The organism is Streptomyces sp. NPDC098789, assembly GCF_044759975.1.
Lineage (GTDB): Bacteria > Actinomycetota > Actinomycetes > Streptomycetales > Streptomycetaceae > Streptomyces.
Genome location: NZ_JBIWAJ010000003.1, coordinates 462,866 through 520,536, shown reverse-complemented (window position 1 = coordinate 520,536; position 57,671 = coordinate 462,866). Strand labels below are relative to the sequence as shown.

Sequence of the window (57,671 nt, the reverse complement as noted above, 5' to 3'; positions counted from 1 at the left end):
GGCAAGGGATCTGTGGATCACGGGGTCCGATCTCGGCCGCCTGGCTGGATGGCGAGTGCTACGGGAGAGGGGTGAAAGGTCGGGTCTCGGGAGGGATTCGGTCGAGTTGGCCGGTCCAACAAGCTTGATGCGCAAGGGAAATCACCGGACGAGAGATCGGCCCCACGCGCATGAAACGCTTAGCACCGCTGCTCGCCACCGCCGGACTTCTGGCCACCGCTCTGCCCGGGCTGGTGGCATCCCCGGCATCCGCTGCCCGGACACCCGAGTACCTGCGCCAGAAGCCGGCGTGGCACCGCTGTAGCGCCGATCGCCCGGCGGCGTACGAGTGCGCGACCCTCAAGGTCCCGCTCGACTACCAGCGTCCCGAAGGGCGCACCCTCGACCTCGCGATATCGCGGATGAAGAGCGAGGACCCGGCCAAGCGGCGCGGTGTGCTGCTGCTGAATCCCGGGGGTCCCGGGGCTTCCGGGCTCCTGCGCCCGCTCAGGATGAACGACAAGATGGCCAAGGACGTCCGCGACCGGTACGACCTCGTCGGCTTCGACCCGCGCGGCGTCGGCGAGAGCAGCCCGATCGGCTGTGGCGGGCTGAACGAAGTCGAGCGCGGCGTCGGCAAGGCGTACCGGCCCGAGACCTTCGCGTCGGACGTGGCGTGGGCGCGCGGGATCGCCGACAAGTGCCGTGAGAAGTCGGGCGATGTGATCCCGTACATCACCACCCGCAACACGGCGCGCGACATGGACGTCATCCGCGCCGCACTGGGGGAGCGCACGGTCTCGTACCTGGGCTACTCGTACGGGACGTACCTCGGCACGGTGTACGCGCAGATGTTCCCGGAGCGCACCGACCGGTTCGTCCTGGACAGCGGCATAGACCCGCAACGCGTCTGGCGCGGCATGATCCAGGTGTGGGGCACGGGGGCCGAGCCCGCCTTCGAGCGGTGGACCCGGTGGGCGGCCGAGCGCTCGGACACCTACGGCCTCGGCACGACGCCCGAGGCGGTCTCCGCCACCTTCTGGGCCCTGGTGGCCCGGGCCGACCGGGAACCGATCGACCACTACGGGCAGAAGGTCACGGGTGACGACATCAGGTCGGACCCGGCGCTCTTCTTCTCCCTCAAGGAGGCCTCGTTCGTCGTCAAGGTCCTGAAGGCCTCCTCCGAGCGCCCGACTCCGCCGCCGACCCCGGCCGAACCGCCGACCGCGGCCGAACCGGGCGCGAAGGAATCGGCGGAGAAGGGAGCGGTTCCGCGGGCGCCCCTCGCGGGCATCCGGTCCGGCGCGCCGCGGGCCGATGCGGAGCCGTCCGGACCCGGCCCGGACAGTGCCCCCGGTGACAACGCCTCAGCCGTGTACTGGTCCGTGGTGTGCGGGGACACGGACGCCTGGCCGCGCGATCCGCAGCAGTACGCGCGGGAAGCGGCGCGGGACAAGGTGGAGCACCCGCTGTACGGGGACTTCGCGTCGAACATCAAGCCGTGCGCCTTCTGGCAGCGGCCGCTCGAAGCCGTGACGCCGATCAAGACCCGGGCCGCCGTGCTGACCGTGCAGAACGAGTGGGATCCGCTGACCCCGCTCGCCAGCGGTCAGGGACTGCACCAGGTGCTGAGGGGCTCGCGGATGGTGTTGGGGCTCGGTGCCGAGGGGCACGGCGCGTACCTCGCCAGCCCCACGGCCTGCGCCAACATACCCGTCGACGCGTACCTGTCGACGGGCCGGCTGCCCGCCAAGGACGTGACCTGTCACAACCCGCCGCCCGCCCCGGACCCGGAGGGCGCCGGAGCCCGCTGACCCCGCCGCCCGTGCCCGCGTGGCGTGCGGTTGACCGGTCATCGGGACCTGGCGTGGCGTGTCGTTTCTTCGGTGAACGTGGGCCCCCGTGAGGGTGAGTCCGCGGGGCGGGGCTCGCTGCGGATCGGAGGGTTCCGCTAGAACCCTTGGCATGATCAATAGCCTGACGCGCGCCTGCGCCGCGCTCGCCCTCGCAGCCCTGCCCCTGATCTCCCCGACCTCCGCGGTCGCCGCGGTCGCGGCGGTGGCCCCCTGTCCCGGCGGGTCGGTCTGCTTCTACACCGATGCGGACTTCGGCGGGCAGAGCTGGCAGTGGTCGCCGCGCAGCGGGTACCGGGACATGCCGCCGCAGCTGCACGACCACGTGGGCTCCTTCGTGGCCAACGTGGACGCGTGCTTCGTCGACTGGAAGCCGAAGGAGACCCGCCAGGTCCGCGAGGGTGACTGGCGGCGCAGCTACCGGGGCGACTTCGGTGGCCGCATCGACGCCGTGCAGTCGACCTGCTGACCGCGGACTGGTGAGCGCCGACCGGTGAGCACCGACCGCTGATCGCGAGCCCGCCACACACGAGGGGCGAGGGACGGTCGCGCACGGTGACGGCACCTGGGGGTGTCGTGGCTTCCCGCCGCGCGGCGGGCCGATGGGTGAGACCCTGGCTGCATGGCCGAAAGGGGCACATCCCCCACGGTCGATTGGCCCGCCCGCCCGGACCTGAGCCTCGCGCTCAACCGGATGGGCACCTTCGACTGGGACCTCGACAGCGGGCAGATGCACCTGGACCCGACCGCGCTCGAGGTCTTCGAACTGCGCCCGGAGGAGTTCACGGGCACACCCGGCGGGCTCCGGGTGCGGATCCCGCCGGGTGAGGAGGCCCGGCTGGACGCGCGGGTCGCCCAGGCGCTCAAGGACGGGCGCAGCCACTACGGTGCCTACTTCCGGATCCGCCGTCGCGACGGCGCCATGAGCTGGACCCACATCCAGGGCCACATCCTGCGCGGCCCGAGCGGGCGCCCGTACCGGATCATCGGGATCGTCCGGGACGCGGACCTCGACCCCGGAGAGCCGGGGGCGCGCAGCGAGCGGGACGAGGGGCGGCGCCGGATGACGGGCGTGGTCGAGCGGACCACGGCCATCCTGGCCCACGCCCGGACCGTCAACGACGTCACCGACATCCTCAAGGACCCCGCCGCGCTCGGTCACCTCGGTGCGGTCAGCATCATGCTCGGGGTGGTCGACGGCGGCCGCGTCCACCTGGTGGCGGAGGGGCAGTTGGGCACGTACGTCCCCGAGATCGAGTACACGCGCGTCGACGCGGACCTGCCGATGAGCGAGGCCGTACGCACGCTGCAGCCCGTCTACGTCACCTCCCGCGACGAGTTCGAGCGCCGCTACCCGCTGCTCTGGCGCTACATCGAGCCGCTCTCCGTGCGCAGCGGGGTCTACCTCCCGCTCATCGCCCAGGGCCGTCCGATCGGCGCGATCGGGTTGCTCTACGCGCGGGAGGGCGACTTCACCGCCGAGGAGAGCAACCTGCTGGTCGCGCTGGGCAGCGGCATCGCGCAGAGCCTCCAGCGGGCCATCCTCTTCGAGCAGGAGCACGACCTCGCCGAAGGGCTCCAGCGGGCCATGCTGCCCCGCAGCATCCCCGCGGTCCCGGGCGCGCGGATCGCCGTCCGCTACCGCTCGGCCCGGATGGGGCGGGACATCGGCGGGGACTGGTACGACGTGATCCCCCTGGGCGAGGGCCGGGTCGGCGTGATGATCGGCGACGTCGAAGGCCACGACACGGACGCGGCGGCCGTCATGGGGCAGCTGCGGATCGTCCTGCGCGCGTACATCGTGGAAGGGCATACCCCGGGGACCGCGATGGCCCGGGCCTCCACCTTCCTGCGCGAGCTGGAGACGGAGCGCTTCGCCACCTGTACGTACGCGGAGATCGATCTGACCAGCGGGATGGTGCAGATCGTGCGGGCCGGGCACCTGGACCCGGTCGTGCGGCGCGGCGACGGCAGCTGCCACCGGGTGTCCGCGGCCGGCGGCCTGCCGCTGGGCCTGCCGCCGCGCGACCGGTCCGGGACGGGCTCCGGCTACCCGGTCACCACCATGGAGCTGCATCCGGGAGACGCCCTGCTGCTGTGCACGGACGGGCTGATCGAGCGGCCCGGGGCCGACGCGGACACCGGGATGCGGGAGTTCATGGAGGCGGTCCGCGACGGGCCGACCGACGTGGAGGAGCTGGCCGACGCGCTGTGCGACCTGGTCGGCGACTCCGGTACGGGCGACGACATGGCCCTCCTCGTGCTGCGCCGCCGCGGTACCCCCGCCCCGCGCGGCGGCGGCCCGCTGCGCCAACGGCTCGCCCCCGGGGACACCGACGGCCCGACGCTGGCCCGGCACCTGATCCGGGCGGCGGTGGCGGCCTGGGGCGCCCGGGACCTGGCGGACGAGATCGAGCTGGCCGCCGACGAGCTGATGACCAACGCCCTCGTGCACACCGAAGGGGGCGGCCAGGTGAACCTGCGCCTCACGGTCGAGGGCCGGATCAGGATCGAGGTCGAGGACTCCTCCAGCGCCCTCCCGCGCAAGCGCGAGGCCGGTGACTGGGCGGTGTCGGGGCGCGGGCTGATGCTCGTGGACCGGCTGGCCGACGAGTGGGGGGTCGAGCCGAAGGGGGCGGGGAAGTGCGTCTGGTGCGAGTTCTCGCTTCCCGTCGCCTCGGTCGTCGCCACCGCCGACCCGCCACCGGCCCTGCCCGTCCCGCCCGGGTGAACGGGTGTCAGACGAGGGCGTTCGGGCCCTGGGTGGCCTTCGCGTGCTGCATCGCCGTCAGCTTGCGCACGAAGCGGACGGCCAGCACGCCCGAGGCGAGGAACAGCAGGTCCCCGGCGATCGAGACCGTCATCGAGGTGCGCAGGACCGTCGCGGAGTCGGACGTGCCCAGCCGGTTCGATACGAACAGCAGGAGGTGGGAGCCGGCCCAGGTGGCCCACCAGGCCACCACGGGACCGTAGGAGACGCGCCGCCACGAGCCGTCGGGCGCCGCCTGCGCGCTCGCTCCCCAGATCTCCGTGGCCGTCTTGAACGGCAGCCACAGCTGACCGATCGGGATGAACCAGCAGCCCACCGCCCACCGCGTTCCCCGACCGAAGCCCTCGGGGGCGAAGACCCCGGCGTTGACCCGCACCCGGTGGAACCAGACGAGGAAGAGGACGACGGTCGGCAGCTGCGCCAACATCTGCAGGCTGTAGGACATGCTGGCGAACCGGTCGGCAGCGGCGTAACCGCTCATCGTCTCCGGAGTCGGACCGTCGTCGATGAAGGTGGTCAGGGCCGCGTACAGCCGGTACTCGGCGAAGAGTTGCGGCAGGGCGAAGACCGTGGCCAGGACGAGGAGCGCGTTCAACGCGGTCGCCACGCCGATGGGCGAGCGCAGCGCGGTGGGCGCGGTGGGCTCGGCCGGCCCCGACGCCTCGGTCGCCTCGGTCGACTCGGGCGCCTCGGGCGAGCGGGGCGCACCGGATGGTGCGGACGGAATGACGGACATGCTGAAGGACCCCCCACGGGTACGGATGATGCGGACGAGCACGGCCTCAGAACGCGGCGTTCGGGCCCTGGACCGCCTTGGTGTGCTGCATCGCCGTCAGCTTGCGGACGAAGAGGACGGCGAACACGGCCGATACGGCGGACAGCAGGCTGCCGACCGAGTCGCTGGCGCGGCTGATGAGGTTCGATGCGATGAAGGTCACCCACCAGACGGTGACGGGCGTGACGGAGACCGCGCGGGCGGAGCCGTCGGGTGCGGCCTGGACGCTGGCCCGCCAGATGTCCTGGGCGATGCGGTAGGGGAAGAAGAGGTTCACGATCGGGATGAACCAGGATCCGATGGCCCAGCCGGGCCCCTGGTCGAAGAGGTCGGGCCGGAACACTCCGCCGTTCACCCGGGCCCGGTGGAACCAGACGATGAAGACGGCTCCGGTGCCCAGCAGGAGGGCGATCTGGGCGATCCCGACGCAGGCGTACATGAGCGCGGCCGCGGTCAGCGGTCCGTCGCCCTCGATGTCGGCGGCGGCGTCCGTGCCGAATCCGATCGCGGCCGCCGCGAGGTCGACCGCGCCCGCGACGGCGAGCAGGATCGTGAGGGCGGTGGCCAGACCCTTCGGTGAACGGAGCGCCGAGGAGGCGGGTACAGGCGGACTGATGGCGTCATAGGACATGACGAAGGACCCCCCACGGGTACATGTGATGCGCATAAAGAAACCCGCCGAGGGCGGGGCCTGCGCGAACATACGTCAGATGATCGTCAACTGTCCAAGGATTTCGTGGGGCGCCGGGCGAATGGCTGAATCGACGAAATGATGGTCGTTTCGGCGGATTATCCCGTGATCGACCACCTCATCCTGCCAAAGTGCCCACACTCCGCCCGCTGCTGACGTTCCTGCTCGCCACGGCCGTTCTGGCGGGCCCCGCCCCGGGTGGCCGGCCCGCCGCCGCCTCGACCAGGGGCGTCGACACCGGCAGCCCGGATGCCGGTGTCGAGACCGCCCGCTCCAGCCGTCCCCTCGCACCCGGCGTCCGCCTCGACTCCTACGACCGACTGGAGCGCGACCGCTGGCTGCGCGTCGACGAACTCGCCGTCGACCTGGGCACTCCGGGCGTGCGGGCCGAGTATCTGGGCGGGAACGGCCCGGCCACCGTCGCCGAGCTGGCGGCCCACCATCCCGCCGGACCGGGCCGCCGGGTGGTCGCGGCCGTCAACGGCGACTTCTTCGACATCGGGGACACGGGTGCGCCGCTGGGCCCCGGCATCCGCGACGGTCGCCTCCTGCACGCCCCCGCACCGGAGGCGGGGGCCGCCGTCGGATTCGGCGCCGACGGTACGGGGCGGATCCTGGACCTCGCTCTGACCGGCAGCGTGACCCTGCCGGCCGACCCCGCCCGGGCGCGGCCCGGGGATCCGGCGGGCGAGTCCCGGCCGCTCGTCGGGTACAACACGGCCCGGCCGCCCGCCGACGGGTTCCTCGCCTACACCGCCGACTGGACCTGGGGCCCGCTCCCGGCCGCCGGCCGGGGCCCGGGCGCGGTGGCGGTCGCCGAGGCCGAGGTGCGGGACGGCCGGGTCACGGCGGTACGTTCGCCCGCGCACGGCACGCCGCCCGCGCCCGGCGTCACCGTGTTGGTCGGCCGCGGCCGGGCGGCTGCGCGGATCGCGGCCCTGCGCCCGGGGGATCCGGTGGCCGTCTCCGCGGGGATCCGGCGCGGAGACGGCGGCGCGGACCCACTGGCGGCCGCCCTGGGCGGGCGCGCGGCGCTGGTGGTGGACGGAGTGCCGCAGGGCCACGACGGCGAGCCGAACGACACCGCCGCCCCGCGCACCGCCGTGGGGCTGGCCCGGGACGGCCGCACGCTCCGCGTCCTCACCGTCGACGGCCGCCAGCGCGACAGCGGGGGCCTCACCCTCACCGGCCTCGGGCGGCTGATGCACGGGCTCGGGGCGCACGACGCCCTCAACCTCGACGGCGGCGGATCCACCACCCTGGTCGCCGGCCGCAGCGGGACCCTCGACCTCGCCCTGGAGAACTCCCCGTCCGACGGCGCCCCCCGCAAGGTCGCCAACGGGCTGGTGCTCACCGTCCCCACCGGTTCCGGCCGGGCCACCGGCTGCCGCGTCGAAGCCCTGGGCGGCGCCACCCGGGTCTTCCCCGGCCTGACCCGGACCCTCACCGCCACCGGCTACGACGCCACGCTCGGCCCGGTGGCTCCCGACCCCGCCGCGGACCGCCCCCGCTGGTCGGTGGACCCGGGCGGATCCGGCCGGGTCGCGGCCGGCGGGGTCTTCCACGCCCTGCGTCCCGGGGGCGCAGCGGTACGGGCGCGCCGTGCGGGGGTCGGGGGAGCGGTCCACCTGGACGTGCTCGGCCCGCTCACCGGCATCCGACCGAGCACGCGCCGCCTCGGTCTCGCGGATCCCACCGAGACGGGGTCCTTCGGGCTCACCGGCCTCGACGCGCAGGGCCGAACCGCCCCGGTCGAGGGGCGTGACGTGCGGTGGGAGTACGACCGTACGCGCTGGCGGGTCGGCGAGGACGGGCGCGGCGGCTTCACGCTGACCGCCCTCGTGCCGCGGGCCACCGGACGGCTCCGGGCGACCGTCGCGCCCCCGGGCACCCCGGCGCTGACCACCGAACTCGCCGTCGGGGTGGGCCTGGTGGAGGAGGGCCTGGCGGATCTGGACGACGCGGACCAGTGGCGGGGACCCGGCGCCGGCGCGGCCCCGGGGCACACCGGGGGCGGGTTGCGCCTGGACCTCACCGCGGGGGCACAGGGCGAGGCCGTTGCCGCGCCGGCCGCCGCGGCGGACGCGCCGCACCCCTTGCCGCTGCCGGAGTCGGCACGGTCCCTCGGCCTCTGGGTCGAGGGCGACGGCTCCGGCGGCCGGATCGCGGCCCGGCTGCGGCAGGGGGACGGAGCGGAGGTCGTGCTGCGCGGGCCCGTCGTCGACTGGACCGGCTGGCAACGGATCACACTGCCCGTGCCGGCGTCGGCCGAGCGCCCGCTGGCTCTGGACCGGCTCTCGGCGAGCGCCGGACCGCGTCCCGGCGGGCTGGTCCTGGACACGCTGACCGCCGAGGGTCCGCAGGTCGGGGCGGCGCCCTCGGGCCCGGTGGTCCGGGACCCGGCCCTCGCGGCCGCGCCCGCCGAAGTCCGGTCCCGGCCCTGGCGGTTCGCGGTGCTCCCCGGTGGCCAAGCGGCGGCGGAGCTGCGGCGGGCCCGGGCCGAGATCCGGGCCGAACGCCCCGAGCTGGTCCTGGCCTCCGGCGACGCGCCCTCGTCCGCCGTGCACCGGGGCGTGCGGTTCCTGCGCCTCGACGGAGCTCACCGGACCCTCGACGGGGGCGGGCTGGAGCGGCTGCGGGCGCTGCGCGAGGGGATCGCCGCCGCGGGCCGGGAGGCCGGCACCGGAGCGCTGATCGTCGTACAGGACGACGGGGCGGGAGCGTCACCGGTGGACCGGAAGGAGGCGGAGCTGCGGGACCGGCTGCTCGCGGAATTCCGGTGGGCGACGGGCAAGGGCGCCGCGGTGGTGACCCTCGGGGGTCCCGCGGTCGCGGTGGGCCGGGCCGAGGGCGTGCTGTCGGTGACGGCGGGGCGCTCCGGGTGGGTGCTGGTGGGAGCAGCCGAGGGCGGGGGAGCGGGCGTTGGTGTGGGGGTTGGGGTGGGCGTCGGGCGGGGGCGTGAGTGGCTCTCCGTGGAGCCGCGTCCGGCGGGGGCGGGGCTCAGAGGGCGACGAGGGTGACCTCGGTCGCCTTGACGCTGGTCCACACCGCGGCGCCGTCCGCCAGCCCCAGTTCGGCCGCCGCGTCCGGGGTGATCTCGGCCACCAGGTCCGGGGCCTCGGTCGAAGCGACCAGGATCCGGAGCCTGCCGCCGACCGCGGTGATCTCGCGGACGGTGCCCGGCCACACGTTGCGGGGGCTGCCGCCCGGCCGGTCCCGGTGGATCGATACGGCTTCGGGGGCGATGATCGCGAGTGCGGGGGCGCCGGCCGGCAGGGCCTCCGCGGCCACCAGCCGGCCGCCGCCGGGCAGTTCGAGACCCTCCGCGGTGGCGCTGCCCGGCCAGGCGTTGCGGCCGAGCATGCGGGCCACCCAGGGTGAGCGGGGGTGGCGGGTGACTTCGGTGGGCGGGGCGTCCTGGAGGGTGCGGCCGTCGGCGAGTACGAGGACCCGATCGGCCAGCGACACGGCTTCGACCGGGTCGTGGGTGACGATGAGGCAGACTCCGCCGAAGCCGGCGAGGTGGCGGCGCAGGGTGTGCCGGACGTGGGCGCGGGTGGTCTGGTCGAGGGCGGCGAGCGGTTCGTCCAGGAGGAGCAGGCGGGGGCGGGCCGCGAGGGCGCGGGCGAGGGCGACGCGCTGGGCCTGACCGCCGGAGAGCTCGGCGGGCTTGCGGTGGGCGAGGTGGCCGACACCGAGGCGGTCGAGCCAGGCCCGTGCCTCGGCGCGTGCCGTGGCCCGCGGGACCCCGCGGGCGCGCAGGCCGTACGCGGTGTTGGCGAGGGCGTTCAGGTGGGGGAAGAGGGCGCCGTCCTGCGGGACCCAGGCGACCTGTCGCTCGTGCGGGGGCAGGTCGGTCACGTCGAGCCCGCCGAGCGTGAGTTCGGCGTGGGCGCGCGGGGTCAGGCCGAGCAGGGCCCGTAGCAGGGTGGTCTTGCCGGCGCCGTTCTCGCCGACCACGGCGATGGTGGTGCCGGGTTCGGCGTCCAGGGTCAGTTCGTTGAAGCCGCTCACCTCGGCGTGCAGCGGCCAGCGCTCGGTGGCCGGTGCCCCGGTGGTGCCGGCGGCGGAACCGGAAGCGGAAGCAGAAGCAGGGAAGGAAGCGGAATCGGGAAGGGGAGCGGAGGAAGGAGCCGCGGGAGCCGGTGAGCGGGAGCCGGCGAGCGGGGTTCCGGTCCACCGCCCGCGCAGCCCGATCAGGACGGCCATGGCGATCGCGAGCAGCAGCAGCGACAGCGAGGTGGCCGCTTCGGGTTGGTCCTGGAGGAGCAGGTACACCTGGAGCGGCAGGGTCTGGGTGGTGCCGGGAAGGTTGCCGGCGAAGGTGATGGTGGCGCCGAATTCGCCGAGGGCCCGGGCCCAGGTCAGGGCGGCTCCGGCGATCAGACCCGGGGCCACCATGGGCAGGGTGACCGTGAAGAACACCCGGACCGGCGAGGCGCCGAGGGAGGACGCGGTCTCCTCGTAGCTCTGCTTGAGACCGCTGAGCGCCCCTTCCAGGCTGATGACCAGGAACGGCATCGCGACGAAGGTTGCGGCGACCACCGCACCCGAGGTGTGGAAGGGGAGGGTGATGCCGAAGGTGTCCTCCAGCCAGGGACCGAGCAGTCCGCGGCGCCCGAAGCCGAGCAGGAGGGCGACACCGCCCACGGTCGGCGGGAGCACCATCGGCAGCAGCACCAGCGAGCGGACGAGCGGCTTCCCGGGGAACGGCACCCGGGCCAGCAGCCAGGCCAGCGGCACTCCGAGGAGGAGCGAGAGCCCGAGCGCCCAGAGCGAGACGAGGAGGGAGAGCTTGAGGGCCTCCACGACGCCGGGGGCGGTGAGGTGCGTGCCCAGCCGGCTCCACTGGGTGCGCGCGAGGATGCCGAGGAGCGGGAGGAGCAGGAAGGCGACGGCGAGCAGCGCGGGCACCGCGAGGGCGAGCGGCGGCCTGGTGCGGCTACGGGTGCGGGCGCGGGTGCGACCGGTGGGGTCGTCGTGGCGGCTGCGGAATCGGGCCATCTGCTGTGCCTGCTCTGCCTGGTGTGCCCGCCGGCGACGGGGAGTGGACGGGGATGCGCATGCCGATGTGGAAGGCGAAGGGGGAGGTACTGCCTGTCCCCCCGGACCAGGTAGTACCTCCCCCCGCTCGCCCCCGGCGGACGACCCGCCGGAGCGGGTCGCCGGCGGCTACGCCTGCTGGAAACCGGCGTCCTGGAGGATCTTCTGCGCCTCCGGGGTGCCGAGCCACGCCACGAAGGCGGCCGCGGCCTCGGCGTTCTTGGAACCCTTGAGGGCGGCGGCCGGGTAGGACGCGACGGCGTTCTGCGCGTCCGGGATGTCGACGGTCGTGATCTTGTCCCCGGACTTGATGGAGTCCGTCTTGTAGACGAGACCGGCGTCGGCCTCGCCCAGCTCGACCTTGCTCAGCACGGCGCGGACGTTCGGCTCCTGCGAGACCGGCTTCACCTCGATCTTCTGCGCGTCGAGGATCTGCTTGCTGTAGCGGCCGACCGGGACCTCGGGGGCCGCGAGGACCACCTTGATCTTGGTGTCGGCGAGGTCCTTGAGGGCCGCGATCTTGAAGGGGTTGCCCTTGCCGGCGGCGATGACCAGGCGGTTCTTCGCGATCACCTTCGGGTCGTCGACCTCGGCCTTGAGGCCGTCCATGGTCTTGGTGTCGGCGGTCACCAGTGCGTCGGCCGGAGCGCCCTGCTTCACCTGGGCGGCCAGTTCCTGCGAACCGGCGAAGGAGAAGGTGATCTTCGTGCCGGGGTGGGCCTTCTCGTACGCGGCGCCGGCCGTCTTGAAGACGTCGGTCAGCGAGGAGGCGGCCAGGACCGTCAGGTTGGCACCCTTCGGCGCGGCGGCCGAGGGGGAGCCGGAGGCGCTCGCGCCGTCGGCGGCGGGCTTCTTCGCTTCGTCCTTGCCGCAAGCGGTCAGGGGGACGAGCAGGGCGGCGCCCAGTACGGCGGCGGCGGCGCGGCGGCGGTTGATGCGGGTGGAGAACATGGATACGGCTCCTCGGGTCTGGCAAGGACCCGCGCCGGTGACGGGCGGAGCGGGTGGAACGGGTGGAGGTGGGGACGACGGAACGGTCAGGTGCGGTCAGGTGCGGTCGATGTGGACGCTGGTGGACTTCACGCGGGCGGTGGCCTGCATGCCGACCTCCAGCCCCAGCTCCTCGACGGCCTCCCGGGTGAGCAGGGAGACCAGGCGGTGGGGACCGGCCTGGATCTCGACCTGGGCCGCGACGTCGCCGAGCTTGACGGCGGTCACGATCCCGGGGAAGGCGTTGCGGGCGGAGGTGTAGGGCTCGGCGTCGTCCAGGTGGGCGCCTTGGCCCACCTCCACGGAGAAGGCCGCGAGGTCGCGGCCGTCGATGAGTCGCCGGCCGCCCTCGTCGCGATGGGTCGCGACCCTGCCGGCATCGGCCCAGCGACGAGCGGTGTCGGGGCTGACGCCGAGCAAGCGTGCCGCCTGCCCGATGGTGTAGGACTGCATGTGCGACAAGGTAGGGGCGCATCCGCCGCGTTTGCAAGTTCATTGGGATGACCTACATGGCAGATGCTATGCAGGTTGTTGGATCCGACGAACTCCGGCCGGGGCAGCCGGGTCGATAGAGTCGACGCATGGCTGATGAGGGAACGGCAACGGCAACGGGAACGGCACGGGTGGACAGCTGGATCTGGTCGGTACGGCTGACCAAGACCCGCTCGCTCGCGGCCGCCGCCTGCCGTGCGGGGCACGTGAGGGTCAACGGCGAACGGGCCAAGCCGGCCCAGGCGGTCGGTCCGGGCGACGAGGTCCGGCTCTTCCACGCCGGGCGCGAGCGGATCGTCGTGGTCCGGCGCGCCGTCACGAAGCGGGTCGGCGCGCCGGTCGCCGCCGAGTGCCTGACGGACAACAGCCCGCCGCCGCCCACCCCCGTCGAGGCGGCCGTCGTGGGCATCCGCGACCGGGGCGCGGGCCGTCCCACCAAGCGCGAGCGCCGCGAGATCGAAGGCCTGCGGGGCCGCTGAGCCGCGGGCGGCGCGGCGCGGCGGACGGTCAGGGGTGGGCGGCGGGGCCGGGGGTCACGCCTTCCGGTAGTCGTACGCCTCGCCCGCCGCCGCGGCCACGGCCTCCAGCGGGGCCCCGGTCGACGCGGTCACCACCGCCGCCACCGCGCCCTCCAGGAACGGCGCGTCCAGCAGCCGCGAGCCCGGTGGCAGCTCGTCGTCCAGCAGCAGCGCCTTGACGGTCAGCACCGAGCTGCCGAGGTCCGCGATCAGCGCCACCCCGGCGCCCCGGTCCACCGACCGGGCCGCCGCCACGATCAGCTCGGCGCTCGTGCCCAGCGCGCCGTCGGACGTGCCGTCGGGCAGGCCGCCCGCGGCGGCCACCGGGGCGGCTGAGCCTCCCGCGGCCAGACCGCGGGCCAGCTCCGCCACCGACCGGGCGACCGCCGCGCTGTGCGACACCAGCACGATCCCGACGAGCGCCGCGTCCCCTTCCCCGTCCCCGCTCACAGCTCGCCCTCCGTCGGACCGTCCGCCGTCTCCGCGAGCGCGCGGAGCAGCAGGGCGGCCGAGGTGGCACCCGGATCCTGGTGTCCGATGCTCCGCTCGCCCAGGTAGCTCGCCCGGCCCTTGCGGGCCTGGAGCGGTACGGTCGCCAGCGCGCCGCCCTCCGCGGCCGCCGCCGCCGCGCGGTACGACGTACTCAGCTCCGCGATCCCCGGCACCAGCGCGTCCAGCATCGTCTTGTCGCCCGGGGCGGCCCCGCCCAGCTGGGCCACCGCACCCACCCCCGCGTACAGGGCCTTGCGCAGCTCCTCGTCCGAGACCTCGGCGGCGTCGCCGAGTTCCTTGCCGGTGCGCCGCAGCAGGGTGCCGTAGAGCGGGCCGGAGGCGCCGCCCACCACGCCGATCAGGGTCCGCCCGGCCAGCTGGAGGACGGCTCCGGGCGAGGGTGGCCGCTGGGCGTCGATCTCGGCGCGCACCGCCAGGAAACCGCGCAGCAGATTGCTGCCGTGGTCGGCGTCGCCGATGGGGGAGTCCAGCTCCGTCAACCGGTCCGCCTCGCGCTCCACCGAGGCGGCCGTCGCGGCCATCCAGCGCCCGAAGAACTCCGCGTCCCGCACCACGTCCCGCACCGGATCTCCTCGCAGTCGATCACCCGTCAGCCCGCCTTCCCCGCAGCCTACTTCGCGGGGTCAACGACCCCAGCGCAGTGCGGTGGTCTGCACGGGCGCGTCCCACAGCCGCAGCAACTCCTCGTCGGCGCGGCACAGGGTGACCGAGCACCCCGCCATGTCCAGGGCCGTGACGTAGTTGCCGACCAGCGCGCGGGCCACGGGCACGCCGCGCTCCGCCAGCACCCGCGCCACCTCGGCGTGGAAGCCGTACAGCTCCAACAGCGGGGTCGCGCCCATCCCGTTGACCAGCGCGAGCACCGGCCCGCCGATCGGGCTCACCTCGTCCAGCTCCCGCAGCACGGCCTCCACCGCCACCTCCGCGATCTCCCGCGCGCTCATCATCGGGCGCCGCTCCCGCCCGGGCTCGCCGTGGATGCCGATGCCCAGTTCCAGCTCGCCCTCCGGCAGGGTGAAGGTCGGGCCGCCCTTGGCGGGGGTGCTGCAGGGGGCCAGCGCGACCCCGAAGCTGCGCGAGGACGCGTTCACGCGCCGGGCGAGCGCCGCGACCCGGTCCAGCGGCGCACCCTCCTCGGCCGCCGCCCCGGCGATCTTCTCGACGAAGAGGGTGGCGCCGGTGCCGCGCCGACCGGCCGTGTGCAGGCTGTCGGTGACCGCGACGTCGTCGTCGACCAGGACCTGCTCGATCCGGAGCCCGTCCTCCTCGGCGAGCTCGGCGGCCATCTCGAAGTTGAGGACGTCCCCCGTGTAGTTCTTGACGACGAACAGCACCCCCTGCCCGCTGTCCACGGCGGTCGCGGCCCGCAGCATCTGGTCGGGCACGGGCGAGGTGAACACCTCCCCGGGGCAGGCCGCCGACAGCATGCCGTACCCCACGAACCCGGCGTGCAGCGGCTCGTGCCCGGACCCGCCGCCCGAGACCACCCCGACCCGCCCGCCCCCGCGCACGTCGCGGCGCACGACGAGCCGCCGCTCCACGTCCACGTCCAGCTCGGGATGGGCGGCGGCCATCCCCCGCAGCGCGTCGGCGACCACGGTCTCCGGACTGTTGATCAGCATCTTCATGCGCATCTCCCGGTGGGACGGACGGGTGACCATCTGATCATTTTTTGGCGGGTCCGTGGGGATGTTCGCGGTCATCGATCACCGTACGGGCGATCGGTCCCGGGCCGCGGACGGCGGCCGTGGCCGACGGGAGGTGCTCCCGCCGGCCACGGCCGGGACGGGTCAGCGGCGCAGGGTCAGGCGGTGGACCCCGCCGTCGACCGTGCCGACGTAGAGAGTGCGGCCGTCGGGGGCGGCGGCCAGCTTGGTGGTGTCGGTGTTCTGCAGGCCATTCGAGACGTTCTCCCAGGTGAGGCCGTTGTCGGTGCTCCGCAGTACGCCACGGCCGCCCTGGACGAGTCCGGTCGCGGTCGAGCCGGTGGTGGCCGCGTAGAGCGCGCCGCCGACCCGCAGCAGGTCCGAGACGTGGACCGCGAGCGGGCCGGTGTCGGCGGTGCGGAAGGTCCTGCCGTCATCGGTGCTGATCCGGACGGACGAACCGCCGACGAGCAGGCGGCGGCCGTCCATCACGATCGCGGAGACGGGGCCCTCGGCGACCTTGGTCTTGGTGACGCCGCCGTCGTCCGAGCGGTAGAGGCCCGAAGTGTTGCCGAGCCAGAGGCGCCGCGGGTCGCGCGGGTCACCGGCGACGGCGTCGAAGGACCTCTCGTGGAAGAGGTTCTTCCAGGTCCTGCCGCCGTCGGACGTCGTGAACAGCCCGTCGCCGAGGATGCTCTTGAAGCTGATCGCCACCCGGTCCGGGTCGGCCGGGTGGATCAGGATCGAGGTCGGTATCTCCGCCGAGGTGCCCTTCACCTGCCAGGTCCGGCCGGCGTCAGCACTGCGGGAGACCTCGAAGAGGCCGGTCGCGGTGCGCCGGACCTGCCACACCACCTTGGAGTCCTTGGGCGAGACGGCGATGTGCGAGGTGAGGCGACCGGTCCTGCCCTCCGCCCCGGACTGGCCCCACTCGGGGCCGGCGACGGGGATCGTGGTGCGGTAGGTGCCGCTCACCGTTCCGGCGAGCAGTTGGTCGCCGCTGGCCGCGAGGGCGAAGGTGGTCAGGCCCTGCACACCGATCCTCCGGTAGCCGGTGCCGTCGGACGAGCCGCGGTACAGGCCGTCCTGTTCGCTGGACACGGTCACCGAGCCGTCGGCCCAGCGGTCGTAGTCCATCGGGATGGCGGCCTTCGAGGGGGCGGGCGCGGGCTTCCAGGTCCTGCCGTGGTCGCGGCTCACCTGCCCGGCGCCGAACAGCGCGCGCAGGTACAGGTCACCGCCGGAGGCGGACAGTCCGTTGCCGCCCTCCGGCAGCGGGAGCAGGGTGGACCAGGTGCGGCCCTTGTCGTAGGAGCCGCGGACGCCCGTACCGGGGACGTAGGCGGCCACCACGGTGGAGTCGGCCGCCAGGCCGCGGATGGTGTTCACCGGCTCGTCGAGGACGAGGTGGGCCGCACCGGGGTCGCCCTTGCCGACGCCGTCGATCCGCCAGACGCCCTCGAAGGTCGCCAGGTAGAGGGTGTCGCCGACGAGGGTGGCGTCGCGGACGGAGCCGGTCACCCCGGTGGGGTACGTCGCCCAGTGGTCGCCCGCGTCCGTGCTGACCAGCAGCGCGCCGCCGACCATCGCGGCGAGGGTGCGGGTCTGCTCGTCCGCGACGAACTCGTCGATGCGCGCGTCGGGCACGGCGAGCTTGCGCCAGGTGCGGCCGTTGTCGTCGGTGCGCAGGATCGTGCCCCGGCGGGTGGGGTCGGCGGCCGTGTTCACGGCGTACCACCAGCGATCGGGGCGGTGGGCGTCGACCACGACCGCTCCGGTGCCGTTGCCGTCGGCGATCGGCAGCCTGCCCACCTGGCGCCAGTTGGCGCCGCCGTCGGTGGTCAGCCAGGGGGCGGCCTTGCGGAACTGGGTCACGACGGCCTGCTTCGGCCGGGCGGGCGAGAGCGCGAGGTGGCCGGCCTCGCTGTTCGGCCCGATGGGCTCCCAGCGGTTGCCGCGGCTGTCGGTGGGGGTGACCTCGAAGGCTCCGGTTCCGGTGATCCGCCGGCCGTCGGTCGTCTTGGCCTGCACGGCCAGTTGGTAGGCGCCGGCCGCCTTCCCGGTCACGTCGGCCTGGTAGTAGCCCGCACCGTTCATGGTGGTGGGCAGGGTGAAGGGCTTGCCGCGCGGCGGGGTCACCCTGATCTCCGGCGGTGCGTTCAGGGCGGTCGGGGCGGCGACGTGCACGGTGGAGCGGCCGTCGCTCGGGTCGGGCGACGCCTGGACGACCAGGTGCCGGACGACGAGCAGGTACGGCACCCGCAGGGCCGGGCCGCGGTCGGGGGTGGCCGTGATCCGGCCGCTGATCTCGGTGTCGGTGGCCGGGCGGTCGGCGCGCAGGGTGACGGTGACGGTCGCGGACCCACCGGCGGGGACGGTGACCCGCCCCGGGGACACGGTGGTGGGCCCGGTGCCGCTGAGCGTGACCGCCAGCGGTTCCTTGCCGGGGTTGGCCAGGCGTACCTTCGCGGCGCCGCCGACGGTCTTCTCCGCCAGGTCCGCGAGGCCGAACGACACGGCCGTCGGGGAGGCGCTCAGGGTGGCCGAGGCCGCGGCGGCCACGTCGAGCCGCCCGTTGCCCTGGACGGTGGGGCCGGTGCCGGCCAGTTGCTTGGCGGTGCCGACCAGCGCGGACCTGATCGCGTCCGGGGCCTGGTCCGGGCGCAGTTGGCGCAGCAGGGCGGCGGCTCCGGCGACGTGCGGGCTCGCCATCGACGTGCCCGACATGCGGTAGACGCCGGGTTCGTACATCGACGTGGGGATCGTGGAGCGGATCTCCACGCCGGGTGCGACCAGATCGGGCTTGAGACCGAAGCCGGTGCCGGGTCCGCGCGAGGAGAACGAGGCGATCTCGTCGGTGGAGTCGCTGCCGCGCAGGGTGACGGACACCTTGCCGGCGGCCAGTCGACGGCTCAACTGGGCGTACTGGGTCGTGTCGATGCCCATGACGACGAGGCGGTCCATGCGCAACGAGTCACCGGAGGCGGCGGTCCCGGTGAGATCGGGGCGGGCGGGGGTCGCCGTGGCGTCGACCGTTCCCGGGGTGGCGGCGAGCACGGGTCCGCTGTTCTGCGGAAGACCGCCCAGCACGGCGAGCGCGCCGCGCTTCTCGGCCTCGCGCGCCCAGTCGATGTCGTTCCCGCTCAGGACCTCCGTACTGGGCGGGACGAGGATGTCGGCCCGCAGGATCTTGCCCCGTACGTCACCGACCCGTTTCCAGTCCTCGGCGGTGCCCGCGCCGACGTCGACGAGCGGCGCGGTGACCGGCTCCCGCGGCGGGTTCGCGGACAGGATGCCCCGGTACGTCTGGATCAGTTCGGGTTCCTTGCCCGCCAGGTACGCGCTGGGCATCCGCACCCCGCTGGTGGAGGCGCCGACCGCGATGACGCCGTCGGCCGACGCCGGGGTGTTGACGGTGCCGCTGCCGGGCCCGTCGTTGCCCGCCGCCGCGACGACGACCACTCCGGCCCGCACGGCGGCCGTGGCCGCGCGGCCCAGCGGGTCGGTGCCGTCACCGGGGCCGCCGAGGCTCATGTTGATGACGTCGGCCGGATGGGGGCCAGCCGGGTCGGCCGCCGCCTCGATGCCGGCGATGATGTCGGAGGTGTAGCCGCTGCCGTCGGCGCCGGTGACCTTGTAGGCCAGCAGGCCGGCGTCCGGCGCCATGCCGGTGACGCCTCCCTTCGCGGCCGCCTTGCCCGCGATGATGCCCGCGACGTGGGTGCCGTGACCGTTGTCGTCCATCGGGTCGTCGTCGCCGTTGGCGAAGTCGTAGCCGCCGATGACCTTGTGGCCCTTGCCGAAGCCGCCGCCCAGGTCGGGGTGGCCGTAGTCCACGCCGCTGTCCAGGACCGCGACGACGGTGCCCTTGCCGGTGGCCTTCACCCCGGTCGGGTCCGCGCGCTTCCAGACCTCGGGCGCGCCGGTCAGAGGCACGCTGACGTCCGTGCGCAGCTGTATCCGGGTGTCGGGCCGGACGGCGGTGACGCCTGGCAGCGCGGCCAGCCGCGCCGTCTCGGAGGCGGGCACCGTCATCGCCACGGCGTTGACGAGCAGGCCGAGTTTGCGGTGCGCGGCGGGGTGCAGCCCTGCCCCCCGCACCGTCCAGAGGAAGGCGTCCTGCCGTGCCTCCAGGGCCCGTCGGGCGGCAGCGACGGTGGAGGTGGCGCCGGCGGTCAGGGAGGTGAGCGAGCCACCGGGGGCGGCCGTGACGGCGGCGTCCCCGGACAGTTCGACGATGACCCGCTGGTTCAGGTCGGGTGACGTCGCGGTCGCGGTCGCGGTGGCGGGCATCGCGGTGAGCGTCCCGGCGAGCGCGACGGTGGTGACCGTGACGGCCACCAGGCGTCGGCTTTTTCGTGGGTTTTTGGCCATGGGGAGAAGTCCTAGCCCCGAAGTCACTCTCCGTACAACGGATCCCGGCGGCCCATTGCTGCCGGTGGCACAAGTGGGCCAGTATCCGCATATGACGAACGATCTCACCGCCGCAGGCATCGATCCGTTCGACGAGAGCGTCTACCGGGCCGTGCTGACCCGTCGTACGGCGGCGCCGATCGAACTCGCCGCCGACCTCGGCTGCTCACCGCTGCGTGCCGCCAGGGCACTGGACCGGCTGCACGACCAGGGTCTGGTCGGGCGGCTCGCGGGTGTCCGCCGCCGGTACGCGGCGATCGAGCCGGGGGCCGCGGTCGAGTCCCTGGTGCGCACCAGGGCGGCGGAGTTGGACCGGGTCCGCTCGGTGGCGGGCGAGCTGTCCCGCCTCTTCGAGGCGGCCCAGGCCGGCACCACCGGGGAGGACGAGGTGGAGATCGCCACCGGCCGCGAGGCGCTCGGCCGTTGGTTCGTCCGCCTCCAACAGGAGGCGCGCGAGGACGTCATGACACTGGACCGGCCGCCGTACGCGCTGACCACCTCCAACCCGGTGGAGAGCACCGCGCTGGGGCGCGGCGTGCGCTACCGCGCGGTCTACGCACCGGAGGCGTTGGAGTGGCCGGGGGTGCTCGAAGACATCCGCGGACTGGTGCGCCGCGGCGAACAGGCCCGGGTGATGCCGGGCCTGCGGATCAAACTGGCCATCGCGGACCGCCGGTTGGCGCTGATGCCGCTCTCCCTGGACCTCGACGGCGTGCGCGCCGCGGTCATCCGCCCCTCCAGCCTGCTGGATGCCCTCACGGACTACTGGGAGCTGTGCTGGAAACAGGCCCTGCCGCTCGACGCCCCCGCCGAGGACCCGCTGGGCGAGGAGGACCGGCTGGTGCTCACCCTGCTGGTCAGCGGCCTCAAGGACGAGGCCATAGCCCGCCAGCTCGGCTGGTCCGTGCGCACCATGCGCCGGCGGATGAGCCACCTCCACGAACTCCTGGGCGCGGTGAACCGCTTCCAGGCCGGGGTCGTCGCGGCCCGCCGCGGCTGGATCTGATCGCCCTACTCGGGTTCGGGCGTGCTGCCGGGCTCGCGCAGGCGGGGGCGTTGCGGCGGCGGTCCCGCGGGGGCGTCCGGCGGGGGGTCCGTGAGCGTGCGGTCCAGGTAGGCCGCGTAGGCGTCCTCCACGGCCCGGGGCACCGCGGCGCCGAATTCCTCCAGGGTGTTCAGGCCGCGGATGCTTTCGGAGAGGTGGCCGTGAGGCCCGTACCACTGTGCGGGCAGCACGCTGTACAGGGCGTCGAGGAGACTGGTGCGCGCGGCGTGGCTCTGCTCGTCGCGGCGGTTCGAGGCGACCAGGACGACGGTTCCCGGCTCCCGGGCCTCCCGCAGGGCGATCAGTGCGCTGCGCAGCCGTGGCACGCTGAGCGCCCAGGGGTCCACGAGCAGGACCAGCGGTCCGGTGGAGGGGTCGGAGCGCTCCACCCGGGCCACCTCGGCGTCCAGGGTGGAGGCGTCCACCTGGTCGTTGAGGTGGAAGGCGAGGTCGGTGGCCACGTCCACGAGGGGCCGGCGGGACTCGGGCTGGTAGGGGTTCCAGCGGTCGGGCGAGGCGCCGTAGTAGCGGGGGTCGCGCCCCTGGGACAGGTCGTGCAGGGTCGGGGCCACCACGGCGATCCGCAGGCTTTCCTCGGCCTGTGCGTGCGACCTGAACGCGGACGGTGCCCGGCGGTAGTCGACGGCCCCGTCGGACTCGATGCGGGTGGACTCGGCCACGCCGACGATCCGCACGGCCAACTGGTTCACCACGCCCCGGTATTCATCCGGGTACCCGCGCAGCTGGATCAGCCCGTACAGCCCGTCGGTCGCGTAGCGCTCCCCGAAGGAGCTCGAATCGAAGTGGAGTTGCTGCGCCGGGCGGGGCATCTGACCAGGTGGTACGGGTACCCAGACCGCGGGCACGACCGCCTGGACCGGTTCGTCGTCGCGCGCGCGTTGGAAGACGGACCGCTGTGCGAAGGCGTACCACTCCTTGCCGCAGCTTTCGCTGGTGAAGTAGCGGGGTGAGTAGAGCGGTACCAGCACCCGGCAGGTGGAGAGCACGTCACTCAGCCGCTCGGCCCATCCCTCCCCGGCCTCCATCTGGTCGTCCATGAACCCGACGGCAGCGCCGGCGGGCAGGTTCACGAGTGCGGACACCTCGTCGCAGAGGTCGCGGTAGAAGCGCTTCACCCACCGGTTCGAGTCGGTGGCATGCGAGCCGAGGCGCGGCGTGTGGGCGTAACTCAGGAAGAAGTAGGGGCGGCTGGGGGACCGCTCGACCCAACCCGTCGCGCTCAGCACCACGCGGCTGGCGAGGGAGGCGGAGCCGCTTGCGGCCCCCGCCCCGAGGTCACGCAGCGTACGGTCGGACGCCCGGGCGAAGGGTTCCAGCTCGGGCGCGATCCCGGCGCCCCCCGCCGCGTCCGGCACGAGTGCCGGGAAGCGGCCCGGGGCCGCGGCGTGCGCGGCGACGAACCGGGTCAGCACCTCCCGGGTGCGCAGCGCGTCCCGGGCGCCGAGCCGTGGCGCCAGGTGTGCGCGCACGCCCTCCCGGAAGCGGAGCACCGGTCCGCCGAGCGCGGCCCCCGCTCCCGTCCCGGCCTCCTGCGCCTCGACGAGGAACAGCCCGCCGACGACCATCTCGGCCAGATCGGCCGCCGAGGCCTCCGGGACCAGTTCCTGCCGGATCACGTGGAGCAGGCCGGTGTACAGCTGCGGGTACGCCGAGCAGAGCACCGCGAGCCGGACGGCCGGCGTCGAGGCCCGACGCAGGAACGCCTCGGCCAACTGCGTTGCATCGGCGGGCCGTTCATCCGGAGCGGCGGGCACCGGACCGGTCAGCCCCGGCCCGGGGAGCAGCACCGCCTCGCAGCCGTCCGGGTCGCCCCGCATCAGCGTGCGGGCCCAGCGGGAGACGGCGCGCGGGGTCAGGCCGACGACGGGCAGCGGCAGCCAGGCGTCCCGGTGGCCGCCGGAGGGCGCGTCCTCCGAGGGCCCGTACGCCTGCTCCGCCAGCGGGGGGACCGCGAACCGCAGCGCGGGGTTGCGCGCGCCCGGGGCGCCGGGCGGGGTGACCCGCACCGCCGGGAGGTCGAGGCCGCTGTGCCGCCAGATCCGCGACGGCAGCGGGTTCACCAGTACGGTGGGGGCGGCCGCGGCCCAACCGCGCAACCGGTCCCAGAAGGCGCGCTCGCCCCCGGCGCCGGACACGCAGTCGGAGAAGACGAGGACCAGTCGCCGGGGCCGCGGCGAGGGGGCGCCGGCGTAGCCGAGGCCGGCCGCACCCGTACCCGCACCCGTACCCGGGCCGGTGGCGGCGACCGGCGGCCAGGAGGCGGCCTCCCGGACCCGGAGCGTGCGGAACGCCCCCGTCGAGGCCAGCACCTTCAGCAACTCGGCGCCCGTGTCCTGCCAGACGGCCATGGTCGCGGACCGGTCGAGCACCACGGTCAGGTCGAACCAGCGCTCCGGGGCGGGGCGGAAGGCGGGCAGCAGCTCCCCGCTGCGGGCGTATCCCGCGACCGTCTCCCCGACGTCCAGCCGAGCGCTGCGGCCCGCGGGCCAGACCCGGCGCAGCGGCCGCAGCGCCCGGGCGAGCTCCCGTGCGCGGGGCAGCGCCGTGCCACGGGGCACCGACATCTCCCGGGCGGGCAGCGAAGCGCCGCCCGGCGCCGACGGTCCGTACACGCCGAGGCCGGGCCGGCGCCCGATCCGTTCGCGCGCGTCGACGGCGCCCGGTCCCGGGTCCGCGGCGGCGTCGGGAGCCGGGGCGCCGGGGGCGGTCGGAGCGCTCGCCGCCGGGTCGTGTTGCCCGGCCGTCGCCGCCAGCCAGATCAGTTCGGCGATCGAGAGCCCGTCCAGCCCCCGGCCGAGCCCGTGCAGGGCCCCCGTGACGGCCGCCAGCGGGTCGCCATCACGGTCCGGGACCGGGACCGGCGGTGGGACCGGCGGCGGCGCGGGAACGTCAGGCACCCGAGAGGTCCCGCATCAGGAGCGCGATCAGCTTCTCCCGCTCGGCGTCCGCCATCCGGGCCGGCCCGTCCAAGAGGTGCAGGGTTCCGAGGAGTTGGTCGACGGCCACGCTCTCGCCCGCCGCGACCCGCCGCACGAAGCCGTCCACCAGCTCGGCCGCCGGACCCGCGTCGCCGACCTCCAGGCCGAGGTGGCCCCGCACGACGCCGCGGATCAGCTCGGCGGTCGGCTTGGGCATGGTGTAGCGCACGCAGCGGCGCAAGAAGGGGGCCGGCAGCTCCTGTTCGCCATTGCTCGTCATCACGATGAAGGGGAACTCGGTGCACTGCACGTGCCCGTCCTCCACGAGATGGCGCGCCGCGCTCTCCCAGACCCGTACCAGCGCCCGGTCCTGCTCCTCGCGCATCAGCTCGTTGACGCGGAACTCACCGCGTTCCAGCACGTCGAGGAGGTCTCCGGGCAGGTCCAGGTCGGCCTTGTCGATCTCGTCGATGAGCAGCGCGCGCGGCCGGGGCGAGGGCAGCAGCGCGGTGCCCAGCGGCCCGAGGGTCAAGAAGGCGGCGATGTCGTCCGCGCCCGCCTCGCCCCCGGCCCGGGCCTTCTCCTGCTGGAGCCGGTGGGCGTGGATGCGGCCGAGCGCGTCGTAGCGGTACAGGGCGTCCGCGAGCGTACTGCGCGAGGTGACGTGCCAGCGCAGTACGGGCCCCAGGTCCAGCTCGGCGGCCACCTGCTCGATCACCGTGGACTTTCCGGTGCCAGGGCCGCCGGTGATCAACAGCGGCCGGCGCAGCGCCAGGGCCGCGTTCACGGCGTCGGTCAGCCCCGCAGGCGGCCGGAACACCCCGGCCGACGACGGGATCGGGAAGGTCCGCCACGGTGGCGGTGCGGGGAGGGCGGCGGCGGGCCTCGGCACGCCGTCACCCCGGTAGTACGCGTCCCAGGTCATGGGGTCCCCTCGGCTCGGTCGCGGACGGGCAGGGGCGCCGTCCGCAGGAGGCGGCAGAAGCGCAGCCAGTGCTCGTCGTCCCAGACGGCGCGCAGATCGGCGAGGCCCGCGCCGTCGACGCCGCGCCAGCGTTCGCGGTAGGCGTGCGCCAGGGCGCCCGGCATGGCCCACCAGTCACGGTCGAGGACGGCGCGCCGCTCCTCGGGGAAGCCCGCGGCGCTGTCCGGCCACAGCAGCACCGGGGTGTAGGCGAGCAGCGTCTCCATCAGCCGTGCGTCGGCGCCGGGATGGCGGCTGAGGCCGATCCCGCGGGCGTAGCGCCCGACCCGCAGGTGCCCGCGCAGCCGGGCCGTGTCGAGCAGGTCCTCGTGCGCGAGCCAGTCCACGGGCGTGCTTCCCTGGCACTCGGCGATCGACTCCCACCGCGCGGCGACCACCGGCTCGATGCTGCGCAGCGCCGCGTCGGGGGTGAGTCGACTGCTCCAGTGCAGGTGCACGTCGTACCGGATGCCCAGGAGCATGGCGGCGCCCGTCTCTTCGGGCCGCCAGGTCAGCAACGGCCCGCTCGGCACGGCCAGGTCCAGTCGCTTGAGGGGGAGTTCGAGGGTACGGGCGTGTTCCTCGGCCCACAGGACGGCCTCCTCGACGGCGTTCTCGGCGCCCGTGCGGTCCGCGGTGTCGCTGGGGAACTGCTCGTGGTGGATGACCGAACCGTCCAGGAGCAGCCAGCCGTCGAGGACTTCGGGCCAGTCCCCGATCAGGGAGGAGTGCAGGCTGACGACGAGGCCGAGCCGCTGGCCGGCCGCGCGCCGGGCGGTGTGCTCGATGGCGTCGTTGACCTGGACGGGGGCCTCGATCCGCGCGGCCCAGGCACGCAGCTCGGGGTCCCCCGGGTCCCGGCCGCAGACCTGGCCGAGGAGCGTGACGAAGCGGGCGACGGCCCGCCTGCCGTCCCGTTCGATGTCCGGGTGGTTGAAGACCAGTTCGTCGATGATGCCGACGTCGGTGAGGTGCGGGGCGCCGGCCGCGGGAAGCCGTCCCTCGGCCGCCAGCATGCTGTAGAGGGTGTGCCGCAGCCGGGCGGTGGTCAGGTCGGCGCCGAGCCAGCTCCGGATGAAATCGACCGTGCGGACCGCCACGAGGAGTCCGTCGAGGCCGCGCAGCGCCCGCTCGCGCCGCGGGCCGGGCGGGTGGCGCAGCAGCTCGGCGCGGCAGTGCAGGGCCGCCCGCACGTCCGGGGCGCCGTCCGGCACGGGCATCGCGGGATCCAGGGCGGCGAGCGCCTCGGTGAGCTCCTCACCGGCGAGCACTCCGCCGAAGCCGCCCAACAACCCCTGCCGGACGCGGGCGTTGCGGGCGATCCACAGGGGTTCGTCGGCCGCGCCGTCCGCGTCGTAGTCGAACCCGGAGACGTTCTGCCCGACCAGGAGGCCGCGCAGCGCCTCACGGGTGGCGGCCACGCCGAGCGTGGCCCCGATGCCGGGAAGGCCTTCCCGCAGGACGGCGGTCAGGCTCCGGGAGAAGGCGAGGTCGACGGCGGACTGTCCGAGGGAGGAGGCCATCAGCAGCCCCAGTCGGGTCCGGCCGCTCCGGGCGCCCCCGGCCAGGTCCGCCACCGCGGGCGGCGCTCCGGCGGCGTGGCACGTGTCGACGATGCCGAGCACACCGTCGACCCCGGGGTGGTCCGCGGCCCGCACGAGCAGCTCGCCGACGTTCACCGAGCCGTGCCGCAGGTCGTCGGTGGAGTCGGCGCACATGAGGTGCAGGGTGCTGGTGCGTCCGGCGGCGAAGCCGTGCCCGAGGAAGGCGAGGACGAGGGTCGCGCGGTGCTCGGCCGCGTGGTCGATGGCGGCGCCCACGCTCTCCACGAGGGCCGCGCTGGTCAGGTCGTCACCGCTGATCAGGGAGCGGCGTCCGGTCGGCAGCCCGGGTTCGCAGGCGCCGAGCGAGGCGTCGGCCAGTGCCCCGTACAGCCCGGCAGCCGCGTCCTCCAACGAGGTCAGCCGGACCATCGAGGGGCACTGCGGTGCGACCACCAGGACGTGGCGCCGCCCGGCCCGGCGGGGTCTCACCAGGGCTGCCCGCCGTCCGGGCCCGCGTCCGAACCCGGGCGCGCGAGCCGGGCCAGCGCCTGGGCGACGGGTCCGGCGACGGCCGGTTGCGCCAGGTACTTCTCGGCGGAGTGCACCCAGACGCCGTCCGAGTCGACGCGGTGTGATCGGGGTACGACGCCGGCGGAGTTGCCCCGTACATCCCGCTCCAGCCGCGGCCGGACGGCGAGGACGTCGTCGCGGTCCCAGAAGTTCAGCCACTCGCCGACCCCCTCGGGCGCGACCGGGGGCTGCGGGACGAGCCGGGGCCACACGGCCGTCCGCATGGTGAGGGGGGACCCGATCGTGACGAACAGCGGGACCGGCGCCGGGTGTTCGTGGAGCGCCTCCAGCGCGACGACCGACCCCAGGGAGTGCGCCACGACCACCGCCGGGCCGTCCCCCACGGCCTCGGCGACCCGGGTGCGGATGCGCCGGTCGAGGCCGGCGCCGTCCGCGCCGGATTCTCCACGGGCCAAGTACCGCGCGACCTGCGCGAGATGACTGACCATCACCTTCGGGGTGATCCAGCGTCCGGCGCCGCTCCACGGCCGCAGCGCCAGCACCGTGGTGGCCACGTTGAGCGCGCGGCGTACGACCTGCCCGCCGCCCTGCTCCTGCGCCCTGGGCGCGGCCTCCGCCCGGGCGTGGTCGAGGATCCGGAGCTCGTCGGCGTCCGCCGCCTCCGTCAGGTGCTCCACCCAGGCGACCAGCAGCTCCGCCAGGACCGCGTCCGTGGCCCCGTCCGCACCGGCCCCCGGATTCCCGGCGCCCAGCTCCCCGGCGCCCTGGGCCTGCTCCTGGTCGAAGAGGTCGCCGTAGTACGCGAACGCACACTCGACCGCCTTGCCGCAGACCAGCGCGGCCGCCGCTCCGGCGTGCCCGGACGCCCGCATGCCCTCGCCCAACGCCCTTGCCCACGCGGCGCGTTCACCTTCCGGATCGCGCGGTCCGCCGATTCCGTGGACGAACACCAGCCGTGGCCGCATCGGACCCTCCCCTAGTGCAGCGCGGTGTGTTGGCAGGTTAGCAACGCACCTGCCGCCGCGCGCCCGGATCTTCCGATGTCCGGTCTCAGGTCCCCGGTCTCCAGCCCCCGGGGCGACCTCACTCGTTCACAGGAGCGCCCTGACCGCGTCGGCGAGCACCCGGGCCGAGGTGTCGGCCGGGCCCGCGACCAGGCGGGTGCGGGTGAGGGCGAACGACAGCCCGCGGGCCCGGTCCGCGAAGGCGATGCTGCCGCCGCTGCCGTGATGGCCGAAGGAGGTGGTCTCGCCGGCCATCGCGGGCAGGCCCAGGAAGTAGCCGAGCCCCTTGGCGTGCCGAGCGAGCAGCATCCGGTCCTTCCCCTCGACGGCCACCCGGGCCGCGAGCTCCACCCGCTCGGGCGACAGCAGCCTCACGCCGTCCACCTCGCCCAGCAGCGCCGCGTACATCCGGGCCGCCGCCCGGGCGGTGGTGGTCCCGCAGGCGGGCAGGTCCGCGAGCAAGTAGGCGTGCTGGTTGGCCAGCTCGGCGGTGGTCCACACGCCCGGGTCGGGCGCGACGAAGTGGACGAACGGGGCGGTGGGCGGCAGCGAGGCCAGCCACTGCGCCCAGTTCCCCTCCACGAGCGGCACGGTACGCCCGAGCGCGTCCCGGGGGATTCCGAAGTACAGCTCGTCGGCCACCCCGAGCGGCTCGGCGACGTACGTGCGCAGGGCCTCGCCCGGGGTCAGGCCGGTGATCCGGCGGACGGTCTCGCCGAGGATCCAACCGAAGGTCCAGCCGTGGTACCCACTGGCCGAGCCCGGTTCCCACAACGGCTCCAGGGAGGCGACGAGCGCGCACATCGTGTCCCAGTCGCACAACTCGGCCGCGGTGATGCCGGCCGGCAGCTGCGGTACGCCGATCGCGTGCGTGAGTGCCTGGCGCACGGTGGCCCGTCCCTTGCCCCGCGCCCCGAACTCGGGCCAGTAGTGGGAGACCGGGGTGTCGTAGTCGATCAGTCCCCGCTCGGCGAGCACGTGGACCAGGGTGGCCGTGAAGCCCTTCCCGACCGAGAAGCTGTGGATCAGCGCGTCCGGGCCGGGGACGCCCGCGCAGGCGTCCACGATCAGCTCCCCGCCCGCGTACGCCGCGACCTGGAGCCCGGCCCCGGCCTCGGCGCCCGACTCCACCAGGCGGTCCAGGAGCGCGCTGACGTGTTCCTGCGGGGACCCGATGTGTTCCTGCGTCGACCCGACACGTTCGTGCGGTGACCCGACGTGCTCGGGCGGGGGCGTCGGGCCGTGGGCCGGGGACCGGTTCATGGGCGCCATCGTTCCAGCCGCGGGGGCGCGGGCGGGGGACGACCGCCCGTCGGGCCCGTCGGTCTCCCGCGCCCCGGGCCGATCAGCCCGCGTGGACGTGCGGGCGGCGGGCGCGGTCGGGTTCGGCTTCCCGGATGACCTCGCGCGTGACCGGGGCGACTTCGCCCTGGCCGAAGAGGAAGAAGCGCAGGAAATGGGTGAAGGGGTTGCCCTCGGTCCATTCGAAGTAGATGTGCGGCCGCTGCCCGGTCGTGTCGCGCACGTGCAGGAGCAGCGCGGCGAGCGCGTTCGGTACGGTCGAACTCTCCAGGGTCAGCACGCGGTAGCGGTCGTGGAGCACCTCGCCCCGCACCCGCAGACCGGATTCGAACTCGGACGGGTCCAGGACGGTGACCTCGACGAACAGCACGTCGTCCGTGGCCGGTACGTCGTTGTCGGCGCGGATCTGCTCCACCTTGTCCCGGTACTCGGCGAGGTCGCGCCCGCCGGGTTCGTTGGCGATGAACCGGATGGTGCGGTGGGCGGTGTCGCGCACGAACCGCTGCGCCATCTCGTCGAGTTCCACGTCCGTGACGCGCAGCTCGAAGACGCGGGCGAGGCGGGAGAGCAGGGAGAGCGCCATGATGCCCGCGATGAAGCAGGCGCCGATCTTCACGCCGTCGGGCCGCTCCATCACGTTGACCGCCGTCGTGTAGACGAAGACCGCGGAGATCAGGCCGAAGGCGAGGGTCCAGCCGCGCTGACGGGCCCGCCGGGCGGCGATGGTGACGGCGACGGCGGCCGAGGTGATCAGGACCAGGACCCCCGTGGCGTACGCGCCGCCCTGCGCGTCGACGTCGGCGTCGAAGAGCCAGGTGACGAGGAAGGCGACGAGGGTGAAGACGATGACCATCGGGCGCAGCGCGCGGGCCCAGTGCGGGGCCATGCCGTAGCGGGGGAGGTAGCGCGGCATCAGGTTGAGGAGACCGGCCATCGCCGAGGAACCGGCGAACCAGAGGATGAGGATGGTCGCGACGTCGTAGACCGTGCCGAAGGTGGAGCCGAGGTGTTCGTGCGCGAGGTAGGCGAGCGCGCGGCCGTTCGCCGCTCCGCCCGGCTCGAACTCGTCGGCGGGGATCAGCAGGGTGGTGATGAAGCTGGAGCAGATCAGGAAGACGCTCATGATCAGGGCGGCCGTGGTGAGCAGCTTCTTGGTCTCGCGGATCCGCCCGGCGGGCCGGTCGTGCGTGTCGTCCGGGTCGCCCTGGACGTGCGGCATGACCGCGACGCCCGTCTCGAAGCCGGAGAGCCCGAGGGCGAGCTTGGGGAAGACGACCAGGGCGATGGCGATCATCATGAACGGATTGCCGTGCTGGGTGGTGAGCGCGTGCGACCAATCGGTGACCACGTGCGGCTCGGTGACCACCTGCCACAGGCCCACCGCCATCACCACCACGTTCAGCGTGAGGTAGACCCCGACCAGGACGACGGCCACCCCGATCGCCTCGCTGAAGCCCTTCAGGAAGACGGCCCCCAGCAGCGCGATCATGATCAGGGTGATGACCAGCTGGTGCCCGCTCAGCACGCCGGTGAGGTGCGGGTTCTCCACCAGGTGCGCGGTCGCGTCCGCGGCGGAGAGGGTGATCGTGATCAGGAAGTCGGTGGCCGCGAACCCGAGCAGGGTCAGGACGAACAGCTTGCCCTTCCAGAACGACAGCAGTCGCTCCAACATCGCGATCGAGCCCTCGCCGTGCGGGCTCTCCTCGGCCACCCGGCGGTAGACGGGCAGTGCGCCCAGCAGGGTGAGGACGACGAGCACGATCGTGGCGAGCGGCGAGAGCAGGCCGGCGGCGAGCGCCGCGATGCCGGGCTGGTAGCCGAGGGTGGAGAAGTAGTCCAGGCCCGTCAGGCACATCACGCGCCACCAGCGGCGGCCGTGCTCACCGCGTGGCGCGTCCTCCCGGCTCCGGCCCCGCTCCTGCTTCATCTGGTCGCTGAGGCCTTCCAGCATCCAGGCGCGCAGGCGCGTGGTGCGGGTGGGGATGGCCATCGTGGTGCTCCTGTCGTACAGCCCGGATCCGGCCATGGAGAGGGCCGCGACGACCGAGCGTACGGACATCGCTCGGATGTGCGCGTTCGAGCGACGATCCTGACGCGCCCTTAACGCGGAAGGCCGCTGACCTCGGGCGACGCGCTCTGCGCGATGCCCGACACGCGGTGCACGCGCAGCGCGAGCTGGATCTCCAGGGCCCGCGAGGGGGTGTTCCAACTCTCGCCCAGGAGCTGCCGGATCCGGTCCAGCCGCTGCACCACGGTGTTGACGTGGACGTGCAGCGCGTCCTTGGCCTTGGCCAGGCTGGCCCCGTGCGCGTAGTACGCCTCCAGGGTCCCGATCAACTCGGTGCCGCGCCTGCGGTCGTAGTCCAGTACGGGGCCCAGTACCCGCTCCACGTAGCCGGCCACATCGCTGCGCTCGCCCAGCAGGATCCCGAGGAAGCCCAGGTCCGGCAGGGCCGCGCCCTGCCCGGTGTGCCCCAGGGCGTGCAGCGCCTCCAGGCAGCGCAACGCCTCGGCGTGCGCGGCGGGCAGCCCGGGAGGACCCGCGGCCGGCCCGGCGCAGCCCACGGTGACCGGGACGGCCAGCACCCGGCCCAGGTCCTCGGCGAGCGAGCGGGCCAGCGGACCGGGGTGCCCGGTCGGCGCGACGAGCACCACCCGGCCCTCGTACAGTCCGGCGAGCCCCTCCAGGGCCCGGGCCCGGCGGGTCCCCTCGGCCAGCAGCCTGGTCCGCTGCGCCGCGTCGCAGTGCAGCACCAGCACGGCGTGCGGGCGGGTCAGGTCGACGCCCACCTTGCGCGCCCGCAGCGACTGACCGGCGGGGTCCCGGACCCGCCCCGCGGGCCCGGTGGCCAGGAGGTCGCCGAGCAGCTCGCCGCGGACCCGGTCCTCGGCCTGCGCCGTGGACCGGCGCAGCAACAGGAGCAGCGCCGTGACCAGCGCGGTGCGTTCGAAGAGCCGTCGGTCGGAGTCGGGGAGCTCCGGGCGGCCGGTCAGGGTGATGCTGCCGAGGAGTTCGGGCCCCGCCAGGACCGCGCAGACCCAGTTCCCGGCCGCGCGGACGGCCCGGCCACCGGAGCGGGACGCCGCTGTCCACGCCTCGCGCTCGTCCCGTGCCTCCGGCCGCTCCTGCGCCTCCGGCCGCTCCTGCGCCCGCGGCCGCCCTTGTACCTCCTCCGGCGGCTCTTGCCCTTGAGGTCCCGCGGCCACCCGGGCGAGCTCGCTGCCGTCGGAGTCGTGGACCACCAGACCGCCGCCCAGCAGGGCCGCGACCTCGCGGGCCAGGTCGCCCGTGTCGGCGCCGCGCAGCACCAGTTCGGTGAGCCGGTCATGGGTCTCGGCGGCCAGTCGCATCGCCTCGCTGTGCGCGCGGACGGTCTCGTTCGCCACGCCCAGCTCGACGAGGGCCGCGCGCGTCTCCTCCAGCAGCCGGGCGCCGTCGATGGCCACGGCCGCGTGGTCGGCGAGCGAGGCGAGCAGGGCGACCGCCTCGGGAGCGAACTCGCGGACCGCGCGGTCGGCGGCGTACAGCACCCCGATGACCCGGTTGCCCACCCGCAGCGGGACGCCGAGGATCCCGCGCAACCCCTCCTCGCTCACCCCGTGGTCGATGGCCGCGGTGTGCTTGAAGCGGTCGTCCGTGCGGTAGTCGGCGGAGGCGTAGGGACGGGCGCTCTGGGCGACCAGGCCGCCGAGCCCCTCGCCCATGCCCAGGCGCAGTTGCTGGAAGGCGGCCGAGACGGAGCCGTCGGTGACCCGCATGTAGGTGTCCCCGACGACCGGATCGTTGAGGGTGAGGTAGGTGACGTCCGTCCCCAGCAGCAGCCGGGCGCGGTGCACGATGGCCCGCAGCACGGCGTCCGGGTCCCGCAGGGCGGCCAGGTCCCCGGCGGTGTCGAACAGCGCGGTGAGTTCCGCCTCGCGGCGCCGGTGCTGGTCGAGGGTGCGGCGGATGTCCAGGGCGACCCGGGTGGCCTCCTCCACCCACGCCTGCTCCCCGGCCCCGGCCCCGGCCGCGCGGGCGTCGGCCGCGGGCCGGGCGAAGCGTTCGGCCGGCGCTCCGTCGGCCAGCAGACCGAGCAACTCCCGCAGGGCGCCGGCCGCGGCACCGGCCGGGCCACCCGGCGCCCCGTGGTCCGTCCCGCCGTCCGCGGTCCCGTCGTTCGAGGCGCCGTGGTCCGAGGTGCCACCGTCCGAGGTCCCGTGGTCCGCCGTCCACACCGAGGTCATACGGGGAGTTCCTTCCAGGTCGGGTCAGGCGGCCCGCTGGGTCTGCGGAGCCTTCCGGCCGGGCCGTCCGGACGCCCCGGGCGCCGAGGTGTCGTTCACGGTACGCGCCAGGTCGCGACCGCGGGTCTCCTTGGCGAAGGCGACGGTGAGGGTGGTGACCACGGCGGCCGCGCAGAGGTAGATCGACACCGGGACCGAGGAGCCGTAGTCCGCCAGCAGCTCGACGGCGATGATCGGGGCCAGCGCCCCGGCGACGATCGAGGCGAGCTGGGAGCCCATCGACGCTCCGGAATAACGGACCTCGGTGTCGAACATCTCGGAGATGAAGGCCGCTTGCGGCCCGTACATCGCACCGTGCAACAGCAGTCCGACGGTCACGGCCGCGGCGATCACGGGGAACGACTTCGAGTCGAGCAGGGCGAAGAAGGCGAAGGCCCACAGGACCATGCCGCCGGAACCGATCAGCGTCACCGGGCGGCGCCCGATCCGGTCGGAGAGCGCGCCCCAGGCCGGGATGGTGACGAAGTGGACGGCGGAGCCGATCAGGACCGCGTTCAGGGCAGTGGTCTTGGGCAGGCCCAGGTGCGCGGTGACGTACACGAGGAGGAAGGAGGTGAGGACGTAGTACGAGATGTTCTCGCCGAACCGGGTGCCGATGGCGATCAGCACCTGGCGCCAGTCCCTGCGGAACACCTGGACGACGGGGGCGCGTTCCACTGCCCCGCGGGCCGCCGCCGCGTCCGCCTTGGCCCGCGCGGCGAGGAAGACGGGGGACTCCGACACCGAGAGCCGGATCCACAGCCCGACGACCACCAGCACCCCGGAGAGCAGGAACGGGATCCGCCAACCCCAGGCCAGGAACGCGGCGTCCGACTGCACGGAGGCGAGCAGCGCGAGGACGCCGGTGGCCAGCAGGTTCCCGCCGGGTGCGCCGGACTGCGGCCAGGAGGCCCAGAACCCGCGGTGCTCGTCCCCGCCGTGCTCGGAGACGATCAGCACGGCCCCGCCCCACTCCCCGCCGAGCGCGAAGCCCTGGATCAGCCGCAGCAGCGTGAGCAGGATCGGCGCACCGATCCCGATGGTCGCGTGGGTGGGCAGCAACCCCATCGCGAACGTCGCCCCGCCCATCATCAGCAGACTGAGCACCAGCAGCTTCTTGCGCCCGACCTTGTCACCGAAGTGCCCGAAGACCACCCCGCCCAACGGCCGTGCCAGGAAGCCGATCGCGTAGGTGAGGAAGGCGATCAGCGTCCCGGTCAGCGGATCGGCCGTCGGGAAGAACAGCTTGTTGAAGACGAGCGCGGCGGCGGTGCCGTAGAGGAAGAAGTCGTACCACTCGATGGTCGTGCCGATGAGGCTGGCGGCGACGATCCGCCGGATTCCGGATGGAGCCTGCGGGACGGTTCCGGGGGAGACCATGTGCACCACTTCCAGGGTGTCTGCGGGGACGTCGGGCGTTGCCACAACGTAGAAGCGGCCCTTCCTGGGCGGGGCCGCTACCGCGGTGAGTCGTGTCCGGTCAGGGATTCGCCCGGCGTGCTGATGCGCTTGCGGAACACCCAGTACGTCCAGCCCTGGTAGGCGAGCACCACCGGGGCCGTGAAAGCCGCGACCCAGGTCAGGATCCGCAAGGTGTACGGACTCGCCGCCGCGCCCGCGACCGTCAGGCTTCCGGCGGTTCCAGTGGAGGACGGGAGGACATCGGGGAACAGCGAGAGGAAGATCGCGGCGACCGCCGCGGCGACCGCCAGCCCCGACAGGGCGAACGCCCAGCCGTCCCGGCCCTGTTCGGACTGTTCCACGACGAGTATCAGCGCCAGCACGGCGATGCCGGTCACGATGAAGGGCGCCAGGCCGCCCCGGTGGAGGTGGGTCCAGAAGAGGAAGACGAGCGTGACGACGGCCGCGGCGTTGGCGACGCCACGTACCGCCCTGCGGGCCCGGTCGCGTATCGCCCCGTTCGTCTTCAACGCGGCAAAGAGAAGGCCGTGGAGAGTGAACAGGCACAGGGTGAACAGCCCGCCGAGCAGGGAGTAACAGCTCACCAGGGGAAGGACGCCACCCGTGACGTTCTTGTCCGGTCCGATCGGTACTCCGTGCAGCATGCCGGCGAAGATGAACCCCCAGAGGAAGGCGCAGACCAGCGAGGACCACACCACGCAGCGGTCGCAGGTGCGCCGCCACGGCGCGTCGTCGCGCTTGGCCCGGTATTCGAGGGCGACGCCTCGCACGATCAGGCAGACGAGTACCGCCAGGATCGGCAGGTAGAAGCCGCTGCAGAACGTGGCGTACCAGTCGGGGAAGGCGGCGAAGGTGGCACCGACGGCGGTCAGCATCCAGACCTCGTTGCCGTCCCAGACCGGGCCGATGGTCGCCAGCAGTGTGCCGCGCTCCTCGGCGCCGCGGGCCAGGAAGCCGGTGAGGATGCCGATGCCGAAGTCGAAGCCTTCCAGGAAGAAGTAGCCCGTCCACAGGAAGGCGATGAGCACGAACCAGACGTCGTGGAGTTGCATGGAGTGTTCGTTTCCCGGGTGGGTCAGTAGGCGAAGGTCTGCGGGCGGTCGGCGTCTTGAGGCGGTACGGAGTCCGGCGGAGCCTCGTCCATGTGGGGGCCCGCCTTGGCGTACCGCACGAGGAGTCGCACCTCGACCACCGCGAGCGCCGCGTAGAGCAGGGTGAAAACGGTGAGCGAGATGACGACGGAGGTCGTGGAGACGCCGGGTGAGACCGCGTCGGCGGTCTTGAACAGGCCGTTGACGGCCCAGGGCTGGCGGCCCATCTCGGTGAAGATCCAGCCGAAGGAGTTGGCCACGAGGGGGAAGCCCAGGGTCAACACTCCCGCCCGCCAGGCCCACTTGGTGAGAAACGGGCCGAGTTCGCGGCGGCGGGTGAGCATCAGCCGGGGCACGTCGGATTCCGTCGTGCGGAATCCGACGTCGATCCATCGTCTCGTACGGGTCAGCCACAGTCCCGCCGCTCCCGCGGCGAACGAGACCATGCCGAAGCCGATCATCAGCCGGAAACCCCAGAAGGTCATGAAGATGCTCGGGATGTAGTCCTGAGGGCTGCCGCCGTAGCGGGCGGCCTCCTGGCGGGCGATGTCGTTGATGCCGGGCACCGCGCCGGTGACGTTGTGATGGGCCAGGAACGACAGCACACCGGGAACCTCGACGGCGACGTCGTTGCGCCCCTCGCCCACGTCCCCGACCGCGAAGACCGAGAAGGGGGCGGGTGCCCGGGTGTCCCAGAGCGCTTCGGCGGCGGCCATCTTCATCGGCTGCTGCTCGAACATCACCTGGCCCAGGCTGTCCCCGCTGATCGCGGTGGCCAGTCCCGCGGCTGCGGCGAGAGTGAGACCGAGGCGAAGCGACGTGCGCATCACGGCGGTTCGGGCATCCGGACCGCGCCGGGCGCGCGAGGCCCTCCACAGGTGGAAGGAGGCGATCCCGACGACGAACGCGCCGCCGGTGAGGAAGGAGGCGGACAGCGTGTGTCCCACGTTCACCAGGACGGTCTGCTGTGTCAGTACCGACCAGAGGTCGGTGAGCCGGGCCTTGCCGGTGGCGCTGTCGACGGCGTACCCGACCGGGTGCTGCATCCAGGAGTTGGCCGCGAGAATGAAGTACGAGGAGAGGATCGTGCCGAGCGAGACCAGCCAGATGCAGGCGCAGTGGACCTTCTTCGGCAGCTTGTCCCAGCCGAAGATCCACAGGCCGATGAAGGTGGACTCCAGGAAGAACGCGATGAGCGCTTCGAAGGCGAGCGGGGCTCCGAAGACATCGCCCACGAACCGCGAGTAGTCGGACCAGTTCATGCCGAACTGGAACTCCTGGACGATGCCGGTGACGACTCCCAGCGCGATGTTGATCAGAAAGAGCTTGCCCCAGAACTTGGTGGCGTGGAAGTACTTCTCCTTTCCCGTACGCACCCAGGCGGTCTCAAGTCCCGCTGTGACGGCGGCCAGTGAGATCGTCAGAGGGACGAAGAGGAAGTGGTAGACGGTGGTGATGCCGAACTGCCAGCGCGCCATGGTCTCCGGCGCGAGTGCCAGGTCCACTACGCGGCCCCCACGAAGGAGGCAGGGACGGTAGCGGTAGCGGTAGCGGACGGGAAGAGCCGCGGGTCGGCTCCGGCATGGGAGGCCACGTCCGCGCTGACGGCGTCCTTGATCAGCAGCAGCGTGCCCGCGCCGACGGTCAGCACCCGGCGCCGGTAGGCCCTGGGCGCGGAGAGGGAGGTGGTCGAGGTGCTCATGCCGCCACTCTCACCCCCGTCGGACGCGCCCGGTAGTGGCGACGAATCGATGCCTCCATAGAATGGGTCTATGCCCCTGCCTCCGCGCGTACCCGACCTTGCCGCCCTCGACCTGCTGCTCAGCGTCATCGAGCTCGGCAGCCTGGGCAGGGCCGCCGAGGCACACGGGATCAGCCAGCCTTCGGCCAGCTCCCGGATCCGCTATCTGGAGAAGCTCGTCGGCCTGGCCGTCCTGGAACGCTCCGCGCTGGGCTCCAAACCCACCCCGGCCGGCGCGCTGGTCGCCGAGTGGGCCCATACGGTGATCGAAGCGGCGCGGCAGCTCGGCGTCGGCATCGACACGCTGCGCGAACAGCGCGACTCGCGTCTGCAGATCGCGGCCAGTCAGACCGTGGCCGAGTACCTGATCCCCCGCTGGCTCGTGTCCCTGCGTGCCCGGACCCCCGAGACGTCCATCGCCCTGCACGCGGGCAACTCCGCCGACGTCTCGCGGGCCGTTCTGGAGGGTGCGGCCGAAATCGGCTTCGTCGAGAGCCCCCGTGTACCGAAGGGCCTGGAAAGCCATGTCGTGGCCCGCGACGAACTCGTCGTGGTGGTGGCGCCGACCCACCCGTGGGCCCGGCGCACGGCGATCCCGCTGGAGGAGCTGGCCGTGACCTCACTGATCCAGCGGGAGCCCGGCTCCGGAACCCGCACTTCCTTCGCGGCCGCCGTGACCGCCCGCATCCCCGACTGGCGCTCGCCCGCCCTCATGCTGGAGTTGTCCTCGACCACCGCCATCAAGACCGCCGCCGCCGCGGGGGTGGGCCCCGCGGTCCTCAGCTCCCTCGCCGTCGAGGCCGAGCTGGCCGCGGGAACTCTCAAGTCCCCTCCCGTCACGGGACTCGAACTGGGCCGCTCCCTGCGTGCCGTCTGGCCCGCCGGGCAGCGCCCGAGCGGCCCCTCCCGGGATCTCTACGCCATCGCACGCCTCCACAGGGCCACGTGACCCGGCAGGGCGCAGGCCGACCCGGGCCATAGAACCGGTCTATGGATGCATCGAAGCGTTGCCGCTACTCGAACGGGGCGCCCGAGCGGAGAGTGGAGCCGTCAGACTCCCTCCGATGAAGCCGGGACAGCATGTACACGCTCCTTTTCCTCCTCATCTTCTTGTGTGTGATGGCGGTGCTCCGCGGCTGGCCGGCCCGGACCCGCAACCCGCTGTGGGCGGGAACCCTGCTCCTCACGGTGCTCGCGTTCCTCCCCCACGTGCTCGACCACACCTTCCACATCGCCCTCTGAGGAGGAGGATTTCCATGGCTGCCACCCTGATCACCAACCCCACCGAGTCGGCCCGGCTCTCCAACCGCCTCGGCCTGTGGTTCACGCACGCCTATGTCATCGGCTTGTGCGGCACCCTCGCCGGCGCGTACTTCTTCCAATTCGGCCTCGACGAATACCCCTGCCCGATGTGCCTGCTGCAACGCATGTTCTTCCTGCTCAGCGCGCTCGGCCCGGCCTGGATCGCCGCCCGGTCCCGCAAGGGCCCGGTGAGCGCCCGGGACTGGGCCACGGGCTGGGGCTGGGCCATCGTGGCCGCCCTGGTGGGCAGCACCGTTTCCGCGAGCCAGGTCCTGATGCACATCGTTCCCCCGGACCCCGGTTACGCCGGCGCCCTGTTCGGACTGCACCTGTACACCTGGGCCCTGATCGCCTTCCTCGCCGCGGCGATCGCCGCCGGTGTCGCCCTGTTCCTCACTCCTCAGGCCGAACCCCTCGACGCGGCAGCCCAGTGCTCCGCTCTGCGCGCGATGGGCGGCGTCACCCTGGCCGTGCTGCTCGTGTTCGCCGCCAGCAACCTCGTCGCCTGCTTCTTCCTCCAGGGGTTCACCTGGCAGATGCCGGGCGACCCCACCAGCTACCAGTTCCTCACCGACCTCGGCCTCTGAGGCCACCCGCCGTCCGTCAGCAGCCGGGCCAACCAGCCGTCGGTGCAGGCCGTCACGTCCTCGGTGATCTCCACCGGGACCTTCTGGATGTCGCCGGGGTCGCGGCTCTCGGCACCGGGTCGGTAGACGTGGAAGCGGTAGCGCCGTCCGCCGGCGGCGCGCTGGGCTCGAGGCGTACCCCGACCGGTACGGGATGCGCCGCGTCGGCGAGATCGACATCACGAGGCCGCGTCGGCGCGAGCGCCCCGCCACGCTCGTGCCCGCGATCCTCGACAACGTCAGCGATGTCAGCCGGGTCAGCCGGGTCAGAGGTGGCTGTGGACACCCGCCGCGCCCGCTGCCTCCGCGGTGGCGAGCGGGACCGTCGAGACCGTCCGTGCACCGTCGGGGACGGCGGCAACGGTCAGGACGGTACCGGCGAGGGCCTCGAAGACCTGGGCCCAGTCGGTCGGCATGGTCGATATCCCGAAGACGGCGAACGCCGTTCCCGACGGGTCGTGCGCCGTACCGGTGAAGAGCGGCTGCTCCATGACGGTTCCTCACTGTCGGTACGGCACTCGCCCCCCGGCAGGCCGACCACACGACCGGAGAATAGGTTGGGCCGACCTATTCAGCGCCCGTGCCGCAACGCCGCGTGGATCGCTGATCCGCGCGGCGTTGATCTCCGGCCCTCCGGTCAGGGACGGCTCGTCAGATAGCCGCCCATGGCGGTGAAGTACTCGGTCGCGGGCAACTCCCGTCCGTCCTCGGTCCGTACGCCGGTGATGGCCAGGCCGTGGTTGCGGCCCGTGCGGGCGTCTGCCCCGGCGACGATCACCACGCCGCCGCCCTCGCGGTAGAAGATGCGGCCCGGGGTGCCGCCGTAGCGGCCCTCCGACACGACCGCGGCCGTGATCTCCAGGCGCTTGCCCTTGTGGAAGGTGAAGGCGCTCGGGTACGGGGCGCACTGGGCGCGGACCAGGCGCTCCAGGACATCGGCCGGCCAGTCCCAGTTGATGCGGACGTCCTCCTCGGACCGCTTGTGGAAGAAGCTGGCCTCGGAGCGGTCCTGCTTGGTGAACTCGGTCTCGCCGGCGGCGATCCGCGCCAGGGCGCCGACCGTGACCGGGGCGATCAGGTCGACCGTCTTGTGGAACAGGTCGGTGGTCGTGTCGGTGGGTCCGACCGCCACCGTGCGCTGGTCCACGATGTCGCCGGCGTCGAGCACCTCGTCCATCATGTGGGCCGTGACGCCGACTTCCGGCTCGCCGTTGATGAGGGCCCAGATCAGCGGGGAGAAGCCGGCGTACTTGGGCAGCAGCGAGTCGTGGATGTTGAGGGTGCCGTGGCGGGGGAGGGTGTAGATGCGCGGCGGAATCCAGGTGCGCCAGTTGTTGGCCACGATGATGTCCGGGTCGGCCTCCTTGAGCCGCGCGAACAGCTCCTCGTCGTCGGGCCGGTTGCGGATGACCACGGGGACGCCGTGCTCCTCGGCGAGGTCGGCGACGGAGTCGCTCCAGATCTTCTCGTAGGCGTGCTCGCTCTTGGGGTGGGTCACGACCAACACCACGTCGTGCTCGGAGTCCAGGAGCGCTTGCAGGGTGCGATGGCCCCAGGTCTGATAACCGAACATGACGACCCGCATGGGGGTTCCTCCTCAGAAGAGCGATTGACCGAGGCAAGTAAAGCAAGCCTTACCTAAGGGTGCAACGTGCCCGTAGTTCTGGGTCGGGTTGACCCGATCACGGGTCATTTGTGTGGTTTGCCTTGTCGACAGGCTGGCTCAATTAGGTTAGCTTTACCTAAGTTCCGCTCGGCTGCCGGTCACCGGTGCGCCTGGACTCCCCCTTTCCCCCACCCCGACAGGGCGCCTGACGGGCGGCTGTCCCGCACGAATGGGAGTGACATGTCACAGGCTCTTCCTGGCGACGCACCACTGATCCACGACCTGATAGGTATCGGCTTCGGGCCGTCCAACGTGGCCATGGCGATCGCGCTCAGCGAGCACAACGCGAGCGTGGGAAGGCAGGAGGCGGTCACCGCCCACTTCTTCGAGCAGCAGCCCCGCTTCGGTTGGCACCGCGGCATGCTCATCGACGACGCGACGATGCAAGTGTCCTTCATGAAGGACCTGGTGACGCTGCGGAACCCGAGCAGCGAGTACAGCTTCCTCTGCTACCTGCAGAGCAAGGGTCGGCTGATCGACTTCGTCAACCACAAGAATTTGTTCCCGCTCCGGGTGGAGTTCCACGACTACCTCGAGTGGGCCGCGGCCAAGGTCGACGACATGGTCTCGTACGGCCACCAGGTCGTCTCCGTCGAGCCCGTGCTGCGCGATGGCGTGATCGAGTACCTCGACGTGACGGCGCGCTCCGGTGACGAGGTCGTCGTCCACCGGGCCCGCAACCTCATCGTCGGAACCGGGCTGCGCCCGGTCATGCCGGAGGGCGTCGAGCGGACCGACCGCGTCTGGCACAACACCGACCTGCTGTCGAAGGTGGACGGCCTGGAGGGCACCGACCCCACCCGCTTCATCGTGGTCGGCGCCGGCCAGAGCGCCGCCGAGAACGTCGCCTACCTGCACCGTCGCTTCCCCGAGGCCGAGGTCTGTGCGGTCTTCTCCCGCTACGGCTACAGCCCGGCGGACGACAGCAGCTTCGCCAACCGGATCTTCGACCCCCAGGCGGTCGACGAGTACTTCGCGGCGCCGGAGGGCGTCAAGCGCCAGCTGATGGACTACCACGGCAACACCAACTACTCCGTGGTGGACATCGACCTCATCGACGACCTGTACCGGCAGTCGTACCAGGAGAAGGTGCTCGGCACCGAGCGGCTCCGCTTCCTGAACGTCTCGCGCCTGACGGGCGTGGAGGACGCGGCCGGCGGGGTCCGCGCCACCATCAAGTCCCTCGTCACCGGCGAGGAGAACGTGCTGGACGCCGACGTCGTGGTGTGCGCCACCGGGTACCAGCAGGCGGACGGCCTGGGCCTGCTCGGCGAGGTCGCCGACCGCTGCCACCGCGACGACCAGGGCCGGGTCCGGGTCGAGCGCGACTACCGGGTGACGACCGACCTCGAACTGCGCTGCGGCATCTACCTCCAGGGCGGCACCGAGCACACCCACGGCATCACCTCCTCGCTGCTGTCCAACACCGCGGTGCGGGTGGGCGAGATCCTCGACTCGATCCTCGACCGGAACCTCAAGGCCGTGCCCGACCAGGCCCGTCCGGTGGCCGGTGCGGCCGGGAACGACGCCCGCCAGGCGGCCGTCTAGCCACTCGGCTCCGGTCCATTGCCGTGCCTGCCCGTGCCTTCGCACCGGTAGGCACGGCAGTACTGTTTGCATGCCGCAGATCCACGAAGAAGGAATGTCCGTGCTCCCTGGTACCCGTCGCCCCACCGGCAGCCCGCCCGTCAGCCGACGCGTGATACCCGGGAGCCGCGCCGTCCCCGCCGTCCCCGCCGTCCGCTGCGGACGCAAGGGATGAGCCGCGTCGACGTGAGTACGACGACAGTGGAACGCGGGGCCCCTTCCCCGGTCGCCGCGGCGCGGCGACGGCGGACCGTGGGTCTGGGCGTCGTCCTCGCGGTCCTCGTGGCCGTGGCCGTGGTCTCCCTCGCCGTCGGCGCGCGTGCGCTGAGTCCCGCCGAGGCGTGGCACGGACTGTTCGGGGCGCCGGACCCGGACCAGAAGCTCTCGGAAGCCCGGCTCATCATGCACACCGTACGGGTGCCCCGGACGGTGCTCGCGATCGTGGCGGGCATCGCGCTGGGCGTCGCCGGTGCGCTGATCCAGGGATATACGCGCAACCCCATCGCGGACACCGGCCTGCTGGGCGTGAACACCGGAGCCTCCTTCGCCGTGGTGTCGGCGATCGCCCTGTTCGGGTTCACCGACCCGTTCCAGTACGTCTGGTTCGCCTTCGCGGGCGCCGGGCTCGCCGGTGTCGTCGTGTTCGGGCTCTCCAGCATCGGTAGGGGCGCCGGCAATCCGCTGACGCTCGCGCTGGCCGGGCAGGGGGTCACGGTGTTCCTCATGGCGATGACGACGGCGGTCGCGCTGTCGGACAAGGCGGCCCTGAACGCCCTGCGGTTCTGGAACGCCGGGTCGGTGGCCGGCGTCGGCTTCGACGTCATCTGGCCGGTCACCGCCTTCATCGTGGTCGGGCTGGTGCTGGCGCTGTTCACGCTGCCCTCCGTGAACCTGCTCAACCTGGGCGACGACGTGGCGCGGGGACTGGGCGTCAACATCGCCCTGATCCGGACCGTCGGCATCGTCGCCATCACGCTGCTGGCGGGCGCGGCCACGGCGGCGTGCGGACCCATCGCCTTCCTCGGACTCATGGTGGCGCACGTGGCCCGCTACCTGGCCGGGCCCGACTACCGCTGGCTGGTGCCGTACGCGGGCCTGCTCGGCGCGGTCGTCCTTCTGTTCTGCGACATCGTGGGACGCGTCGTGGTGCGGCCGGGTGAGCTGGACGCGGGTGTCCTCGTCGCTCTCCTCGGTGCCCCGTTCTTCGCGGTCCTGGTGTGGCGGGGAAAGTTCAAGAGCGCATGAACGTGACAGTGGTGAAGCCCCCGGTGAAGCCCGTGGGGGCGCCGGGCGTCCGGTTCGGCCAGTGGTCCTTCGCGTGGCGGCCCAGGATCGTGCTGGTCACGCTGGTGCTGATGGCGGCGACCTTCCTGGCGTTCTGTGCGTCCATCGCCGTGGGGGACTTCCCCCTCGGCCTGCCGCAGGTGGTGGCCACCCTCTTCGGCCGGGGTGAGCAGGTCGACCAGTTCGTGATCATGGACCTGCGCATGCCGCGGGCCCTGGCCGGGCTCGTCGTGGGCATCGCGCTGGGGATGGCCGGGGCGATCACCCAGTCCATCGCCCGCAACCCGCTGGCCAGTCCGGACATCCTGGGCATCACGGGCGGCGCCAGCGCGGTCGCGGTGCTGCTGGTGACGGTGTCCGGCGGAGCCACCGCCGCGGTCGTCGGCTCCGTGGGCCTGTCCGGGGCGGCGCTGGCGGGCGGTCTGTGCACGGGCCTGCTGGTGTACTTCATGGCGTGGCGGCGCGGGGTCGACGGGTTCCGGCTCATCCTCATCGGCATCTCCGTGAGCGCCGTGATGGAGGCGATCACGACCTGGCTGCTGGTCACCGCGGACATCAGGGACGTGGCGCGGGCCCAGGCGTGGTTGGTCGGCTCCCTGGACAACCGGTCGTGGGACGAGGTGTCGGTCGCGCTCTGGGGAACCGTCGTCCTCGCGGTCGTCGTGGGGTGCTTCTCCTTCCAGTTCAAGCCGCTGCACTTCGGCGACGACGTGGCCGCGGGCCTCGGCGTCCGGTACGCGCTCGTCAGGGCCGCCCTGCTGCTGTGCGCGGTGCTGCTGGCCGGCTTCGCGGTGAGTGCGGCGGGACCGGTCCCGTTCGTCGCCATGGTGGCGCCCCAGGTGGCGATCCGTCTGACCAAGTGCCCCACCCCGCCGCTGGTGGCATCCGCCGCGGTGGGAGCACTGCTGCTGATCGGCTCGGACCTGGTCGCCCGTACGGCACTGCCCATCAGCCTGCCCGTCGGAGTGGTCACGGCGGCGATCGGCGGCCCCTTCCTCATCTACCTTCTGGTGCGGGCGAACCGCCGCTAGGTGATAGAAAGGTTAGGCAAGCCTAAACAAGGGGGGGCCATGGTCGCTCAGCACATCGCCGGGATCGAGTCCGGGATCGAGTCGGGGATCGAGTCCGGGGCCGGGTCCGGGATCGAGTCCGGGGCCGCAGGCGTTCCGCGGTTGGTGGCCAACGGCGTCACGGTCGGGTACGGCGACCGGACCGTCATAGACGCGCTGGACGTGACGATCCCGCAGGGGGTGGTCACCACGATCATCGGACCCAACGGGTGCGGCAAGTCGACCCTGTTGCGGACCCTGTCGCGGCTGCTCAAGCCGACCGCCGGCTCGGTCGTGCTGGACGGCGAGGACATCGCCCGGCTGCGGACCAGGGACGTGGCGAAGAAGCTCGGCCTGCTGCCCCAGGCGCCGGTGGCGCCGGAGGGTCTGACCGTGGCCGACCTGGTCGCCAGGGGCCGCCATCCGCACCAGAGCTGGCTGCGCCAGTGGTCCTCGGACGACGCGTCCGTCGTGGAGCGCGCGCTGGCCATGACCGGGGTGGCCGACCTGGCCGACCGTCCGGTCGACTCGCTCTCCGGGGGGCAGCGTCAACGCGTCTGGATCTCGATGACCCTCGCTCAGGGCACCGACCTGCTGCTGCTCGACGAGCCCACCACCTACCTCGACCTGGCCCACGCCGTCGACGTGCTCGACCTGGTCGACGACCTGCACGAGTCGGGACGCACCGTGGTCATGGTGCTGCACGACCTCAACCTGGCCGCGCGCTACAGCGACAACCTGATCGTGATGAAGGCCGGTTCGGTGCTGGCGCAGGGTCATCCGCGCGACGTGCTGACCGCCGAGCTGCTGCACGAGGCCTTCGGTCTGCGTGCCATGGTGATCGACGATCCGGTGGGTGACCGGCCGCTCGTCGTGCCGATCGGCCGGACCCATGTCCAGAGTGCGGTCGGCCTAAACGAGATTCTTACAACTTAGGGTAGGCTAACCTCATTCCCTCGGGGTAAGGTTTGCCTGCCCTTAGGTGAGGCCGCAGTGGACAGCATGAAAGCAAGGGATTTCGGATGCTCCTCGATCGATCGACTCGTATGACCCCGCTGCGGCGGCTGGCGGCGACCGCGTCCGTCGCGGCCCTGGGTGTGGGCCTCCTCGCGGGTTGCGGCACCGGCTCGGCGGACAAGGACAAGAAGGACGACAGCGCCAACGCCTCCGCGGCCACCGGTGCGTTCCCCGTCACGGTCGAGCACTTCTTCGGGTCCACCGAGGTCAAGAAGGCCCCCAAGCGGGTCGTCGCCGTCGGCTACACGGACGACCAGAACATCCTCGCGTTCGGCGTCAAGCCGGTCGGCATGGTCGACCAGTACCCGAACCCGGCGGGCCAGAGCCCCGACATCAACACCCAGTGGCCCTGGGTGAAGGACAAGTGGGGCGACACCAAGCCCGAGGTCATCATGAACAACGGTGACACCGGCCCCAACTTCGAGAAGATCGCGGCCTTGCGGCCCGACCTGATCATCGCGGTCTACTCCGAGATCGACAAGGCCGGCTACGACAAGCTCTCGAAGATCGCGCCGACCGTCGGCCGCACGAAGACCGAGAAGGAGCCCTTCAGCGCTCCGTGGCAGGACAACGCCCAGCACATCGCCAAGGCGCTCGGCAAGGCCGACGAGGGCAAGGCCATGGTCCAGGGCATCCAGGACAAGCTCGCCACGGTCAAGAAGGCGCACCCCGAGTTCGCCACCCAGACCGCCGTCTCGCTGTCCTGGTACAAGGACGCGGTCAACCCCTTCACCACCTCCGACGTGCGCGGCCAGCTCCTGACCGGCATGGGCTTCAAGGGTCAGACCGAGCTCGACAAGATCTCGGGCGGCAAGTTCTCCTTCGCGCTGTCCCCCGAGCGCATGGACCTGATCGACGTCGACCGCGTCTTCGTCATCAACGACAAGGCCGACACGGACGCGCTCAAGAAGTTCGACCTCTTCGCCAACCTGAAGGTCACCAAGAACAACAAGGTGTCCTACCTGCTCGACAGCGAGGGCCCGGCGGCCGGTGCGGCCATGTCGCAGGCCACCCTGCCCTCCCTGCCGTTCGCGATCGACGAGCTCGTCAAGTCGGTCGGCTAGGTGTGAGCGCCACGGAAATCCGGGTCGCCCCGGCCACCCTGCGTACGACGACCGGACGTGAAGCAGCCCGATGGGTCGTGGCGAACTGCCGCAAGATGCCCTGGCTGACGTCCGCCGCCGTACTCAGCACGGTGGCCGGGGCGGCTCTCCAGATGCTCCCCGTGCTGTTGCTCGGCCGGGTGGTCGACGGAGTGGTCGGGGGCGAACCGCGTTCGGTCCTGGTCACGATCGGCGCCTGGATGGTGGCCGCCGCGCTCCTCGGCGCGGCGGCCACCGCCGTGTCGGCCTACCTGATCGGGCGGCTCGGCGCCGACCTGCTCGCGCACCTGCGCGAAGGCGCGGTCCGGGCCGTGCTGGGCATGCCCAGCGCCCGGGTCGAGCAGGTGGGCCGCGGCGACGTGCTCTCCCGGGTCGGCGACGACGTCGCCGTCCTGTCCAAGGGCATCCGCTCGGCCATTCCCACGGTGTTCTCCGCGGGTGTCCTGGTCGCCATCGCCACGATCGGCATGTTCGGGCTCGACTGGCGACTCGGCCTGGCGGGTGCCTGTGCGCTGCCGGCCTACGCGCTGGCCCTGCGCTGGTACCTCCCGCGGTCCGCCCCGCTCTACCAGAAGCGCGCGGTCGCCCAGGCCGAGCGTGCGCAGGCGCTGATCAGCGGCCTGAACGGGATCGAGACGGTACGGGCGCACCGCCTGGAGGAGGCCTTCCGCGAGAAGGTCTCCCAGGACTCGCGGCGGGTACGGGACCTCGGGATCGAGGTGTTCCACTTCTTCGGCCGGTTCGTCGGCAGGGAGAACCGCGCGGAGTTCATCGGGCTGGTCCTGATCCTCGTGGTGGGCTACGTCCTGCTGGAGACCGGTTCGGCCACGCTCGGCGAGGTGTCGGCCGCCCCGCTGGTGTTCCACCGCCTGTTCACCCCGTTGGGCGCGATCATGTTCACCTTCGACGAGGCCCAGAAGTCCGGCGCGAGCCTGACCCGGCTCGTCGGGGTGCTGTCGGAGTCCACGCAGGAGCGCCTCGTCGGGGACTCGACCGCCGTGCTGGTGGACGACGAGCGGTACCCGGTGACCGTGGAGGGGCTGACCTTCCGTTACCCCGGCGCGGACGAGCCGGTCCTGAGGGACGTCAGCCTGACGATCCCGGCGGGCGGCTCACTGGCCCTGGTGGGCGCGACGGGCGCCGGCAAGACCACCCTGGCCGCGCTCATCGCCGGCATCGGGACCCCGCAGACCGGATCGGTGCGGATCGGGACGACCGACCTCGCCGATCTGGACGAGGCCGCGGCGAGGGCGCTGGTGAGCATCCTGACCCAGGAGACGCACGTGTTCTCCGGTCCGCTCGCCGACGACCTGCGGCTCGCCGCGCCGGGAGCCACCGACGCCGAACTGACGGCCGCGCTGCGCACCGTGGGCGCGGACCAGTGGGTCGAGGCGCTGCCCGACGGTCTGGAGACCGCGGTCGGCGAGGGCGGTGTCCGGCTGGACGGTACCAAGGTCGCCCAGATCGCCCTGGCCCGGCTGGTGTTGGGCCGGGCGCCCGTGGTGGTGCTCGACGAGTCGACGGCGGAGGCGGGCAGTGAAGGCGCCGCCGAGCTGGAACGCGCCGTGCTCGCCGCTTGCTCCGGCCGGACCACGCTGTTCGTGGCCCACCGGCTGACCCAGGCCATGGCGGCCGACCGGATCGCCGTGCTGGATGCGGGACGCGTCGTGGAGCAGGGCACGCACGAGGAGTTGGTGGCTCTGGGCGGCCGGTACGCGCGACTCTGGCGGGCCTGGAGAGACGCTAGTTAGGTCGACCTAATTTAGGTTAGGCTGACCTTAGTATCTTGAAAGGGTGTTGAGTCTCAATGATGGAACCGAGCGCTCGTCTCGTGCTGATCTCTCCCGCGCTCCTGGCCGACGTGCGCCGGCGTACCGGCGGATATTCCGACCGGACCATCGCCGAGGCCTGCGCCATCGGACTGTCGTACTGGGCGACGGGAGGGAGCCCTGACGGCATCGACCTGACCCCCGGCACGCTCTTCGCGGACGTCCTCGGATGGGTCGACAACGGCGGCGCCGCCCCGACCGGTTGGGAGATCGCCGAAGCCGCCGCGGGCGGCATCGGCATCGCCCTCCCGGAGGGTGTCCGGCCGGTCGACGCGCAGCTCGCGCTCGACGACCTGGCGGACTTCCCGGACCGGCCCCTCGGCACCATCAGCCCGTCCGGCGTGGCGGAGCGGCTGGCGACCCTGGCCGAGTGGAACGACACCGGGGCGGACCGCGTCCGGCCGACCATCGTGGAGATGTTCCGCGAGCAGGCCCGGCTCAGGCCGGACGCGGTCGCCGTCATCGACGAACACCGGTCGTTGACCTATCGTCAGGCGGCGGAGCTGTCCGCGCAGTTGGCCCACCACCTGATCGGGCGGGGTCTCACCGCCGAGCAGGTCGTGGGCATTTCGCTGGACCGCTCCGCCGAGATGGTGATCGGCCTGCTCGGTGTGCTGCAGGCGGGCGGGGCGTTCGTGCCGCTCGACCCGCAGTGGCCCGCCGCGCGCCGCGCCGTCGTCATCGACGACGCGCGGGTCGTGCTGCAGCTGGGCGCCTCCGGCGAGCACGATCCGTCCGAACCGGCCGCCGTGGTCGTCGACCTCGACGACTGGCAGTACGCGGGCCACCCCACCACGGACACCGGAATCACCGCACCCGGCGATTCCCTGGCCTACGTCATCTTCACGTCCGGCTCGACCGGCCGGCCCAAGGGCGCGATGATCCGCCACGAGGCGATCAGCGAGCGCCTGCTGTGGCAGGTCGAGGAGATCCTGGGCTTCGGCCACGACGACGCCTCGCTGTTCAAGGCGCCGCTGTCCTTCGACATCTCCATCAACGAGATCTTCCTCCCGCTGGTGTGCGGCGGCCGGCTGGTCGTCCTGCGGCCCGGCGGCGAACGCGACCCGCACCACCTGCTGAGTGTGATCGCCGAGCACCGCGTCACCTTCACCTACCTCGTCTCCTCCATGCTCGACGTCCTGCTGGAGATCGCCGGGGACTCCGACCGGCTCGACAGCGTGCGGCACGTCTGGTGCGGCGGCGAGGTCCTCACCCCCGAGCTGTACGAGCGCTACCGCACCCGGCTCAACATCCCCATGTACCACGGCTACGGCCCGGCCGAGACGACCATCGGCGTCTCCCACGTCATCTACCGGGGCGAAGCGGAACGCCTGTCGACCTCCATCGGCAAGGCCAACCCCAACACCCAGCTGTACGTCCTCGACGACGAACTGCGCCCGGTCCCGGTCGGCGTCGGCGGCGAGCTCTACGTGGGCGGTTTCCTCCTGGGACGCGGCTACGTGGGCGCACCCGGCCTGACCGCCTCGCGGTTCGTGGCGAACCCCTTCGCCGGCGACGGCTCCCGGCTGTACCGGACCGGTGACCTCGCCCGGTTCGCCCCGGACGGCTCGCTGGACTTCCTCGGCCGGGCCGACAACCAGATCAAGATCCGCGGCATGCGGCTCGAACTCGAAGACGTCGAGGTCGGCCTCGCCGAACACCCCGGGGTGCGCCACACCTGCGTCATCGCCAAGAAGAACAGCGCGGGCGGCACCTACCTCGTGGGCTACGCGATCCCCGCCGCCGGAGCCGAGGACCTGCGGGCGGACCAGGTCAAGGCATGGGCCACCGAGCACATGGTCGAGTACATGGTGCCCACCCACATCGTCGTGATGACCGAGTTCCCGCTCACCCCGAACGGCAAGCTCGACCGGCGCGCACTGCCCGAACCCGAGATCTTCACCGGCACGTCCCTGCGGCCGTCCACCGACAACGAGCACGCGGTCTGCGCGGCCGTCGCCTCGGTGCTGCGCCTGGAGGAGGTCGGTGTCGACCAGGACTTCTTCCAGCTCGGCGGCGACAGCATCCTCGCCATCTCGCTGCTGAGCGCACTGCGCGAAGCGGGCCTCTACGTCACCGCGCGACAGATCTTCGCCAACAGCGTCCTCGGCGCCCTCGCCGCGGTGGCCAGCCGCGAGGACGTGACCCGGGTGGACCACGGCGACGTCGCGACCGGCGCCGTCGTGGGATCGCCCATCGTGCAGTGGCTCGGCCGGACCACGGACCACATCGACGGCTTCGTACAGGCCGTCGTGCTGAACACCCCGGCGAACCTCACCGCCGACGTCCTCGGCGCCGTCCTCGACGCCGTCGTGGCCCGGCACGACATGCTGCGCGCCCGGCTCGTACGCGGTGACCGCTGGAGCTTCGACATACCCGAGGCCGACGGCACCACGGCCGGCTGGCAGCGGAGCGACCTGCCGCTCGACGCGTGCGTCGCCCTCGCCACCGAAGCACTGGACCCGGACAACGGCGTCATGCTGCGGGCCGTCTGGCGCGGCGAGGCACGGCAACTGGTCCTCGTGGCCCACCACGTGGTCGTCGACGGCGTGTCCTGGCGGATCCTGATGGAGGACCTGGCCACCGCATGGCGCCAGATCTCCGCGAGCGAAGCGATCGCACTGCCCGCGGGGGGCACCTCCTTCCGGCGCTGGACCCAGCTCCTGGGAAGCGCCGCGTTCGACGCGGACCGCGCCCACTTCGAGCGCCCCCTGCCCGGACCCGACGCGCCGCTCGGCCGGCGGGCGCCGTCCGAGGCCGACACGGTCGAGCGGGAGCGGGACCGGACCGTCACGGTCGGACCCGAGGTCACGGCCGCCCTGCTGGGCGAGGTCCCGGCGAAGTTCCACGCGGGCGTCAACGACGTCCTGCTGACCGCCCTCGCCGTCACCCTCGCCCGGTGGCGCCGCGGCCGCGGCCAGGACCAGACCTTCGCCCACATCGAACTCGAAGGCCACGGGCGCGAAGGCCGCCACGTCGCGGGCGCCGCGGGCATCGAGCCGGAACTGTCGCGGACCGTCGGCTGGTTCACGACCCTGTTCCCGGTGACCGTGGACCCCGGCACGACCGGCGACTTCACGGCGCCCGATTACCTCGCCGCCGCGCTCAAGGCGGTCAAGGAGGACCTCGCCCGGGTACCGGGCAACGGCGTCTCCTACGGCGCCCTGCGCTACCTGGCCGGCGCCGCCTTCACCGCCCCGGCGCCCCAGGTCCTGTTCAACTACCTGGGCCGCTTCGACGCGGGCGCGTCCGGCGACTGGCAGCTCTCCCGAACCACCGGTCAGCTCGGCGAGAAGCGCGACCCGAGGATGCGCCTGCCGCGCGCCCTGGAGTTCAACGCGATCGCCGAACCCGCCGCCACCGGCGAGTACGAACTCGTCACCACCATCTCCTGGCCCGACGGAATGTTCACCGAGGAAGACGTCGAAGCGATCGGCGGGTACTTCCAGGAGGCCCTCACCGCCCTGGCCGCGCTCGACCAGGGCGGCCACTCGCCCAGCGACTTCCCGCTGGTGCGGCTGACCCAGGCCGACGTCGACGCCCTGGACGGCCCCGAGCTGCGTGCCGTCCTGCCCCTGACCCCGCTCCAGGAAGGCCTGTACTTCCACTCGGTCTTCGACGACGACTCCGCCGGCAACTACGTCGAACAGCAACTGCTGACGCTGGAAGGCGAACTCGACGCCGACCGCCTGGCGGCCGCCGCCACCCGGCTGCTCACCCTGTACCCGAACCTGGCCGCACGCTTCCAGGCCCTCGCCGACGGCCGCGTCGTCTCCGTACTGGAATCCGGCGCCGAGGCGCCCTTCAGCACGCTGGAGCGGCCCGGCATCACCGACGAGGAGCTGCGCGAGTACGCCGAGCGGGACCGTCGCGCCGGATTCGACCTGGCCACCGGCCCGCTGATGCGGTTCACGCTGCTCCGCGACCCGGACACCGGCCGCGACGTCCTGGTGCAGACCGTCCACCACATCATCGCCGACGGCTGGTCGGTGCCCCCGATGCTGCGCACGCTGCTCGCCGAGTACCACGCGCCCGGGAGCATGTACCCGCTCAGCGGCTTCTCCGACTACGTCGGCTGGCTCGCCGGCCGCGACGCCGAGGAGAGCGACCGGGTGTGGGGCGCCGAGCTCGCCGAGCTGCCCGGCCCCTCGCTGGTGGCCAGGGAGCACACCCCGTCCGACCGGTTCGCCGACACCTCGGTGGAACCGGTGGAGGACATCGACGCGGCCGCCCGTTCGGCCGGCGTGCCGCTGAGCGTGGCCGTGCACAGCGCCTGGGCGGTGACCCTGGGCGGCATCCTGCACTCCGACGACGTGGTCTTCGGCTCCACCGTCTCCGGCCGCGACGCCGACGTGGCCGGCATCGCGGACATGGTCGGCCTGTTCATCAACACCGTCCCGCTGCGTGCGCGGTGGGCCGCCGCCACCACGGCGGGCGAGCTGCTCACCTCGGTGCGCGAGCACCAGGGCGCGGTGCTGCCGCACCAGCACGTCTCGCTGGCACGGATCGGCCGCCAGGCCGGCGTCGGCTCCCTCTTCGACACCCTCGTCGTGTTCGACGTGGCGACCGACGTGGCCGCCCTGCGCCGCAGCGACGACACCCTCTCCATCACCGGGCTCGTCAACGAGGGAGCCCCGCACTACCCGCTGACCCTGGTCGTGGAGCGGGCCCTCGACGGGCGCCCGCGCTTCAACCTGATCTACGACGGCGAACTGCTCGGCGAGAGCGGCGCCCAGGAGATCCTGAACCGGTTCGCGCACACCCTCACCGGCCTGCTCACCCGGCCGGACGCCCCGGTCGCCGACCTGGCGCCGGAGGGAGGCGGCAGGCCCGCACCGATCACCCCGACCACCCTCGGCGCACTGTTCGACGCCGCCGCGCACCGCGACCCGGCGGCCACCGCCGTCACCCAGTGCGCGCTCGACGGCACCACCCGCTCGCTGACCTACGGCGAACTCGCCGCCGCGAAGGACGAACTGGCCGCCGCCCTGCGCGCGGCCGGGGTCCGGCCGGGCCGGCGCGTGGCCGTGGCCGTCCCGCGCACCATCGAGCAGGTCGTCGCCCTGGTGGCGATCGTCAGCGCGGGCGGCGCGTACGTACCGCTCGACCCGGCCTACCCGGACGACCGGCTGGAGTACGTCCTCGGCGACGCCGCTCCGCAGGCCGTCCTCGTCGACCCCGGCCAGCGCGAACGCTTCACCGCCCTGCTGGAGCGGGCGGGCGTCGCCGCCCGGGTGCTCGTACAGGGCGACGAAGCGCCTCAGGACGCCGTCGCCGCCGACACCGGGACGGACGCCGTCGACTGGCACGACCCGGCGTACGTGATCTACACCTCCGGATCCACCGGCAAGCCCAAGGGCGTCGTCGTCCCGCACTCCAGCGTGGTGGCACTGCTCGCCAACACCCAGCCGGACATGGACTTCGGCCCGGACGACGTGTGGGTGCAGTTCCACTCCTACTCCTTCGACTTCGCGGTCTGGGAGCTGTGGGGCGCCCTCGCCCACGGCGGCGAGCTGCTCCTCCCCGACTACGGGCTGACCCGCTCCCCGGTCGACTTCCACCGCCTGGTCCGCGAGCACGGCGTGACCGTGCTCAACCAGACGCCGTCGGCCTTCTACCAGTTCGTCGAGGCCGACCGGCACGCCGGCGAACCGCTCCCCGCCCTGCGCCGGGTCGTCTTCGGCGGCGAGGCGCTGGACCTCGGACGGCTGCGCGGCTGGGTCGAGCGGCACGGCGCCGCCTCGCCCGAGCTCGTCAACATGTACGGGATCACCGAGACCACCGTCCACGTGACCCACCGGGTGCTGACCGACGAGGACTTCGCCCTCGGCGACGACGTGAGCCCCATCGGCGGCCCGATCCCCGGCCTCGCCACCTACCTGCTCGACGACCGGCTCCGGCCCGTGCCGCCGGGCGTGGTGGGCGCCATCTACGTGGCCGGCGACCAGGTGTCCCTCGGCTACCTGGGCCGGCCGGGCCTCACCGCGGGCCGGTTCGTGGCGAACCCGTTCGCGAACGACGGTTCCCGGATGTACCACACGGGCGACCTCGCCGTCCGCACCCTCGACGGCGAGCTGGAGTTCACCGGCCGCGCCGACGACCAGGTCCAGCTCAAGGGCTTCCGCATCGAGCTGGGCGAGGTCGAGTCCGCGCTGCGGGACCTCGACGGAGTCGTCGACGTCGCCGTCACCGTGGCCGACGGCGGCGACCACCTGGTCGCCCACGTCGTGGGCCGGGTCCCCGGCGACGTCGCGGACCTCACCGCGCGCCTCACGGCGAAGCTGCCCGCGCACATGGTGCCGGGCCGGGTCCTGTCCGTGGACGCCCTGCCGCTGACCGTCAACGGCAAGCTGGACCGCAAGGCCCTGGTCGCGGCGGCCGCGCAGGACGACACCCCGGTGGCCGCCACCGGTTCCGAGCTCGTCTCGCTGATCGGCATCTTCGCCGACACGCTGTCCCACCCGGACACCGACGCCGACACCGACTTCTTCGGCGCCGGCGGCGACAGCATCAGCGCCATCACCGTGGTCAACCGGGCCCGGGCGCTCGGCCTGCCGATCGCACCCCGCGACGTGTTCCTCCGGAAGACGCCGCGGGCCCTCGCCGCGCTGCTCGCCCAGCGCGCCCCGCAGGACCGGGTCTCCACCGCCGCGCCCGCCCCCGCACGCCGCGAGGACGGCCCGGTGGCGCCCACGCCGATCCTCCTGCGCCAGCGCGAGCTGGGCGGATCCCTCGCCCGGTTCGCCCAGGCCAGGACCGTGGACGTGGCCGACGGAACCGCCTTCGCCGACATCGAGCGCGCCGCCGACGCCGTGCTGGCCGCCCACCCGGCCCTGCGGATGCGCCTGCACGCCGAGCACGGTGTGTGGACCCTGCGCACCGAACCCGCCCGTGAGGCCACCGTCGTCCGCGCGGACACCGCCGACGCCACAGCCGCCGCCAACGAGGCCGCCGGACGGCTCGACCCCGAGACCGGGGACGTCACCGCGTTCACCTGGCTCGCGGCGACCGGCACCCTCGTGGTCACCGTGCACCACATCGCGGTCGACTCGGTCTCCTGGCTGATCCTGCTGGACGACCTGGCCGCCGCCCTGCGCGGGGAGGCCCTCGCACCGGCGACCACCTCCTACGCGGAGTACGCCGAGGCCCTGACCCTGCGCTCCACCACCGGCGCCGACGACCTGGGGCACTGGATCACCACCCTCCAGGCGCCCCCGCTGCTCCCCGCGTCCGGGGCTCTGCGCGAAACCACCGTGGTCCTCGATCCCGAGGTGAGCGACCGGGTCACGCGCACCGCGCCCGCCGCGCTCGGCGTCGCGCTCACCGAACTGCTGTGCGGAGCCCTGCGTACCGCCCTGACGCGGATCCAGCCGTCGCCCACGGATCTCGCGATCGAACTGGAGCGGCACGGCCGGGTGGCGGTGGCGGAGCACCACGACTACACCCGTACGGTCGGCTGGTTCACCGCCATCGCGCCCGTCCGGCTCACCGCGCACACCGACCCGGTCGCGGCCGCCCGCGAGCTCGCGGCGCGTCAGCCGGACGAGTCCGGGCACCTCGCCTACGGCCGGCTCCGCTACCTCAACCCGCAGACGGCCCCGCTGCTGACCGCCCGGCCGCAGGTGCTGTTCAACTACCTCGGCCGCGGCAGCGAGTCCCAGGTGCCGCACATCACCGGGGGCGACCAGGGCAGCCCGTACGCCGTGGAGGTCAACGCCTGGACCGACGCGGCCACCGGCAGCCTGCACGCGACCTTCACCCTCGCCGAGGAGATCCCCGACGAGCTCGCCGCGCACTGGCTGCACGCCCTGGAAACCCTCGCGGAAGCCTCCGCGACGGCGGAGCGCACGGCGCCCGTCACCGCGCTCCAGCGGGGCCTGTTCTTCCAGGCCCAGCTGGCGGGCCCGGCCGGACACTACGTCGCGCAGAGCTACTTCGCCCTCGACCGCCGCCTCGACACCGACGCGCTGGCCGAGGCCATGGCCTGCGTGATGTCCCGGCACCCGGTCGTCGGCGCCGGCTTCACCACCGACGACGACGGCAACGCGGTCCAGGTCCTCAAGGCGGGCCGGCGGGTCGGCGTCCACACCGTCGAGCTGTCGACCGACGAGGAGGTCGAAGCCCTCCGCGTCCAGGACCGCAACACCGGATTCGACCCGGCCGAGCCGCCGCTGATCAGGCTCACCGTGATCCGGCTGCCCGACGGCCGCGACGGACTGCTCCTCAGCTACCACCTGCTGCTGTGGGACGGCTGGTCCCGCGCGATCGTGCTGCGCGACCTGTTCGACGCCTACCGGGCCGTACTCGCGGGCGAGCGGCCGGACGCCGCCCAGGCCGTCCCCCGCTTCGAGGACCACGCCCGGGCGCTCGCCGCCAAGGACCCGGCCCTCTCCGAGCGGTTCTGGGCCGAGCAACTGGCCGGGCTCTCCGGCCCGACGCTGCTCGCCGGACCGGCGCCGTCCCTCTCCGAGGAACTGCCGCCCGCGCTCCTGCACACGCTCTCGGCCGAACAGTCGGACCTGCTGCGGGAGACCGCCAAGGCGCACGGCGTCACCCTGAACTCGGTCCTCACCGGCGCCTTCGGCCTGCTCCTCGGCGCCCACACCGGCCGCAGCGACGCCGTCTTCGGCGTCACCGTCTCCGGCCGCGAGGGCGAGGGCCTGTCCGACATCGTCG

Annotated in this window: 38 protein-coding genes (1 of these 38 cut by a window edge); 16 read left to right on the top strand and 22 right to left on the bottom strand. The window is 73.0% G+C overall.

Going from position 1 to position 57,671, the window contains the following annotated elements; genetic code table 11:
* The first annotated feature begins 170 nt into the window (after positions 1 to 170).
* The 3 genes from ACIQWR_RS09595 (at position 171) to ACIQWR_RS09585 (ending at position 4,563) form a co-directional block, all read left to right on the top strand.
* Positions 171 to 1,793, top strand: coding sequence for an alpha/beta hydrolase (locus tag ACIQWR_RS09595; RefSeq protein ID WP_404006221.1), 1,623 nt, complete (start codon positions 171 to 173; stop codon positions 1,791 to 1,793).
* Positions 1,794 to 1,944: 151 nt separating this feature from the next.
* Entirely contained in the window at positions 1,945 to 2,301 is a 357-nt protein-coding gene (locus tag ACIQWR_RS09590) for a peptidase inhibitor family I36 protein (RefSeq protein WP_404006219.1), read from the top strand.
* Positions 2,302 to 2,454: 153 nt separating this feature from the next.
* Complete coding sequence (locus ACIQWR_RS09585; protein WP_404006217.1) at positions 2,455 to 4,563, top strand: SpoIIE family protein phosphatase; 2,109 nt, start codon at positions 2,455 to 2,457, stop codon at positions 4,561 to 4,563.
* A gap of 7 nt (positions 4,564 to 4,570) precedes the next feature.
* On the opposite strand, the gene ACIQWR_RS09580 is transcribed toward ACIQWR_RS09585, so the two are convergent.
* Entirely contained in the window at positions 4,571 to 5,338 is a 768-nt protein-coding gene (locus ACIQWR_RS09580; RefSeq protein ID WP_404006215.1) for a DUF4328 domain-containing protein, read from the bottom strand.
* A gap of 46 nt (positions 5,339 to 5,384) precedes the next feature.
* Positions 5,385 to 6,008: a DUF4328 domain-containing protein gene (locus ACIQWR_RS09575; protein WP_404006213.1), complete on the bottom strand. Its 624-nt coding sequence runs from the start codon at positions 6,006 to 6,008 to the stop codon at positions 5,385 to 5,387.
* 191 nt (positions 6,009 to 6,199) lie between these two features.
* Here ACIQWR_RS09575 and ACIQWR_RS09570 point away from each other — a divergent pair, with 191 nt between their 5' ends.
* Entirely contained in the window at positions 6,200 to 9,088 is a 2,889-nt protein-coding gene (locus tag ACIQWR_RS09570) for a phosphodiester glycosidase family protein (protein ID WP_404006211.1), read from the top strand.
* Here ACIQWR_RS09570 and ACIQWR_RS09565 read toward each other — a convergent pair.
* The 3 genes from ACIQWR_RS09565 to ACIQWR_RS09555 all read right to left on the bottom strand — a co-directional run bounded on the left by ACIQWR_RS09565 (position 9,069) and on the right by ACIQWR_RS09555 (position 12,554).
* Positions 9,069 to 11,072: an ABC transporter permease gene (locus ACIQWR_RS09565; protein ID WP_404006209.1), complete on the bottom strand. Its 2,004-nt coding sequence runs from the start codon at positions 11,070 to 11,072 to the stop codon at positions 9,069 to 9,071. The genes ACIQWR_RS09570 and ACIQWR_RS09565 overlap by 20 nt on opposite strands.
* A gap of 168 nt (positions 11,073 to 11,240) precedes the next feature.
* Complete coding sequence (gene modA, locus ACIQWR_RS09560) at positions 11,241 to 12,062, bottom strand: molybdate ABC transporter substrate-binding protein (RefSeq protein ID WP_404006207.1); 822 nt, start codon at positions 12,060 to 12,062, stop codon at positions 11,241 to 11,243.
* A gap of 96 nt (positions 12,063 to 12,158) precedes the next feature.
* The gene (locus ACIQWR_RS09555) at positions 12,159 to 12,554 is read right to left on the bottom strand and encodes a molybdopterin-binding protein (protein ID WP_404006205.1); all 396 of its coding nucleotides are present in this window, start codon (positions 12,552 to 12,554) and stop codon (positions 12,159 to 12,161) included.
* 128 nt (positions 12,555 to 12,682) lie between these two features.
* On the opposite strand from ACIQWR_RS09555, the gene ACIQWR_RS09550 reads away from it, so the two are divergent.
* Positions 12,683 to 13,072: an RNA-binding S4 domain-containing protein gene (locus ACIQWR_RS09550; protein ID WP_404006203.1), complete on the top strand. Its 390-nt coding sequence runs from the start codon at positions 12,683 to 12,685 to the stop codon at positions 13,070 to 13,072.
* Between the two features lie 54 nt (positions 13,073 to 13,126).
* Here the strand turns inward: ACIQWR_RS09550 and ACIQWR_RS09545 are convergent, their stop codons facing one another.
* The 4 genes from ACIQWR_RS09545 to ACIQWR_RS09530 all read right to left on the bottom strand — a co-directional run bounded on the left by ACIQWR_RS09545 (position 13,127) and on the right by ACIQWR_RS09530 (position 19,644).
* Complete coding sequence (locus ACIQWR_RS09545; protein WP_404006201.1) at positions 13,127 to 13,561, bottom strand: PTS-dependent dihydroxyacetone kinase phosphotransferase subunit DhaM; 435 nt, start codon at positions 13,559 to 13,561, stop codon at positions 13,127 to 13,129.
* Complete coding sequence (gene dhaL, locus ACIQWR_RS09540; RefSeq protein WP_404006429.1) at positions 13,558 to 14,145, bottom strand: dihydroxyacetone kinase subunit DhaL; 588 nt, start codon at positions 14,143 to 14,145, stop codon at positions 13,558 to 13,560. The genes ACIQWR_RS09545 and dhaL overlap by 4 nt, the downstream gene beginning before the upstream one ends.
* 102 nt (positions 14,146 to 14,247) lie before the next feature.
* Positions 14,248 to 15,252 (bottom strand): dihydroxyacetone kinase subunit DhaK, encoded by a 1,005-nt coding sequence (gene dhaK, locus ACIQWR_RS09535; RefSeq protein ID WP_404006199.1) that lies wholly within the window; start codon positions 15,250 to 15,252, stop codon positions 14,248 to 14,250.
* Positions 15,253 to 15,414: 162 nt separating this feature from the next.
* Positions 15,415 to 19,644 (bottom strand): S8 family serine peptidase, encoded by a 4,230-nt coding sequence (locus ACIQWR_RS09530; RefSeq protein WP_404006198.1) that lies wholly within the window; start codon positions 19,642 to 19,644, stop codon positions 15,415 to 15,417.
* 91 nt (positions 19,645 to 19,735) lie between these two features.
* On the opposite strand from ACIQWR_RS09530, the gene ACIQWR_RS09525 reads away from it, so the two are divergent.
* The gene (locus ACIQWR_RS09525) at positions 19,736 to 20,689 is read left to right on the top strand and encodes a hypothetical protein (protein WP_404006196.1); all 954 of its coding nucleotides are present in this window, start codon (positions 19,736 to 19,738) and stop codon (positions 20,687 to 20,689) included.
* Positions 20,690 to 20,694: 5 nt separating this feature from the next.
* Here the strand turns inward: ACIQWR_RS09525 and ACIQWR_RS09520 are convergent, their stop codons facing one another.
* The 11 genes from ACIQWR_RS09520 to ACIQWR_RS09470 all read right to left on the bottom strand — a co-directional run bounded on the left by ACIQWR_RS09520 (position 20,695) and on the right by ACIQWR_RS09470 (position 37,493).
* Complete coding sequence (locus ACIQWR_RS09520) at positions 20,695 to 23,646, bottom strand: TIR-like protein FxsC (RefSeq protein WP_404006194.1); 2,952 nt, start codon at positions 23,644 to 23,646, stop codon at positions 20,695 to 20,697.
* The gene (locus tag ACIQWR_RS09515) at positions 23,639 to 24,592 is read right to left on the bottom strand and encodes an AAA family ATPase (protein WP_404006192.1); all 954 of its coding nucleotides are present in this window, start codon (positions 24,590 to 24,592) and stop codon (positions 23,639 to 23,641) included. Before ACIQWR_RS09515 ends, ACIQWR_RS09520 begins: the two co-directional genes overlap by 8 nt.
* Entirely contained in the window at positions 24,589 to 26,664 is a 2,076-nt protein-coding gene (locus tag ACIQWR_RS09510; protein WP_404006190.1) for a hypothetical protein, read from the bottom strand. The genes ACIQWR_RS09515 and ACIQWR_RS09510 overlap by 4 nt, the downstream gene beginning before the upstream one ends.
* Positions 26,661 to 27,671, bottom strand: a complete 1,011-nt coding sequence (locus ACIQWR_RS09505) for an alpha/beta fold hydrolase (RefSeq protein ID WP_404006189.1) — start codon at positions 27,669 to 27,671, stop codon at positions 26,661 to 26,663. Before ACIQWR_RS09505 ends, ACIQWR_RS09510 begins: the two co-directional genes overlap by 4 nt.
* Before the next feature lie 126 nt (positions 27,672 to 27,797).
* Positions 27,798 to 28,973 carry a serine hydrolase domain-containing protein gene (locus tag ACIQWR_RS09500; protein WP_404006187.1) on the bottom strand — a complete coding sequence of 392 codons (1,176 nt, stop codon included), beginning with the start codon at positions 28,971 to 28,973 and terminating at the stop codon, positions 27,798 to 27,800.
* 82 nt (positions 28,974 to 29,055) lie between these two features.
* Positions 29,056 to 31,002, bottom strand: a complete 1,947-nt coding sequence (locus ACIQWR_RS09495; RefSeq protein WP_404006427.1) for an APC family permease — start codon at positions 31,000 to 31,002, stop codon at positions 29,056 to 29,058.
* Positions 31,003 to 31,112: 110 nt separating this feature from the next.
* The gene (locus tag ACIQWR_RS09490; RefSeq protein ID WP_404006185.1) at positions 31,113 to 33,239 is read right to left on the bottom strand and encodes a helix-turn-helix domain-containing protein; all 2,127 of its coding nucleotides are present in this window, start codon (positions 33,237 to 33,239) and stop codon (positions 31,113 to 31,115) included.
* 24 nt (positions 33,240 to 33,263) lie between these two features.
* Positions 33,264 to 34,658 (bottom strand): MFS transporter, encoded by a 1,395-nt coding sequence (locus ACIQWR_RS09485; RefSeq protein ID WP_404006426.1) that lies wholly within the window; start codon positions 34,656 to 34,658, stop codon positions 33,264 to 33,266.
* A gap of 77 nt (positions 34,659 to 34,735) precedes the next feature.
* The gene (gene cydB, locus ACIQWR_RS09480) at positions 34,736 to 35,752 is read right to left on the bottom strand and encodes a cytochrome d ubiquinol oxidase subunit II (protein ID WP_404006183.1); all 1,017 of its coding nucleotides are present in this window, start codon (positions 35,750 to 35,752) and stop codon (positions 34,736 to 34,738) included.
* Between the two features lie 23 nt (positions 35,753 to 35,775).
* Positions 35,776 to 37,296 (bottom strand): cytochrome ubiquinol oxidase subunit I, encoded by a 1,521-nt coding sequence (locus ACIQWR_RS09475; RefSeq protein WP_404006181.1) that lies wholly within the window; start codon positions 37,294 to 37,296, stop codon positions 35,776 to 35,778.
* Entirely contained in the window at positions 37,296 to 37,493 is a 198-nt protein-coding gene (locus tag ACIQWR_RS09470) for a hypothetical protein (RefSeq protein WP_404006179.1), read from the bottom strand. The genes ACIQWR_RS09475 and ACIQWR_RS09470 overlap by 1 nt, the downstream gene beginning before the upstream one ends.
* A gap of 70 nt (positions 37,494 to 37,563) precedes the next feature.
* Here ACIQWR_RS09470 and ACIQWR_RS09465 point away from each other — a divergent pair, with 70 nt between their 5' ends.
* The 3 genes from ACIQWR_RS09465 to ACIQWR_RS09455 all read left to right on the top strand — a co-directional run bounded on the left by ACIQWR_RS09465 (position 37,564) and on the right by ACIQWR_RS09455 (position 39,421).
* Positions 37,564 to 38,481 carry a LysR family transcriptional regulator gene (locus ACIQWR_RS09465; protein ID WP_404006177.1) on the top strand — a complete coding sequence of 306 codons (918 nt, stop codon included), beginning with the start codon at positions 37,564 to 37,566 and terminating at the stop codon, positions 38,479 to 38,481.
* 131 nt (positions 38,482 to 38,612) lie between these two features.
* The gene (locus ACIQWR_RS09460; RefSeq protein ID WP_404006175.1) at positions 38,613 to 38,774 is read left to right on the top strand and encodes a hypothetical protein; all 162 of its coding nucleotides are present in this window, start codon (positions 38,613 to 38,615) and stop codon (positions 38,772 to 38,774) included.
* Between the two features lie 14 nt (positions 38,775 to 38,788).
* Positions 38,789 to 39,421, top strand: coding sequence for a disulfide bond formation protein B (locus ACIQWR_RS09455; RefSeq protein WP_404006173.1), 633 nt, complete (start codon positions 38,789 to 38,791; stop codon positions 39,419 to 39,421).
* Positions 39,422 to 39,726: 305 nt separating this feature from the next.
* On the opposite strand, the gene ACIQWR_RS09450 is transcribed toward ACIQWR_RS09455, so the two are convergent.
* Together ACIQWR_RS09450 and ACIQWR_RS09445 are read right to left on the bottom strand one after the other, a co-directional pair.
* Complete coding sequence (locus tag ACIQWR_RS09450; protein ID WP_404006171.1) at positions 39,727 to 39,951, bottom strand: hypothetical protein; 225 nt, start codon at positions 39,949 to 39,951, stop codon at positions 39,727 to 39,729.
* 146 nt (positions 39,952 to 40,097) lie between these two features.
* Positions 40,098 to 41,045: a methionyl-tRNA formyltransferase gene (locus ACIQWR_RS09445; protein ID WP_404006169.1), complete on the bottom strand. Its 948-nt coding sequence runs from the start codon at positions 41,043 to 41,045 to the stop codon at positions 40,098 to 40,100.
* A gap of 261 nt (positions 41,046 to 41,306) precedes the next feature.
* Between ACIQWR_RS09445 and ACIQWR_RS09440 the strand changes: the two genes are divergently transcribed.
* The 7 genes from ACIQWR_RS09440 to ACIQWR_RS09410 all read left to right on the top strand — a co-directional run.
* A complete protein-coding gene (locus ACIQWR_RS09440; protein WP_404006167.1) occupies positions 41,307 to 42,674 on the top strand; it encodes a lysine N(6)-hydroxylase/L-ornithine N(5)-oxygenase family protein in 1,368 nt (455 codons plus the stop codon).
* Between the two features lie 210 nt (positions 42,675 to 42,884).
* On the top strand, positions 42,885 to 43,958 hold the full coding sequence (locus ACIQWR_RS09435; RefSeq protein ID WP_404006165.1) for a FecCD family ABC transporter permease: 1,074 nt from the start codon (positions 42,885 to 42,887) through the stop codon (positions 43,956 to 43,958).
* The gene (locus ACIQWR_RS09430) at positions 43,955 to 45,028 is read left to right on the top strand and encodes a FecCD family ABC transporter permease (RefSeq protein ID WP_404006163.1); all 1,074 of its coding nucleotides are present in this window, start codon (positions 43,955 to 43,957) and stop codon (positions 45,026 to 45,028) included. Before ACIQWR_RS09435 ends, ACIQWR_RS09430 begins: the two co-directional genes overlap by 4 nt.
* A 39-nt stretch (positions 45,029 to 45,067) precedes the next feature.
* Entirely contained in the window at positions 45,068 to 45,982 is a 915-nt protein-coding gene (locus tag ACIQWR_RS09425) for an ABC transporter ATP-binding protein (RefSeq protein WP_404006161.1), read from the top strand.
* A gap of 86 nt (positions 45,983 to 46,068) precedes the next feature.
* Positions 46,069 to 47,127 (top strand): iron-siderophore ABC transporter substrate-binding protein, encoded by a 1,059-nt coding sequence (locus ACIQWR_RS09420; RefSeq protein WP_404006159.1) that lies wholly within the window; start codon positions 46,069 to 46,071, stop codon positions 47,125 to 47,127.
* 2 nt (positions 47,128 to 47,129) lie between these two features.
* Positions 47,130 to 48,917, top strand: a complete 1,788-nt coding sequence (locus ACIQWR_RS09415; protein WP_404006157.1) for an ABC transporter ATP-binding protein — start codon at positions 47,130 to 47,132, stop codon at positions 48,915 to 48,917.
* 56 nt (positions 48,918 to 48,973) lie between these two features.
* Positions 48,974 to 57,671, top strand: partial view of an amino acid adenylation domain-containing protein gene (locus tag ACIQWR_RS09410; RefSeq protein WP_404006155.1) — the 5' portion only. Its footprint extends 2,234 nt past the window's final position; only the first 8,698 of its 10,932 coding nucleotides appear in the window; its start codon is at positions 48,974 to 48,976; its stop codon lies beyond the right edge, outside the window.

Excerpts from the sequence above, each read along its gene's own strand:
- ACIQWR_RS09595 (WP_404006221.1), top strand. The coding sequence starts at position 171 with ATGAAACGCTTAGCACCGCTGCTCGCCACCGCCGGACTTCTGGCCACC.
- ACIQWR_RS09590 (WP_404006219.1), top strand. The coding sequence starts at position 1,945 with ATGATCAATAGCCTGACGCGCGCCTGCGCCGCGCTCGCCCTCGCAGCC.
- ACIQWR_RS09585 (WP_404006217.1), top strand. The coding sequence starts at position 2,455 with ATGGCCGAAAGGGGCACATCCCCCACGGTCGATTGGCCCGCCCGCCCG.
- ACIQWR_RS09580 (WP_404006215.1), bottom strand. The coding sequence starts at position 5,338 with ATGTCCGTCATTCCGTCCGCACCATCCGGTGCGCCCCGCTCGCCCGAG.
- ACIQWR_RS09575 (WP_404006213.1), bottom strand. The coding sequence starts at position 6,008 with ATGTCCTATGACGCCATCAGTCCGCCTGTACCCGCCTCCTCGGCGCTC.
- ACIQWR_RS09565 (WP_404006209.1), bottom strand. The coding sequence starts at position 11,072 with ATGGCCCGATTCCGCAGCCGCCACGACGACCCCACCGGTCGCACCCGC.
- modA (WP_404006207.1), bottom strand. The coding sequence starts at position 12,062 with ATGTTCTCCACCCGCATCAACCGCCGCCGCGCCGCCGCCGCCGTACTG.
- ACIQWR_RS09555 (WP_404006205.1), bottom strand. The coding sequence starts at position 12,554 with ATGCAGTCCTACACCATCGGGCAGGCGGCACGCTTGCTCGGCGTCAGC.
- ACIQWR_RS09550 (WP_404006203.1), top strand. The coding sequence starts at position 12,683 with ATGGCTGATGAGGGAACGGCAACGGCAACGGGAACGGCACGGGTGGAC.
- dhaL (WP_404006429.1), bottom strand. The coding sequence starts at position 14,145 with ATGGCCGCGACGGCCGCCTCGGTGGAGCGCGAGGCGGACCGGTTGACG.
- dhaK (WP_404006199.1), bottom strand. The coding sequence starts at position 15,252 with ATGAAGATGCTGATCAACAGTCCGGAGACCGTGGTCGCCGACGCGCTG.
- ACIQWR_RS09530 (WP_404006198.1), bottom strand. The coding sequence starts at position 19,644 with ATGGCCAAAAACCCACGAAAAAGCCGACGCCTGGTGGCCGTCACGGTC.
- ACIQWR_RS09525 (WP_404006196.1), top strand. The coding sequence starts at position 19,736 with ATGACGAACGATCTCACCGCCGCAGGCATCGATCCGTTCGACGAGAGC.
- ACIQWR_RS09515 (WP_404006192.1), bottom strand. The coding sequence starts at position 24,592 with ATGACCTGGGACGCGTACTACCGGGGTGACGGCGTGCCGAGGCCCGCC.
- ACIQWR_RS09505 (WP_404006189.1), bottom strand. The coding sequence starts at position 27,671 with ATGCGGCCACGGCTGGTGTTCGTCCACGGAATCGGCGGACCGCGCGAT.
- ACIQWR_RS09500 (WP_404006187.1), bottom strand. The coding sequence starts at position 28,973 with ATGAACCGGTCCCCGGCCCACGGCCCGACGCCCCCGCCCGAGCACGTC.
- ACIQWR_RS09495 (WP_404006427.1), bottom strand. The coding sequence starts at position 31,002 with ATGGCCATCCCCACCCGCACCACGCGCCTGCGCGCCTGGATGCTGGAA.
- ACIQWR_RS09490 (WP_404006185.1), bottom strand. The coding sequence starts at position 33,239 with ATGACCTCGGTGTGGACGGCGGACCACGGGACCTCGGACGGTGGCACC.
- ACIQWR_RS09485 (WP_404006426.1), bottom strand. The coding sequence starts at position 34,658 with ATGGTCTCCCCCGGAACCGTCCCGCAGGCTCCATCCGGAATCCGGCGG.
- cydB (WP_404006183.1), bottom strand. The coding sequence starts at position 35,752 with ATGCAACTCCACGACGTCTGGTTCGTGCTCATCGCCTTCCTGTGGACG.
- ACIQWR_RS09470 (WP_404006179.1), bottom strand. The coding sequence starts at position 37,493 with ATGAGCACCTCGACCACCTCCCTCTCCGCGCCCAGGGCCTACCGGCGC.
- ACIQWR_RS09465 (WP_404006177.1), top strand. The coding sequence starts at position 37,564 with ATGCCCCTGCCTCCGCGCGTACCCGACCTTGCCGCCCTCGACCTGCTG.
- ACIQWR_RS09460 (WP_404006175.1), top strand. The coding sequence starts at position 38,613 with ATGTACACGCTCCTTTTCCTCCTCATCTTCTTGTGTGTGATGGCGGTG.
- ACIQWR_RS09455 (WP_404006173.1), top strand. The coding sequence starts at position 38,789 with ATGGCTGCCACCCTGATCACCAACCCCACCGAGTCGGCCCGGCTCTCC.
- ACIQWR_RS09450 (WP_404006171.1), bottom strand. The coding sequence starts at position 39,951 with ATGGAGCAGCCGCTCTTCACCGGTACGGCGCACGACCCGTCGGGAACG.
- ACIQWR_RS09445 (WP_404006169.1), bottom strand. The coding sequence starts at position 41,045 with ATGCGGGTCGTCATGTTCGGTTATCAGACCTGGGGCCATCGCACCCTG.
- ACIQWR_RS09440 (WP_404006167.1), top strand. The coding sequence starts at position 41,307 with ATGTCACAGGCTCTTCCTGGCGACGCACCACTGATCCACGACCTGATA.
- ACIQWR_RS09435 (WP_404006165.1), top strand. The coding sequence starts at position 42,885 with ATGAGCCGCGTCGACGTGAGTACGACGACAGTGGAACGCGGGGCCCCT.
- ACIQWR_RS09430 (WP_404006163.1), top strand. The coding sequence starts at position 43,955 with ATGAACGTGACAGTGGTGAAGCCCCCGGTGAAGCCCGTGGGGGCGCCG.
- ACIQWR_RS09425 (WP_404006161.1), top strand. The coding sequence starts at position 45,068 with ATGGTCGCTCAGCACATCGCCGGGATCGAGTCCGGGATCGAGTCGGGG.
- ACIQWR_RS09420 (WP_404006159.1), top strand. The coding sequence starts at position 46,069 with ATGCTCCTCGATCGATCGACTCGTATGACCCCGCTGCGGCGGCTGGCG.